Source organism: Rhizobium sp. CG5 (assembly GCF_023701945.1).
Lineage (GTDB): Bacteria > Pseudomonadota > Alphaproteobacteria > Rhizobiales > Rhizobiaceae > Allorhizobium.
Map to the genome: position 1 here is coordinate 112,501 of NZ_JABAEF010000013.1, position 56,609 is coordinate 169,109.

Below are 56,609 nucleotides of genomic sequence, written 5' to 3' on the forward strand. Positions count from 1 at the left end.
CAGTTCGCAGCCGCCGCCGGTCAGCGTGGCGGCCGGTTCGACCATTGCCCGCGACCACAGCCCCAGCACCAGGCCACCGGGCAGGACGAAGAGTGCGAAGGTTTCGGATAGTTCGGTCGGAGCCAGGCCGAACAGGCGTTCGTAAAAGGCGGCGCTGGTTGCGGGCTTGTCGACATAAAGGATCGTCATGGTCGGCGTCATCGTCAATCTCCTTGGGTTCGGGCCGGAGTTGTCTCCGGGGACGAGAGGGAGATTAGGGGGCGATGCTGCCAATTTCTGTCAGTATGGTTGCTGCAGATCGGAAATGCCCTGCTCCTGCCGCCATTCCTTCAGCAATTGCAGGCGGCGGCGCGGATAGCGCAGATCGAGCGGTTCCAGCGCGGTGATACGGTCGGTGCGGAAATGACGAAAGGCGGCGCGCGTCTCGCACCAGGCGATCAGGACCCGCAGCTTTTCGAAATAGCCAAGCGCGACCGGCCAGACGATACGCTGGCTGAGCTCTCCCTTCGCGTCGGCATAGGCAATCTTCAGCTTCTGTTCGCCGCGGATCGCCCGGCGGATCGCCGGGACGTCGATGGTACCATCATCGATGCGTTCTGTCGGGCCGACCAGCAGGCCGGAGGTCTGCAAATGGTCCTTGAGGTCTGTCGGCAGCACCGCCTCGATCTTGGCCAGCGCGTTGCGGGCCGCGTCGTGCAACTGGCTGTCGGCGCGCTTGGCGACCCAGCGCGAGCCCAGCACCAGGGCCTCGATTTCTTCCAGCGAGAACATCAGCGGTGGCAGCATGTAGCCGGGGCGCAGGATATAGCCGACACCCGGCTCGCCCTCGATATCGGCGCCCTGGGCCTGCAGGGTGGCGATGTCGCGATAGAGCGTGCGTAGCGAAATGCCCAGTTCCTCGGCCAGCATCTGCCCGCTGACGGCGCGGCGATGGCGGCGCAGTGCCTGGAGCAGGTCGAGCAATCGTTCGGAACGGGACATCACTTCTTTTATCCGGCCAAGCTGACAAGAAATGGCAGTATCGCAGCGGATTGTCGAGAGAGGGATCCCGGCTAGCCCCTGGCGGTCGTCAACCACAGGGTTTCGATCACATCCGCTTCGCGCTCGGGATCGTCGGCGAAGACAGTGTCGGCAAGCTGAAGGGCGTCGTGGCGCAGCGCCTGCTGCTGGCGGATGATGACGCCGAGCACCAGCGACAGGTCCTCGCTGCCGCCGAGCATGTCGGGATGCAGGTCGAGAAGCTCGATCAGCAGGGTGAGGTCGTGTTCGTGGCCGAGCATGTCGACCAACCGTTTCGCTTCGGTCTGCCGGGCGCGCATGGCCGCCGGCCACAGGTCGCGCAGCAGCGACAGATGCATCCAATAGGTCTGGCCGGATTTGCGCAGGCTGTGAAACACCTCGGCATGAGCGCTGTCGTGACAGCCGGCCAGCGCCGCCTTGGCTTTTTCGAGGCTTTTGCGCCAGGCCTTGGCCAGAAGCCGGCCGGTCTTGCGGGGGCTTTCGGGAAAACTCTGGGCCTCGGCGGCGGCGATGGCGGCGCGGCAGGTCTCAAGGGCGGCCGCGACCTTGTCCGTCAGATCGGTCTCGCCTGTCGCCACGCCGTCGCGGCGCTCGGTCAGGGTCGTCAGAGCGGCGGCCAGCGCCCGCTCCTCCTCCGGCGTCTCGGCATGGGCCTGGAGATAGGTCACGGTTTCGGTCAGCGCCGTCGCATCGCGCACCAGCGACAGCGAGCGCGCCATGTCCCGCAGCCTGGCATTCTCCTGGCGGGCAAAATCCTTGTCGTTGCCGGCGGTCAGGCGATAGAGCGCTCTGACCCGCTTGAATTTCTTGCGCGCCTCGTGGATCGCCTCGTGCAGGCCACCCGGCTGCTCCTCCAGGGCGGCCACGGCGCGCAGCAATTGCTCGCTGATTATGCGCCTGGTCTCGTCGGTGAAGTCGCGCGCCGGTTTAATGCGATAGGCCATGTTTAAATTCCGTCGGAGAGGGTTCGATGGCCAGTGACTGGTTGGAATAGCGTCGGTCGCCGGTGATCTCGGCGCCGAGCCAGGCGGGCAGGGCCGGATCGTCGGTTTCGCTGCGCATTTCGACCTCGGCGATGATAAGGCCCTCGTAGACGCCCTCGAAGACGTCCACTTCCCAGATGAAGCCACCATGTTCGACGGTGTGGCGGGTCTTTTCGATGACCCGTCCGATCGCCAAGGTCATCAACTCTTGGGCGTCCGCCAACGGAACCGGATATTCGAACTCGTCGCGTACCCGCAGGTTCTGCCCGATCTTGATCGTCAGCATGGCAGAGGTGCCATTGCGGGTGCGCACCCGCACCGAGCGGTCGTCCATGCTGGCAATATAGGCCTGGCGCATGGGCGTGGACGATGTCGCAAGCGGACGCCAGTCATCACTCAGAACCAGAAACTTACGCTCGATTTCCTTGGCCATGTTCATTCCAACCTATGCGAACTTCAGGCTAACCTATCGTAATCATTCGATAGGGGAAATTGCCTCAAGCGATATAGCGCGCATTTGTCTCGACAATGATGCAGCCTCGCGATAATCCTTGGCAAAATTCAATCGTTTTAGGAAGGATGGCCCGCATGGGGACGAAGACCGAGAAGCTCCTGTCCGTTTTGAAGCTGCAGCCGGTCGTGCCGGTGCTGATCATCGAGGATGCCGCGACCGCTGTGCCCTTGGCGCGGGCGCTGGTCGCCGGCGGCTTGAAGGCGATCGAAATCACCATGCGCACCGCAGCAGCCCTCGACGCTGTTCGCCGCGTCGCCGATGAAGTGGAAGGCGCCGTCGTCGGTGCCGGCACCATTCTCAATGCCGCGCATTTCCAGGCGGCCATCGATGCCGGCTCGCAGTTCATCGTCAGCCCCGGCACGACGCAGGAACTGCTCGATGCGGCCCGCGGTTCCGACATTCCGCTGCTGCCGGGTGCGGCAACCGCGTCGGAGGTCATGGCGCTGCGCGAGGAAGGTTATGAGGTGCTGAAGTTCTTCCCGGCCGAACAGGCTGGCGGCGCTGCTTATCTCAAGGCGCTGTCGTCGCCATTGGCCGGCACGCTGTTCTGCCCGACCGGCGGCATTTCGCTCAAAAATGCCAGGGACTACCTGTCGCTGCCGAACGTCGTGTGCGTTGGCGGCTCCTGGGTGGCGCCGAAGGAACTGGTTGCAGCGGGGGACTGGGCCGGCATCACCAAGCTGGCTGAAGAAGCCTGCGCCCTGGCCTACTGATCGCTTGAAATCAGGCCGGCTTGTCGCAAGCCGGCCGCTTGTCTTTGCAATTGCCCTTCGCCGTTCCTATTTACCTCCTGACCTATCAAAACGGCCAGGAGATATGACGAATGTTCGATGCGAAGAAGCTGCTTGACCAATTTCTCGGTTCGCAAATACCGATGGCGGGCGGATCCGTGCGGCAGCGGGCAGGCGACGCGGTGCAGACCGCCAAGAATAATCCGCTTGCATCCGGCGCGATCGTGGCAGCTGTGCTGGGCACCAAGACCGGCCGGTCGCTGGCCGCCAATGCGCTGAAGATCGGCGGCATGGCGGCGATTGCCGGTCTTGGCTATGCGGCTTACAAAAACTACAAGTCCGGCCAGCAGCCCGAAACCAACAACGACCATCTGCCGGCTCTCCCGGAGATCCTGCCGCCGCCGGCCGATTCGCCGTTCAGCCTTGAGGCGCCGGCTGCCACCAACGACTTTGCTCTGGCCCTTGTGCGCGCCATGATCGCGGCTGCGAAAGCCGATGGTCATATCGACGCGGCCGAACGGGCCAATATCATGGGCAAGGTGCATCTGTCGGGCATCGGCGCGGAAGCGGAGGCCTTCATCGAGAAGGAATTGAGCGAGCCGACCGACATCGATGCACTGGTGGCCGCCGCCGTCACCGAGGAGCAGAAGGTCGAACTCTATACCGCGTCGCGCCTGGCGATCGATCCTGACACCCGTGCCGAGCGCGGCTATCTCGATCTGCTCGCCGGCCGCCTGGCTCTGCCGGACGCGCTGGTCGATCATATCGAGGCGACCGTCTCGGCGGCCAAGGTCTGATCTCAGGCGTGCAAGCGCTATGATGGCCGGTTGCCTTTGCAGGGCGGCTGGCCTAATCCTCTGACGATGAGATGTCAGGGATAATCATGCGCGATCTTTCCACCTTCAAGGGCTGCCCGGCCCCCAAACCGGTCAGCCTGTCCGGCCGTTTCGTGACCATCGAGCCCTATGACCGGGACCTGCATCTGCAGGATCTGTGGGACGGGCTTGGCGGCATGGCGATCAATCCGCTGCTGACCTATTTCAGCAATGACGATTTCGGCGGCATCGAGGATTTCGGCGCCTGGCTCGACGCCATGAAGAAGGGCGGCTGGCTCACCCATGTGTTCCGCAACAAGGCGAGCGGGCAGATCGTCGGCATGGCCAATTACATGCGCGCCGATCCGGCCAATGGCGTGGTCGAGATCGGCGGCGTGGCGCATGGGCCGGCGATGAGCCGCACGCCGCTGTCCACCGAAGTGCACTACCTGATGGCCAAGCACGTCTTCGAGGATCTCGGATATCGGCGCTACGAATGGAAATGCCACAACGATAACCAGCCGAGCAAGGTGACGGCGCTACGCTACGGCTTCACCTTCGAAGGCGTGTTTCGCCAGCACATGATCTCCAAGGGCGGCAATCGCGACACGGCCTGGTTTTCGATCATCGACAGCGAATGGCCTGTGGTGAATGCAGCCTTCGAGGCCTGGCTTTCGCCGGATAATTTTGACGACAAGGGCCAGCAGGTCCGCCGCCTGGAGGATATCCGGGCCGCAATGAAGTCCGGAGCACACTCATGAGCAAATCCAGCAACGACCGGTCTTCAGCCATCGCTGCGGCCGTCATCCTGATTGGCGTCGGCCTGCTGCTGTTCGTGATGCCGAAAATCGTCCTGTGGATCGCCCAGTTCTCGACCATTCTGGCGGCGGCCTTCGGCTCGGTCTGCGTGCTGTCGTTCTTTCTGATCTTCTGGTTCCGGGCCCGTTACCAACGCCGCCACAAATCTTAAAGCGTGTCGCGATCTTTCAGATTCGCTCCTCACGCTTTATCTCTTTGTTTTGTCGCATGTCGTTGTCCCGGAACCGCTGCGCACTTTCGGGCGACATGCTTTAGGACTGAAGAGCGGCCGCCAACAGCAGGGCGCCCATCAGGATCACCAGCAGGGCGCCGGCGATTTCGAGCCCTGTGGCCACCCGTCGCGCAGTCGGCGAGCCCGGTCCGGACAGGCGCACGGCGATGTCCTTGGCTGTCACCGCGACGGCGGCGAGCGCTGAGACGGTGATCGCCGTTCCGACCGCCATGGCAAAGACCGACAGAACGCCACCCAGATAAAGCCCGTTCAGCAGTGCGAAGGTCATGACCAGCAGCGCGCCGGAACAGGGCCTGAGACCGACGGCGATGACCGCTGACCAGGCTTCGCGCAGCTTGAAATCCTGTGCACCCAGCAGTTTTGGGTCCGGCAGATGGGTTATGCCGCAGTCCGGGCAGGGGGAGCCGGGCGACAGGGCTTCGTGATCATGGCTGATCGCCACGGCCTGAAAGGTGAGGCCTGTCGTGCCCGTCCTGGCCAAGCCGGGGGTGGCATTGTCGAACAGGCCGGCGCTCACCGGCATGCGGCCCATCGCCAGACGGCGGGGGGGCGCCAAACCTTTGAGCTTTTTCACCAGCAGCCAGACGCCGAAGGCGATGATCAGGCCAAAACTGGCGATCTCCATCGCCTGGGTGGCATCGGTCATGGAAATCGACGTGCCGCGCAACAGGAGATAGGCGAAGCCTACCAGCGCAATGGCAACGACGCCCTGCAGCATGGCGGAGACGAAGGAAATGAGAATGCCGCGCTTCAGTTCCGTTTCGTTGGCGATCATGTAGGAGGAGATCACCGCCTTGCCATGGCCAGGGCCTGCGGCATGGAAGACGCCATAGGCAAAGGACAGGCCGATCAGGGTGGCGAGATGGGCGGGATTGTCGCGCATGGCTTTGAGCGCGCCGGTCAGGGCACGGTAGAAGGCCTGTTGGTTGGTGTTGATCCAGGCAAGCACTCCGCCGAACGGACCGGTAACCTGGAAGGATGGCTCGGCCGTGCCGATGCCAAGCGGCGAGGCGGCATGGGCAAGAGTGGCGGACAATCCCAGCAGAAGGCCGAGAGCGGCGAGACGGGTGATCCTGCCAACGGTCAGCATGTCAGTTCCAGCCGTGTGGCAAACAGCTTGCCCTTGTCGGTGCCGGCCGGATCGTTGAAGAAGGCTTCGGTGAGGTTCGACTGGTTCTGGGCAATCACCTCGTCGGGATCGGGCCGCACCACCTTGTGCTTGCAGGACTTGAAGCCGTCGCCTTCGACGGCCATGGCCTCGTCGGTCGAAAAATCGATCGCGGTATAAAGCGTCGGGTCATGCACGCCGAAGCTTAAGTTGCCTTTGATGGCCAGCGGCTTTTCCGGCTTGATGGTGAAGAAGACCAGAAGCTGGTTGTCCTTGAAGTCGACGTTGAACGTGTCGGGCTTGCCGACCGGAACGGCGGCGCCATTGCTGGTGATGAAGGTGAAATAACCGTAGTCGCCGAGCGATTCGCGGATCGTCTTGGCGATTTCCTGCAACTCGTCGTGATCGAGCTTCAGGTCGGTATTGGTGTCGAAATCCATCAGCACGCTGGAGGAGAAGATATCATCGAAGCGCCAGACATTGCGCAGTTCCGAGACATTGCCATCCGTGCCGGCGATCACTTCGAGCCGGGCTTCGGCAAAGATGTGCGGATGGGCGCTTGCCGACAGGGGCGTGAGCGCCAGCAAACCGGCCAGGAGGATAGAGGATCGTCTGGTCATGTGCCGTGCTTTGCCCGTTTTGACTGGGCCTTTGCATTGCCGAAAAATGGGACGGAAATACGACCCATCGGCCTTCGCTCAGGCATTGCGCCGAAACCAGCCATACAGAAAATCGACCAGTACGCGCACCTTGGCCGGCAGGTAGCGGCGATGGGGATAGATCGCATAGATGCCGCGATTGGCCGGCAGATAGTCGTCGAACAACGAGATCAACGCACCGCTGTCGAGATGCGGCTTGACGATGAAGTCCGGGATGATGGCGACACCCAGGCCCGTCAGGGCGGCACGCAGTGTGGCCTGCGGACTGTTGACTTCGATCGGGCCGGTGACGGCGACGGAAATCGCGCCGCCGTCCGGCTCGAAGAAGCGCACCGAATTGTGGTTGCGGGAATTGGTGTCGACCAGGAACGGCACCTTGGAGAGGTCCTGCGGGTGGGTGAGGGGGCCATATTGTTCCAGGAAGGCCGGCGTGGCGCAGGCATAGACGCGGAAATCGGACAGCTTGCGGGCGATCATGCCGGAATCGTCCAGCTTGGTGATGCGGATGGCGAGGTCGAAGCCTTCTTCGATCAGGTCGACGAATCGATCTTCCGCGACGATCTCCAGCGCCAGATCCGGGTTCTCCTTGGCGAAATCGATCAGCGACTGGCCGACGTCGGCATCGATGAAGGTGCGTGGCACGGTGATCTTCAGCTTGCCCTTGAGATCGGCATTGTTCTCGCGCACCAGGTCGGCAAGGTTGTCGATCTCTTTGAGGATGTCGGCGGCGGTGCGGTAATAGGTGTGGCCCGCCTCGGTCATCGAGAACTGCCGCGTGGTGCGGTTCAGCAGCAGGGCGCCCAGTTCGTCTTCCAGTTCGCGCACATATTTCGACAGCAGCGCCTTGGAGCGGCCGGTCTTGCGAGCGGCGGCGGAAAAGCCTTCAGCGTCGACCACGTCGATGAATGCTCTAATCCGTGTCAGGGTATCCATCAGGCGTCTCCTCGCAGGCTGTCTCCATATACTGAACAGTTCGCCTAACTCGTTCAATTGTTTTTGTGCCGGCTGATCAAAAAAACTCTTGATTATGACGCCGAATGTTCTTATCTCCCTCTCAGCCCAAAGTCGCACGTGCCCGTGTGTGTCCGCCGACCCTCGAAATGGGATTTATCCCTAAGGTGAGGTCATCGGTAAGGTACCTGGAATTAACCCCTCCAGTCGCTATTCCGGCCAACCGGATAATGCGAGGACATACGAAGCAACGACGGTGCGGGCCTTTTTGTTCTCTCCCGGCTTTCCATCAGCTGGGGATTTTGAAGAGGCACACCATCATTGCCGGAAGTGCGGTCGGGTATCCCCTCCAATCCATGGCAGACAAAGCCGAACTGATTCCCCTGGCCGGGGAGCTGTTCATCATTTGCGCATCGAGCGCGTGTTGAGGATCCGGGGTCTCCACCGGCTGGTTCCTTGATCGCACGCCCGTATGCCCTTTGTCCTCCAGCTCGTGCTGGAGCTTGGAACACTAGGGAATTCGACCATGACCACTGCACGCATCCTCGACTTCATCAACACCCGACGTCCCGAAGGTCCTTGCCTTGTGGTCGACCTCGATGTTGTTCGCGAAAACTACGGCGCGTTTCGTCACGCTCTGCCGGACAGCGCGATCTATTATGCCGTGAAGGCCAACCCGGAGCCGCAGGTTCTGGCGCTGCTCGCCTCGCTCGGTTCGAACTTCGACTGCGCTTCGGTTGCCGAAATCCAGATGGCACTCGACGCCGGTGCGACGCCTGCCCGCATTTCCTTCGGCAACACCATCAAGAAGGAACGCGATATCGCGCGCGCCCATGCGCTCGGCATCAATCTCTATGCCGTCGACAGCCATGAGGAAGTCGAGAAGATCGCCCGTGCCGCTCCCGGCGCCCGTGTGTTCTGCCGCGTTCTCACCGATGGTGACGGCGCCGAATGGCCGCTCAGCCGCAAGTTCGGCTGCGTGCCGCAGATGGCCGTCGATGTGCTGGTCTATGCCCATCAGCTGGGCCTGGAAAGCTTCGGCGTGTCCTTCCATGTCGGCTCGCAGATGACCAAGGTCGATGCCTGGGATTCGGCGCTTGCCGATGCCAAGCGGGTCTTCGCGTCGCTGGCCAAGCAGGGCATCGTCTTGAAGATGGTCAACATGGGTGGCGGTTTCCCGACCAAGTACCTGCGCGACATTCCGTCCGCAGAAGCCTATGGTCAGGCCATTGCCGGCTCGCTGCGCAAGCATTTCGGCAACAACATTCCGCAGACCATCATCGAACCGGGCCGCGGCATGGTCGGCAATGCCGGCGTGATCAAGGCGGAAGTCGTGCTGATCTCGAAGAAGTCGGACAATGACGAGCATCGCTGGGTGTTTCTCGACATCGGCAAGTTCGGCGGTCTGGCCGAGACCATGGACGAAGCCATCCGCTATCCGATCCGCACGATCCGCGATGCCGATGCGATGGAACCCTGCGTTCTGGCCGGTCCGACCTGCGACAGCGCCGACGTGATGTACGAGAAGAACATGTATCCGCTGCCGGTCTCCCTGACGATCGGTGACGAGGTTCTGATCGAAGGCACCGGCGCCTACACGACCACCTATTCGGCGGTCGCCTTCAACGGTTTCGATCCGTTGAAGACCTATGTGATCTGAGGATTTCCCCGATCACCCGACGACCGCGCCGGATCCCCGGCGCGGCGTAATCCACCATTATTCGAAACACATCTTGCTACGGGAGGCCGCTATGGCCGCTGTTCTCGATACCGTGCGCGCTTTTTTCGTGCCGGCCGCCTTTGTCATCGATTCCGAAACGCCGGCTGACGTCGTGGCGCGCGAAGCGCTGCTTGACCGCGCCATGGGTGCTGATCGCCGTCAGAAGTCTTCCGAGCGCATTCGCCACGGTCGCGTGCCGGCCGATGGCCTGGCGCTGGTGGCGCGCGACCGCAAGGGCCATGTGATCGGCACAGTTCGCCTGTGGAATGTCGAGGCCGGCATCAGCCGCGATGGCAATGCCGTCGATGCGCTGCTGCTCGGTCCCCTTGCGGTCGACGGAAGCCATGGCGGCAAGGGTATCGGCTCGGCACTGATGCGCGCCGCCCTTGTGGAAGCCAAGAAGCGTGGCCATGGCGCCGTTCTGCTGGTCGGCGATGCCGCCTATTACGAGCGTTTCGGCTTCTTTGCCGAAAAGGCGCAGCACCTGGTCATGCCGGGTCCGTTTGCGCGGGCGCGCTTCCTGGCGCTGGAACTCAAGGCCGGCTGGCTTCAAGGCGTGGCCGGCATGGTGGTGGCCAGCGGCCGCAAGCTCGCCCAGGTGCCGCAGCGCAAGGCTGCCTGACAGCCAGCTCTCTCTCTCTCTCGATGATCGTCGAGGACGGTGGATCGCGATGGGTCCGCCGTCCTCTTTGCGTTGCCGATTCTCCGTGGACGGTGCCGAGGGCGGGCGTTGGTGTCGGATTGCGCCACAATTCGATTCGCCCCGGCATGCCGGTTTCGGCGCTTTGCACGCAATAAAGTTCCACAGGGCTGCCTTGGGCGGTTCGCAATTGAACTTCGTCAAACCTGAGCGTTGCGAAATTGTGACAATCCGAAGGCAAAGGCGTCCGAAGATGTCAAATGAGAAATATATTGATTTGCATCAAGTACTTGTCCGCGGCCCCGGCGATAGTTTCTCCCTGCGTTAAGCAAGAATTTGATCAGGAGAGACACATGACAAAGATTAGGACCGGGCGGGTCGCCGCCCTTGCCGCAACTGCCGCATTCGTGCTGCTGGGCCAGGCGGCCATGGCGGCGGATCTCGCGCCGGTCGTGGATGCTGCGCCGGAAGCCCAGTCGCTGGCACCGCAGAGCCCTTGGCAGATCCGCGTTCGTGGTCTTGGCGTGATCACCAATGACGAAGGTTCGGTCGATGGCGTTGCCGGCTCCGATCTGTCCTACAGCGACAGCGTCATCCCTGAGCTGGATATCTCCTATTATTTCACCGACAATATTGCCGCAGAACTCATTCTCGGCACAACCTATGCCAATATCGACGGTGAGGGCACCCTTGCGGCACTCGGCAAGATCGGCAAGACCTGGGTTCTACCGCCGACGCTGACCCTGCAGTATCACTTCACCGATTTCGGCGCCTTCAAGCCCTATGTCGGCGCGGGCGTGAACTACACCATATTCTACAACCAGTCGGGCTCTGCCGCTTCGGATCTCAATGTCGAGGACACGTTCGGCGGCGCCCTGCAGGTCGGCTTCGACTACATGATCAACGACCATTGGGGCGTCAACTTCGACGTCAAGAAGCTGTTCCTCGAAGCCGATTACGAGACGACGATCGGCGGCACGAAATATACCGGCAAGGCCAAGCTCGATCCCTGGCTGATCGGCACCGGTATCACCTACCGCTTCTAGTCCTTGCGCACACCGCGCATAGCAACGGCCGCTTTCGGGTGGCCGTTTTCGTTATTGGAGGTCATGCTTGTGGGCGAGAAAGCCAGCCTTGCACCAGATTCGGCACATATAAGGCAATACCCATACTCGACATCGCGAGGATCGTTGCGTGAACATGACCGCCAGTGCTGCCGTTTCCTTGGAAATCATTGCTTTCCGGCTCAATGACCAATCCTTCTGCGTCAAGACGCGCTCGATCCGCGAGATTCGCGGCTGGGCGCCGGTGACCCCCATACCGCACGCGCCCTACGAGGTGCTGGGGGTGATCAACCTGCGCGGCACGGTGATCCCGATCATCGATCTTGCCGTCAAGCTCGGCATGCAGGGCACCGAGGCCTCCGAGCGAAGCGCCATCATCGTCACCGACGTCAACAATATGACGCTCGGCCTTTTGGTCGAAGGCGTGTCGGATATCTTGACCGTTCCCGCCGAAAGCCTGCAACCCGTACCCCAGAGCGCCGGTCAGGCCGCCAAGTTTTCCGAAGGCATTCTGGCCCATCAGGATACGATGATCTGCTTCCTCAATCTGGAAGAACTGTTCGCCGCAAGCCTCAATATCGCCAGCGGTGGCGGTGGTGGCGGCGCCGGTGCAGGCTGGGAAGAATTCTGAACGAACGGCAGCAAGCCGCAGACGATGCAAAAAAAGGGCGGCCCGAAGGCCGCCATTTTGCGTTGTGCTGTCGTGATGTGCCGGCGGCGCGATACCGCCCGCCCTCGGCTATGCCGCGATATCGACGATGCCGCAGTCGCCGGCTTCCGAGGCAAAGGCCATCAGCTTGCCGGTAGCGCTCCAGGCCAGCGAGGTGATGGCGCCCTTGCCGGGCCGGCGCAGCAGCGCCTCCTTGCCGTCGGCAATCCGCACCGCCAGGATCATGCCGTCGATGAAGCCGATCGCCAGCACTTCCTCGACGGGATGGAAGGCAACCTGGCTGACCATGATATTGGACCGGGTTCCCAGTTCGAGCGGTGCCTTGCCCATCGGGCCGTCCTTGCCGGAAAACGGCCAGACGATGGCGGCCGGCGCGCCGGAGGAGGCAAGCCACTTGCCCTTGATCGACCAGGACAGCGACTTCACCTTGGCCGGATAGCCGGTCATGCGCATATGGCGGCTTTCGGAGGCTTTGCTGTCAAGCTTCCAGCCATGCAGGGCATTTTCCTGCATGGTGGTGACGACGAAGCGGCCGTCCGGCGAGAAGGTGACGCCGGTATGGGCGCCCTTCCATTCCAGATCGACCGGCGCGCCCGATGTGCCGACCCAATGCAGCGTCACGCCATTGTAGCGGGCGGCCGCGACACGCAGGCCTTTTGGCGCGAAGTCGAGACCTTCGACCGTGCGTTCCTCGCTGAATTCCTTGACCGTGCCGTCCGCCAGCCGCACGTAGATCGTCTTGCCGATGGCATAGGCCACGGCGCCCTGCGGGCCGCTGGCGACCACGGAAATCCACTTGCGCGGCACATGGGCCAGTTCGCTCACCGTGCCGTCATGGGCGATACGCTTGACCTTGCCGTCTTCGCCGCCGGTCAGCAGGGTCTGGTTGGCGGCGTCCTTGACGCAGGTCAGCAGACCCTGATACAGTTCCGTCACCTTCTCGCCGCCATCGAGGCGGTGGATGGTGCCGGCGGAGGTGGCAAAAACCGGGATATCGCCGAGAAAACTGGCCGTCAGCACATGGCCTTCAAGATCAAGCGGAGCAACCGTCGGCATCAGGCAGCGGCCTCGCAGGCGTGGAAGCTCTTTTCCAGCTTTTCACGATCGAGATCGCGACCGATGAACACCAGTCGGCTTTCATGCTTCTCGCCATCCTTCCAGGCGCGCTGGTGGTCGCCTTCGATGATCATGTGCACGCCCTGCACGACATAGCGTTCCGCGTCGCCCTTGAAGGCGATGATGCCTTTGAGCCGCAGGATGTTCGGGCCTTGCGTCTGCGTTACCTTCTGAATCCAGGGGAAAAAACGATCCGGGTTCATCTCGCCGCCGCGCAGCGACACCGAGACGACGGTGACGTCGTGGATCGCCGAGGGTGCGTGATCGTGCTGATCATGGCCGTGCGCATGATCGTGGTCATGGTGGTGATGATCATGATGGTCATGACCATGGTCGTGATGATCGTGCCCGTGGTCATGGCCGCAATCGGGGCCGCAGACGTGGTCCGGGTCGTCATGGTCGAGGAAATGCGGATCGTTTTCAAGGGCCCGCTCCAGGTTGAAGGCGCCTTGGTTCAGGACCTTGCTCAGATCGACGCCCGAACGGGTTGTCGTATAAATGCGGGCCGAAGGGTTGATGGCGCGCACGATGTCCTGGATGTGGTGCAGTTCGGCGTGGCTGACGAGGTCCACCTTGTTGATCACCACGACGTCGGCGAAGGCGATCTGGTCTTCAGCCTCGCGGCTGTCCTTCAGGCGCAGCGGCAGGTGCTTGGCGTCGACCAGCGCCACGACGGCGTCGAGTTCGGTCTTGGCGCGCACATCGTCGTCCATGAAAAAGGTCTGGGCGACCGGCACCGGATCGGCAAGGCCTGTGGTTTCGACGATGATGCCGTCGAAGCGGTCGGGGCGGCGCATCAGGCCTTCGACGACGCGGATCAGGTCGCCGCGCACCGTGCAGCAGACGCAGCCATTGTTCATCTCATAGATTTCTTCGTCCGATTCGACGATCAGGTCGTTGTCGATGCCGATCTCGCCGAATTCGTTGACGATGACAGCATATTTCTTGCCGTGGTTTTCCGACAGGATGCGGTTCAGCAGCGTCGTCTTGCCGGCGCCGAGATAGCCGGTCAGAACGGTCACGGGAATAGGCTTGATGGCAGCAGTTTCGGTCATGGAAACCCTCGATCGATGGAATGGGCGGCGACGCGCCCTGTTATGGTATTACCTCCATATAGGCGTAGCCGCGCTTGAGTTCAAAGGGTTTTGTTGGGCGATGCCGATCACGCAGTCAGAGCGTATATTACGTCCGTTCGGGCAAAGTCATCTCCGACATAGAGAAGCGGGCAGGCCAGCATCTCGGCTAGCGCATAGGCAAAGCAGTCACCAAAATTCAGGCTGGCGGGATGAATGCCCTTGCCCCAGCGGGCATAGGCGGAGGCAGCGCGGGACGCAAATTCTTCGGTCACGTCGATGGAGGTGAAGGGAAAGCGCTCGATCAGTTTGGTCAGGCCCGGCAGGCAGCCCTTGCGGCCTGCGACGATCAATGTTTCCGTCAGCGTCGCAGCCGAGATGAAAATCTGTGTGTCGGATTTCTCCAGAATGGCCTGACACGCAGCAGCCGCGCTTTCGTTGGTCACGATCGCGATCAAGGCCGAGGTGTCGATGACGATCATCCTGGCAGACCGTCCTCGTCATACAGGAAGTCCTGGCTTCGAGCGGCCGGCGGTCCGCCCGGTTTCGTGGGCGGAGCCATGGCTCGCACCTCTTCAATGATTGCCCGCCGTTGCTCTGTCGTCAGTGACGGTCGAACGGCGACTATGCGCGCAATCTGTTTGCCGCGACGGGTCACGATGACCTCCTCGCCGGCTTCGGCTCGGTGCAGAAGATCCGCCAGATTGGCTTTTGCTTCAGTGATGGAAACCTGCATCGCAACGCTCCTGTCGACACTCGTAGGATATCGTCTCAGGCCGATTGTTTCAATTGCCTTGCAGAGCGCTCATATCAAACCGATCGACATCCCGCAGCAGATCGATGATGCCCTTCACCGCATGGGCGATGAGGCTTTCGCCTTTTTCGACGGTCGCCGCCGCCGCATTGCCGGCCACGCCGTCGGGGTTGAGGTCCGACATCTTCCAGCCGAAGGCATGCGGCCCATAGGCGCGCAGATACTTGAACTTGGCGGCGAATTCGGACTGCCGGGAGGAGAAATCGGCGGCCTTGTCCCTATCGACCTTGTCCGGATGCAAGGCCAGCATGACAGAGGTCTCGATATCGCCGCCATGGATGTCGACCGCCTTGTCGCTCGGGCTGATCCAGCCGTCCGGCTGGCCGAACCGGGTCCAGCTTGTAGCGACCGCCAGCATGCCAAAACGCACCCGGGCTTCGGTCGCGACAATCGTCATCAGCGGCGCATTGCCGCCATGGGCGTTGAGCATCACGAATTTGCGGATGCCCTGGCGCGACAGGGTCTCGGCAATGCCGAGCCAGCGAAACACCGCTTCGTCGAAGGCGAGCGTGCGCGTGCCGGCCACGTCCATATGCTCGATCGAATAGCCGATCGGCTCTGCCGGCAGGAAGGTTGCCGGCAGGTCGGCGGGCAGGGCGGCAATCAGCCTTTGCACCAGGCCTGCGGCAATCAGCGTGTCGGTGTTGAAGGGCAGATGCGGCCCGTGCTGCTCATGGGCGCCGAGCGGCAGGACGGCAATCCAGTTCGCCCGGACGGCCGCCATCAGATGCGGATCGTTTTGCGAAAAATGCGGGTCGGGGCGGTGCATTGGCAGTCTATTTCCCATTCTCGACATTGCTTTTAAGGCGGTATAAACGTTAGCCGGCATAGGAATAGCCGAGCATGCGCCGCGGGTGGCACAGGGGGGGAAGATGGCGAAAAAAGACAAGGGCGACAAGAAAAACAAGTCGGGTAAGAAAAAAGAGGCAGACGAGGTCTCGCTGTCCGGTCTTGGTGCTGCCATTACCCAGGCGGCGCGCAGCATGCGCACCCTGCAGTCGCGCAGCCTGTCGGCCAGCGGGCTTTATGCGGGCCAGGACGGTGTCATTCTTCTCCTGTCGGCGGAAGACGGCCAGACGCCCGGTGCGCTGGCCCAACAGCTTGGCGTCAAGGCGCCGACCATGACCCGCACCATCGGCCGCATGGAGGCGCAGGGTTTCCTGGAACGCCGCGCCGATGATCGGGATGCCCGGCTCACCAAAGTGTACCTGACGGAGACCGGCCGCAGTTCTTCCGAGCGCATCGAAGCGGCGACGGCCGATTGCGATCGCCATGCGGCGCGCGGCATGTCGGGCAAGGAAGTGAAGACGCTGTTGCGTCTGCTGGCGACCATGGAGGCCAATCTGCAGTCGAGTGATCCGTAATGGCACGCGGAGGCGGAGCGCCGGCGCACTGAATTTCCAACGAAAAAGGCAATTGCGAAACGGGATTAAATTGTTTAATTAAAATGTTTAATCGAGCTTGCGCGTTAAGGTTGGCGCCAGGTCCTGGTTGATCTGCCGAGTGGGAGGACACGTGGCACAGAAAATCAAGCTGTCGACGATCGCCGAGAGCCTCGGCCTGTCCACCGCCACCATATCGCTGGCCCTGCGCGACAGTCCGCTGGTGGCAACCGACACGCGCGAGAAGATCAAGGAACAGGCGCGCTTCCTCGGCTATATCTACAACCGCCGCGCCGCCAGTCTCAGAACGTCGCGCTCCGGCATTATCGGCGTCGTGGTTCATGACATCATGAACCCGTTCTACGGCGAAATCCTCAAGGCCATCGAAAGCGAACTTGATCGCAGCCGCCAGACCTTCATCCTGTCGAACCATTATGATTCCGTCGAAAAGCAGCGGATGTTCATCGAAACCCTGCTGCAACTCGGCGGTGACGGCGTGATCATGTCGCCGGCCATCGGCACGCCGCCGGAAGATGTCATGCTGGCCGAGGAAAACGGCATGCCGGCCATCCTTGTGGCGCGCTCCATGGACGGGGTCGACCTGCCGACCTATCGCGGCGATGACAGCTACGGCATCTCGCTGGCCACCAATCACCTGATCGGCCTTGGCCACCGCACCATCGCCATGATCGGCGGCACCGACCAGACCTCGACCGGCCGCGACCGCTACCAGGGCTATGTCAACGCGCTGCGCAAGGCCGGCATCGAGGTGGATCCCGAGCTTCGCATTCCAGGCCCGCGCACCAAGCAGGGCGGCTTCGAGGCCGCGGTGAATTTCCTGTCGCTGCCGCAAAAGCCGACGGCTGCGGTCTGCTGGAACGATCTGGTCGCCATCGGCCTGATGAACGGCATTTCCCGGGCCGGCCTGACGCCAGGCCGGGATATTTCGGTGACGGGCTATGACGATCTGGAAGAGGCCTCGATCGCCACGCCATCGCTGACGACGGTGTGGAATGGCCAGGCCGAGGTGGGACGGCTTGCGGCCCGTGCTCTTCTGGATAAGCTGGCCGGCAGTCACGAGCCCGACGGCATCCACCTGATCAAGCCGGAAATGCGGATCCGGCAATCGACCGGACCCATCAAGCGTTAGGAGAGACCATGAGCCAGCAAAAGCCCGCCATTCTCGTGCCGGGCAAGATACACTCGCGCGTCCTTGACCGGCTGCAGGCCGAGTTCGATATCCTGACGGCGCCGCAAGGTGCTCCGCTGGCGCTTGACGAGGCGGATGCGACGCGGGTGCGCGGCATTGCGGTTGGCGGATCGGTTCCGGCTTCCTGGATGGAACGGCTGCCCAATCTGGAAATCATCGCCAGTTTCGGGGTCGGCTATGACGGCGTGGATGTCGGCGCTGCCGCCAGCCGTGGCATCATTGTGACCAATACACCCGATGTGCTCGACGACGAAGTGGCCGACACCACCATTGCTCTGCTGATCAACACGATCCGGCAATTGCCGCAGGCCGAAACCTACCTACGGGAAGGGCGCTGGGCCAGCAGCGGGCCATTCCCGCTCTCGCCGCTGTCGCTGCGCGGCCGCCATGTCGGCCTTTTTGGCCTCGGGCGCATCGGCGGCGAGATCGCCAAGCGGCTGGAGCCGTTCAAGGTCAAGATCAGCTATCACACCCGCCGGCCGAAGGCCGATTGCCCCTATGGCTATCACGCCTCGCTGCTGGACCTGGCGGCGGCGGTCGATACGCTGATCTGCATCGTGCCGAAGACCGCCGAGACCCATAAGGCGATCGATGCGTCGGTGCTGAAGGCGCTTGGGGCCAATGGCGTGCTGATCAATGTCGGCCGCGGCTGGAGCGTCGATGAGGACGCGCTGATCGCCGCTTTGCAGGACGGCACGATCGCTGCCGCAGGGCTCGATGTGTTTCAGGAGGAGCCGGAAGTGCCACAGGCGCTGATCGACCTGCCGAACGCCTCGCTTCTGCCGCATGTGGCCTCGGCGTCGGTGCCGACGCGCAGTGCCATGGCAGATCTGGTGGCCGACAATCTGATCAGCTGGTTCGGCAAGGGCACGGTGCTGACGCCGGTTCCGGAAACGCCGCAGAAAAGGTAGTTTTGGCTAAGCGCGGTCGCCTGCATAGGCGCGCACCGCATCGCCAAAGGCTTCGAACAGGGCGCGCGACGGGGCATCCGTCTCTGCCCAATATTCCGGGTGCCATTGCACGCCGATGGCAAAACCCTTGGCGTCGATCACCGAGACCGCCTCGATGGTGCCGTCTTCGGCAACGGCTTCGACCTGCAGGCGGGGCGCTGTCTTGGAGATCGCCTGGCGGTGCAGGGAGTTCACCATGACCTCGCCGGTGCCGATATAGCGGGCGATGCAGGATCCCTTGGCGACGATGACGTTCTGGCGGACCGCGAAGGCCGTGTCGCGGTCGACATCGGCCGGCTTGCGATGGTCCCAGACACCAGGCTGTTCCTGGATCTCGCTGGCCAGCGTACCACCCAGCGCCACGTTCAACTCCTGAATGCCCCGGCAGATGGCGAGCAGCGGAATGCCGCGCTCCAGCGCCCGTCTGATCAGCGGCAGGGTGGTGGCGTCGCGGGCGGGATCGAAGGGGCCGTCGCTGTCGCGGGCTTGCTGGCCGTAGAGTGAGGGATGGACGTTCGTCGCCGAGCCCGAGACCAGCAGCCCGTCGACCCGGTCGAGAATGGCGTCGGTGTCGTTGCCGGCCTCGAAGGCGGGGATGATGAAGGACATGACATCGGCCACATTCAGGGCGGCGCGGACATACTGATTTTGCGCGGCATGCCAGATCGTTCCGTCGAATTCTCTGATATCGGCGGGAATGGCGATGATCGGCTTGGGCATGGAAGGCTCCGGAATGTTCGTCTCTGATGGCTTTGTGCCGCCAGTTTCCGGGGCAAGTCAACGGATAATCGCGTCGGCAATGCCCCTGCGATCGAGGCTATCGCCGCGGCGTGAAAGTATCCTGCACAGCACGGATCCGCGGACTCTGGCCAATGTTCAAGTCCTTCGCGGCATTAGTCAAAAGAATATCGGCAGAATGCTTGAAACGCTTTGGACAAAATGGTTAGCTCGCCAGCATTGCTGCTGGGAGGAGGCCGCAAGGAACTTGTTGGCAGAGCAAACCATGTTGGGAGGTCAATGCATGGATCGTCGTTCATTTATTAAAAACGCAGGTGTCGCCAGTGCTGGTGTCGCCGCGTCCACGGTGCTGGCAGCCCCTGCCATCGCGCAGACAAATCCGAAAATCACCTGGCGTCTGACGTCGTCGTTTCCCAAATCCCTCGACACGATCTTTGGCGGCGCGGAAGACGTCGCGGCCCGTGTCGCAGCGGCCACGGACGGCAATTTCACCATCCAGACCTTTGCCGCCGGCGAAATCGTTCCCGGCCTGCAGGCCGCCGATGCCGTCAGCGCCGGCACGGTCGAGATGTGCCATACCTGCTCCTACTATTATGTCGGCAAGGATCCGACGTTTGCGATCGGCACGGCCATTCCCTTCGGCCTCAACGCCCGCCTGACCAATTCGTGGTTCTATAACGGCAACGGCAATACGCTGCTCAACGAGTTCTATGCCAAGCACAATCTCTACGGCATGATCTCCGGCAATACCGGGGCGCAGATGGGCGGCTGGTTCCGCAAGGAAATCAACACCGTCGACGACATCAAGGGCGTCAAGATGCGCATTGCGGGTCTGGCCGGCAAGGTCATCGAGAAGCTCGGCGGCGTTCCGCAGCAGATCGCCGGCGGCGATATCTATCCGGCGCTGGAAAAGGGCACGATCGATGCCGCCGAATGGGTCGGCCCCTATGACGACCACAAGCTCGGCTTCTACAAGGTGGCCAAGTATTACTACTATCCGGCCTTCTGGGAAGGCGGTCCGGTCATCCATTCCTTCGTCAATCTCGACAAGTGGAACAGCCTGCCGAAGAGCTACCAGGCCGTTCTGCAGGATGCCTGCTCGTTCGCCAATACCAATATGATGGCGAAATACGATTCCAAGAACCCGACGGCGATCAAGCAACTGGTCGGCGAAGGCACGATCCTGCGGCCGTTCAGCCAGGAAATTCTCGAAGCCTGCTACAATGCCGCCCTCGAAGTCTATGCCGAGATTTCGGCGACCAATGCCGACTTCAAGAAGATCTATGAAGATCAGGTGGCCTTCAAGCGCGAAGGCTATCTGTGGATGCAGCTGTCGGAATACACGTTCGACACCTTCATGATGATCCAGCAGCGCAACGGCAAGCTTTAAGCTTCTCCTGCCTCGTTTGATGCGAAAGCCTCGGGATCATCGTCCCGAGGCTTTTTGTCATGTGGAGATCCAGCGCTAGTTGAACTTCGGCGGCTGGCTGAGATCCATGCCGGGGGCAGGGGCGGTCGGAGCCTGACCGTTTCCACCCAAAGGCGGCAGGCCGAGGCCGTTGCCGGTATTGCCGAAGCCCGGAATTTCGATCTTGATCGTACTCGGATCGATCTTTGGCCCTTTATCCAGCCACATGGTGACCGAGGCCGGCCAGAAGATGACGATGGCGACGAGGATCAGCTGCATGCCGAGCCACGGGATCGCACCCATATAGATATCCGAGGTTTTTACCGAGCGCGGCGCGATGCTGCGCAGGTAAAACAGCGCGAAGCCGAAGGGCGGATGCATGAAGCTCGTCTGCATGTTGATGCAGATCAGCACGCCGAACCAGATGAGGTCGATGCCCAGCGATTCCGCGACCGGCGCCAGCATCGGGATGACGATGAAGGCGATCTCGAAGAAATCGAGAAAGAAGGCCAGGAAGAAGATGAAGATGTTGACGAAGATCAGGAAGCCGACGGCACCGCCTGGAACATGAGACAACAGGTGTTCGATCCACAGGCCGCCATCCATGCCCTGGAAGACGAGGCTGAAGCAGGTGGCTCCCACCAGGATGAAGACCACCATCGAGGTGATCTGCATGGTCGAATGCATGCCCTGGCGTACAAGGTCCCAGGTCAGGCGACCGTGCATGGCGGCCAGCACCATGGCGCCGACGACGCCAAGCGCGCCGGCTTCCGTCGGGGTCGCCAGACCCATGAAGATCGTTCCCAACACGAGAAAGATCAGCACGATCGAGGGGATCATGCCCCACAGCACCTTCATCACCAGGGCGGCATTCAGTTCGCCGCGGGCTTCGGGGGGCAGGGCCGGCAGGTCCTTCGGCCGGAAGATCGACATGGCCAGGATGAACAGCATGAAGATCACGACCTGGAGGATCGAGGGGCCGATCGCACCGAGATACATGTCGCCGACCGAACGGCCGAGCTGGTCGGCCAGAACGATCAGGACGAGCGACGGCGGAATGACCTGCGTGATCGTTCCGGATGCGGCGATGACGCCGGTCGCCAGACGCGGATTGTAGCCGTATTTCAGCATGATCGGCAGCGAAATCACGCCCATGGTGATGACCGAGGCGGCGACCGTGCCGGTGATGGCGCCGAGGATGGCGCCCACCAGGATGACCGCATAGGCAAGGCCGCCGGGAATGGCGCCGAACAGTTTGCCGGTGCCTTCCAGAAGGTCTTCCGCCAGTCCGCACCGCTCGAGGATCGCCCCCATGAAGGTGAAGAACGGAATGGACAGCAGAAGGTCGTTGGAGACGATCCCGAAAATGCGCAGCGGCAGCGCCTGGAGGAAGGCGAATTCGAAATGTCCGGTCAATATGCCGAGCAGGCCGAACAGCAGACCGACGGCCGAAAGCGAAAAGGCAACCGGGAATCCGTAGAGCATGAAAACGATCATGCCCAAGAACATCAGTGGCGGCATAATGCCAAATTGAAACATCTGCGGCTCCCCCCGGGGATCAGTTCGTTATTATTGAAGTGGTTTTTCGTAGGTCGTATCGACCTGGAGGATGCCGAGAAGACCGGCGATGCGCTTGACCAGTTCGGACAGGCCTTGCAGGACGAGAAGCGCAAAGCCGGCAAAAATGATGAACTTGACGGGCCAACGGATCAGGCCGCCGGAATTGGACGACATCTCCCCCTGGCGCAGCGACAGTTCGAAGACCGGCCAGGACAGCCAGGCGAGATAGGCACAGGCCGGCAACAGCAGGAACGTAATGCCGATCACATCGATCCACAGGCGCGCCCGATCAGAGACGGAACCATAGATCAGGTCGACCCGAACATGTTCGTTCATCCTCAGCGTATGCGAGGCTCCCAGAAGGACGATGAAGGCGAACAGATACCACTGGATCTCAAGCCAGCCATTCGAGCTGTAATTGAACGTGTACCGAATTAACGCATTGCCAGCGCTGATCAGGCAGCAAAACAGAACCAGATATCCCGCAACGCGACCGACAAGTTCGCTGACCTTGTCGATCATCCCGCTTATCGCCAAGAGCAATCCCATGTTTTTCTCCCCTAGACTTGGCTTTGTGCATAGAACATGCGCCGATCCCGTGCAACCGGCGTCGTAAAAGCTCCAAGCCCATGAAACCCCATAGGTCATAGGACTTTCGTCGCGCCTGGCCGCGAGCGCCTGCTGGGTCGACGACCGTGCCTGCGAGTCGGCTTGTCCAAGGGCGGGCGGAAGGCAGGGGCGGGTGGCTGGCGGGCGACGCGCACGCCTGCATTGCATTTCCCCTAAACGATTGGGATTCCGCTATTTTAACGGGTTTTTCGAGAGAAAATTTGATGCCGGATTGTAAAGACCTGCTTACAAAAAGCGTAAAATCCCTTAGATTCGGATAGCAAATTTTAAAACGTTCTATCCTACTGTCCGGCCTGAAACAGGAGACGACAGATGAAGGCTCGCGCCGCGAACACTGTGCCGACCGATGTCTATCTGTCGTTTGTGAGTTCGCTCTTTGGTAATCGCCAGACGTTGTTTACCGGTATGGTTGTCCATATCGTGACGTATCTTGCTGTCTATGCCAAGTCCTCCGAGATTTTTTATCTGTATCTGACTGGCGTCTTTGCGGTTATTTGCGTTTTCCGCATCTTTTGGTTCATCCGTTTCGACCAGGTGGACAAGGCGAGCCTGACCCGCGAGCAGATCGCCGGGTGGGAGAACATCTATCTCTATGGTGGCGTGTCGACCACCAGCATCCTGGGGATCGGCAGCGGTTACGCGATCTATGTGCTGCAGGATCCCTTTTCGGAACTGGTCTGCATTGCCGTGACCATGGCCTCGATGGTCTCCGTCGTCGGGCGCAATTTTGGCTCGCGCAAGGCCGTCAATCTGCAGACCATCACCGCCAGCCTGCCGATCATGGTCGGCTGCCTGATGCTCGGCGACTTCTACATGGTCGTACTGTCGGCAATGCTCGTGCCGTTTGTGCTGACGACTCGCAAGATGGCCAATGGCGTCCGCGAGTTTCTCTACAAGAACGTCATCGCGACCCGCGAGATCGGCCTGATCGCCGACAGTTTCGACACGGCGCTGAACAATATGACCCACGGGCTGCTGATGCTCGATCCGCAGAACCGGATTCAGGTCATCAATCGCAAGGCCTGCGAACTGCTGCATCTGGGCGAGCGCACCCGGCTGAAGAATTGCGATATCGACGTGGTGCTGCGCTACGGCGTGCGGCACACCTTCGTTGACGGGTCGATGCCGGCGCTGATCCAGAAGCAATTGACGCAGATGATCGACGGATCGATCTCGCGGGCCGTCATGCAGTTTTCCGATGACCTGATTCTGGAGTTTTCCGCCAATCGCCGCCCCGAGGGCGGTGTGGTGCTGATCTTCGAGGATGTGACGGCACGGGCACGGGCCGAGCGCAAGATCCTGCAAATGGTGCGCTTCGATGCGTTGACCGGCCTGCCGCATCGCAATTATTTCGCGGAACTGGTCAAGGACCGCATCGATCAGAGGGTGGGCAAAGGCCCGGTCGGATTCCTCGTCCTTGACGTCAACGATTTCAAGCATGTCAACGACATGAAGGGCCATCTGACGGGCGATCGCCTGCTTTTGGCCATTGCCAACCGACTGGCGGCAGCGGCCGGAAGCGATGTGCTGACCGGGCATCTGGTCGGCGACCAGTTCGTGCTGTTCCTGGCGAATGCTCCGGATGCGGATGAACTGGAGGCCCGCATGCGCGCCATCCACGCACAGGCGGCCGGAGACTACGAGGTCGACGGTTCGACCTTCCGGGTCACCTTCTCGGCCGGCGGCGTGATAATGCTCGACGAAGACCTGCGCATGGACGAATGGCAGATCAAGGTCGATCTGGCGCTGTTCGAATCCAAGTCGCGCGGCAAGGGCGCCTTTACATTGTTCGCGGAAGAGATGGATGCCCGCTATATCGAGCGCCAGCGCCTGAAGACCGACCTGCGGGCTGCGGTCGAATCGCAGTCCCTCACGGCCGTCTATCAGCCGATGTTCACGCCGGACGGCTCCAGGGTCGAATGCTGCGAGGCTCTGTCGCGCTGGACTCACCCCGAGAAGGGCGCCATTCCGCCGAATGTCTTCATCCAGATCGCCGAAGAGATGGGCATCGTCTCCGACATTACCCGCTTCATGATCCGGCAGGCCTGCCGCGATTGCATGACCTGGCCGGAGCATATTGCCGTATCGGTCAACCTGTCGGTGCACGACCTGCGTGACGGGGCAATTGCCGACACGATCATGGAAGCGCTGGCGGAAACCGGCCTGCCGGCGTCCCGGCTGCATCTGGAAGTGACCGAAAGCAGCCTGATGGAAGAATTGGCTGCCGTGCGCACACTGCTGGAAATGTTGCGCGCCAAGGGCATCACCATTGCCATCGATGATTTCGGAACAGGCTTCTCAAGCCTCAGCTATCTCGACACCCTGCCGATCGACGTGGTGAAGATCGACCGCTCCTTCGTGCGCAATATTGGCGAGGACGCGCGCCGGCTCAAGCTGTTGCGCGGTATCGTCAACCTGTCGCGACAGCTCGATCTGGAGATCGTCGTCGAGGGCGTCGAGACCGAAGACCAGCTGGCACTGATCAACAAGTACAATTGCGGCGACCTGATCCAGGGTTACCTGTTCTCGATGCCGGTGGCCCCCGGGAAGATCCAGGGCCTGAGCGAGCAGGCCGAAAAGCGCCCGCAGCAGCACCGCGGGCCGCGCGTCGCCTGACATCTGTCCTCTCGCTAAGACAAGCTGACGCCGAAGGGCGACTGCCAGCAGGCGCGTCTATGGGCGCGCTTGCCAGGTTCGCCAGGGCGTTATGCTTAACAGGCAGGCCTGTGGTTCCGTCAAAGACATCCTCCTAAATCATGAGGGATTCTCATTTTCTGAGGATCAAAAGCTCAAGAACCCCTTCAAACTATGGCTTTTTAGCAATTCCTTTTTCTTTTGTTAACCTTAATACAAAGTAATTGAGGCAAAAAGGCCAGTTTTTTGATGCCACCAGATTAACCAAATGGTAATCATGTTTTTACATTTTTAACGGTTTTGATGAGTGGTTGTATGAGTGATTTTAAGCCTGCTACCGAGAGTTTTACCGATAAGATGATGGAGGTCTTGAATCACGTCGAATACCGGCGGATCGAGAGCAGCGAAGATATGGAGGATGTGGCGCGCATCCGCTACAAGGCCTACAAGATGGCCGACATTCTGCCGCTGACCGGCTCCAGGCTGGTGGACGACATTGATTTCGACCCGCAGGCCTATATCTTCGGTGTCTATTACGACGAACGCCTGATCAGCACGGTGCGCATGCACCACGTCACCCCCGATCATCGGGTCAGTTCGACCCGCGATATCTTTCCCGCCGAAATCGATGCCTTCCTGGATGCCGGCCTGTCGCTGATCGATCCCGTGCGGTTTGCCGCGGATCCGGAAGTGATGAAGGACATGCCGGCCATTCCGTATCTGACGCTGAGAATCGCCATCATGGCGGCGGCCTATTTCGATACCGATCGCGTGCTGCAACTGGTCAGCCCGCAGCATGCGCCATTCTACAAGCGGGTGTTCTATGCCCAGACCATCGTTCCGCCCCAGAAGAACTGCGGAAAGTACAATATCGACCTGACGCTGATGGCGACCAATACCCGCGAAGTCGGCCGGAAACTTCTGACCCGCTTTCCGTTTTTCGTGTCGCAGCCCTGCGAGCGGCGGATGATGTTTTCCCGTTCGCTGGAAACCAGCATGCCGCCGCTGACCATCCTGCCAACCGCCCGGTTCGTGCCGAGCGGCAGCCTGGGCGTCGATCTGCCATTGTGATGGATTGCGCTTCGGCGATGCTTTGTGTATGGCAATTTCAAGGGAAGGTGCTCCATCCGGTGCCTTGCCCGCGGGTTTTCACCATCGCTGCGGCTTGACTGCGGCCGGCTCCAGGGGAATCGAAACTATGAGCGAACATCACACGGGTCCTGTCGAAACGGGCGCATCGATGGACTACGCATCGCACGAGAAGACCTATGACTCTTTCATCGCTGCGTTCAAATACGGCACGGCCATCATGGTCGCGCTGATGATCGCCATGGCGGCGGGCTTTTTCGGCGGCGCCGGTTTCCTCGGTGGCGTGCTGGTCTTCATCGTGCTGAGCGTCGCCGGCGTCTTCATGCTGCGCTAAGCGGCTCAGACACAGCCGTCCTACATTCTTGCCTATCCCAGGCGTATCGGAAGTTTCAGCTTCCGATACGCTTTTTGTTGTCTGTCGTGGCCCGCTCTAAAACCGTCAGTGCCGCCCATGAAAAATGCCGGCCCCCGAGGGTGCCGGCATCGTGGATGTCGCAGACTTTCGGCCTTTTGGCGTCAGCCGCGGGTACGCGCCAGGCCAGCCTGGGCCGGGATATATTTGGGGTCGAGACCGAGCGCGTGCGAATAGGATTTTGCAGCGCGTGCCTTGTCGCCGCGGCGCTCATAGATCAGCGCCTGATTGGCCCAGGATTCGGCAACCTTGCCGTCCAGTTCGATGGCGTGGTTGAAATCGGCAAACGCGTTTTCGTCGTCGTTCAGCGCGACATAGGACACGCCGCGGCCGTTATAGGGCTCCGGTGAGCTCGGCGACAGCGAGATCGCCTTGGAGAAATCGTCGATCGCCTTGTCGTGCTGGCCGCGCAACTGGTAGATCAGACCGCGGTTGTGGAAGGCGCGACCGTCGGTGGTGTCGAGCTGGATGGCGCGGTTGAAGTCGCCGAAGGCTTCGTCGATGCGGCCGGCCTGGCGGTAGACATTGCCGCGGCCGATATAGGCGACATCGTAATTCGGATTGAGCTTCAGGGCCGCATTGTAGTCGGCGGCGGCTTCGACCGGCTTGCCCATGTTGCGATAGACGAGACCGCGATTGGCATAGGCCTGGTAGAACCGCGGGTTCAGCTCCAGGGCACGGTTGAAATCGGCCAGCGCACGGCTGAATTCGCCAGCGCGGCCATAGGCCGAGCCGCGCACGTTATAGCCTTCCGGATCCTGCGGATTGCTGTTGATTACCGAAGACAGCGACGCGATGTTTTCTTCCGAGCCTTGCGCCCGATCGACCCTGATCATGTCGTCCGTCTGGTTGGTCGACTGGCAGCCTGCCAAAGTCAGCGCGCCGAGGATCATGATCACTGAGGCCACTGAGCGCGTGCGGTTTGCCAGGAGCGAACGGGCGGGGAAGGGTCGAGACAAAGCGATCGTGTCAGCCATTATGCGGCAAGCTTTCCGTTCTGCATGCAGAGCCTCGAACAGGCCTGATGCTGATCATTATAACTGGAAGGGCGGCGGCGAACCAGTCGCCCCCGCCCCCTAACATCGGAAAACGTCTAAATAGCGACCGATTAACGGGCGCCAGCTGCAGGACGAGGTGCAGGTGCTGCGATTAGGCCTTCGCGCTGCATGCGCTTGCGGGCCAGCTTGCGAACCCGGCGAACGGCTTCGGCCTTTTCGCGGGCGCGCTTCTCGGACGGCTTCTCGTAGAAGTCGCGCATCTTCATTTCGCGGAAGATACCTTCGCGCTGCATCTTCTTCTTCAAAGCGCGAAGCGCCTGGTCAACGTTGTTGTCGCGGACAAGTACCTGCACGTCTATCCCGTTCCTTTGGTTTCGTGTTGTTGATCCGCACCAATGCTGCCATCAGCGGAACAAAGTAAAACATCCGCCGGAACGCATTCCCGGCGATTTTGGCGCGAAATAACAGATCACGATTTTAAAGTCCAGATGCCTGGGGCTGTTTGCTGCGGAAAAATGCACGATTTGCCGCGGAAAATGCAAGCTCAGGGCGCTTATTTGCGCCGTGTCGAAAGATGGGCGTCAATGCGTCGCAAAACGAACTGTGCGTCGCAACTTGATTTGCGAGGTGTATGGTCCTACCCAATTGCCTGAACCATAGGAGTTTGAGGCGAATGCGCAAATATTCCGTTTTTGCCGTGGCGCGCGAAGCGCTGCGTGGCCACAAAGGCTGGGACGCCCAGTGGACCTCGCCGGAGCCGCGGCAAGCCTATGACGTGATCATCATCGGGGCCGGTGGTCATGGCCTGGGGGCGGCCTATTACCTGGCCAAGGAACACGGCATCACCAATGTGGCGGTGATCGAACGCGGTTGGCTTGGCGGCGGCAATACCGGCCGCAACACGACGATCATCCGCTCCAACTATCTCTACGAAGAGAGCATGGACATCTACGAGCATTCGCTGAAGCTCTGGGAGGGTCTCAGCCAGGATCTCAACTACAATGTCATGTACTCGCCGCGCGGCGTGCTGATGCTGTCGCACAATGTGCATGACCAGCAGTCGTTCAAGCGCCATGTGAATGCCAACAATCTCTATGGCATCGACAATGAATGGATGACGCCGGAGCAGGCCAAGGCCTTCTGTCCGCCGCTCGACATCTCGAAGTCGGCCCGCTACCCGATCAACGGTGCAGCGCTGCAGCGGCGTGGCGGTACCGCCCGTCACGATGCAGTGGCCTGGGGTTATGCCCGCGCCGCGTCCGATCGCGGCGTGCACATCATCCAGAACACCGAAGTGACCGGCATCCGCCGCGGTCCCGGTGGCGAAGTGATCGGCGTCGAGACATCGCGCGGTTTCATCGGCGCCAAGAAGGTCGGCGTGTCGGCGGCGGGCCATTCCTCCGTGGTCATGCAGATGGCCGGCGTGCGCGTTCCGCTGCATTCGACGCCGCTGCAGGCGCTGGTCTCCGAGCCGATGAAGCCGATTTTCCCCTGCGTGGTGATGTCCAACACGGTGCATGCCTATATCTCGCAGTCGGACAAAGGCGAGTTCGTCATCGGCGCCGGCACCGACCAGTACAATTCCTATTCGCAGACCGGCGGTCTGCAGATCATCACCCATACGCTGGATGCGATCTGCGAGCTGTTCCCGATGTTCCGCCGCGTCAAGATGATGCGCCAGTGGGGCGGCATTACCGACAACACGCCGGACCGCTCGGCGATCCAGAGCGTCACGCCGGTGCCGAACCTGTTCGTCAATTGCGGCTGGGGCACCGGCGGCTTCAAGGCGACGCCCGGTTCGGCCAATCTGTTTGCCCATCTGATCGCACGCGGCGAGCCACATAGGCTGGCGGCCGGCCTGACGCTCGACCGTTTCCGCACCGGCCGTCTGATCGACGAAGCGGCTGCGGCCGCTGTGGCACATTGATTTCGAAGGATCGCCCATCATGTTGCTGATCAAATGCCCCTATTGCGAGGAAGAGCGCGCCGAACTCGAATTTCGCGGCGCGGGCGAGGCGCATATCGCGCGTCCTGCCAATATCGCCGAGATTTCCGATGACGAATTCGCGGAATTCTTCTTCCTGCGGGACAATCCCAAGGGCCTGATTTTCGAGCGCTGGCGCCATATGCATGGCTGCGGCCGCTTCTTCAACGCCGTGCGCGACACCGTCAGCGACCGCTTCCTGCTGACCTACAAGGCCGGCGAGCCGAAGCCCGATGCATCCGTCCTTGATGCCATGTCCAAGGGAGCCTCGAAATGAGCGGCGCCAATCGTATTCCCGGCAAAGGCCGCCTGACCCCGGCCAGAACCGCCCGCTTCACCCTGGACGGCCGCTGTCTGACGGCGCTCGAAGGCGATACCGTCGCCTCGGCCATGCTGGCCAATGGCCTGCATCTGGCCGGACGGTCGTTCAAGTATCACCGGCCGCGCGGCATCCTGACGGCTGGCCCGGAAGAACCCAATGCCCTGCTCGACATTTCCCGCGATTCGGCGCGCAAGCAGCCGAACGTGCGCGCCACGGTGCAGGAAGTGTTCGACGGTATGAAGGTCGAGACCCAGAACCGCTGGCCGTCGCTGTCCTTCGATGTCGGCGTCGTCAACGATTTCTTCTCGGCGTTCTTTGCCGCCGGTTTCTACTACAAGACCTTCATGTGGCCGAAGGCCGCCTGGCACACGGTTTATGAGCCCTTCATCCGCCGGGCGGCCGGTCTCGGCGTCGCACCGAAGGAAGAAGATCCGGATCACTACGCCAACCGATATGCCCATTGCGACGTTCTGGTGGTCGGCGGTGGTGCCGCCGGTCTTGCTGCAGCGCTGGCCGCGGCGGAGGCCGGTGCCAAGGTCATTCTCTGCGACGAGCAGCCCGAAATGGGCGGCGCTCTGCACTATGATACGGGTGCGGTGATCGACGGCCATAACGGCTATGACTGGGCGCAGGTGACCGTGGCGCGTCTGGCCGCCATGCCGAACGTCCGGGTGATGAGCCGCACCACGGCCTTCGGCTATTACAACCACAATTTCGTGGCGCTAGCCGAGCGGGTGACCGACCATGTCGCCAAGCCCGGCAAAACCAGCCCGCGCGAACGGCTGTGGCAGGTGCGGGCCCGAAAGGTGATCCTGGCCACCGGCTCGATCGAGCGGCACATGGTGTTTGCCAATAACGACCGCCCCGGCATCATGCTGGCCTCTGCCGGCCGCACCTATCTCAACCATTTCGGCGTCGCCGTCGGTGCCAAGGTCGGCGTCTATACGGCGCATGATTCGGCCTATGAGGCGGCGTTCGACCTGAAGAAGGCCGGCGTCACCATCGCGTCCATCGTCGATTGCCGGGAAAAGCCGGGCGACAAGGTTCTGTCGGAAGCCAAGGCGCTCGGCATCGAGGTGCTGACCGGCCATTCCGTGGTCGATACGGCAGGCCGGCTGCGCATCAAGTCGATGAGCGTCAAGCGCAATGGCGGCGGCGCATCGGCCCGCAAGATCGAGGTCGACGCGCTGCTGATCTCGGCCGGCTGGACGCCGTCGGTGCATCTGTTCTCGCAGTCGCGCGGCAAGCTGAAATTCGATGCGGCGCGCGACCGCTTCCTGCCGGACGTTTACGCGCAGGAGAGCCAGTGCGTCGGCACCTGCAACGGCACCGACGCGTTGCAGGACGTGCTGGACGAGGCCTATGCGGCGGGTCGCGACATGGCGGTGGCCGTCGGCGCCAAGGGCGCCGTCAATGCGGCGCTGATCGGCGCAAACGCCTTTGAGTGGACCGGCGGCATGATCGGTGCGGCGGAAGGGGCAGGGCGCGACACGACCGTGAAGGCCTTTATCGACTTCCAGCACGATGTCTGCGCCAAGGACATTCGGCTGGCGGTGCGCGAAGGCATGCACTCGATCGAGCATATCAAGCGCTTCACCACCAATGGTATGGCCTCCGACCAGGGCAAGCTGTCGAATATGCACGGGTTGGCGATTGCCGCCGAAATGCTCGGCAAGGAGATCCCGCAGGTCGGCCTCACCACGTTCCGCGCGCCGTATACGCCGGTGACCTTCGGCACGCTGATCAACCATTCGCGCGGCGAGCTGTTCGATCCGACCCGCAAGACGCCGATGCATGCCTATGAGGCGTCGAAGGGCGCCGAGTTCGAGGATGTCGGCAACTGGAAACGGGCCTGGTATTATCCGCGTCCCGGCGAGGACATGCATGCGGCGGTCAACCGCGAGTGCAAGACGGCCCGCGAGACGGCCGGCGTGTTCAACGCCTCGACCCTCGGCAAGATCGAGGTGGTCGGCCCGGATGCGGCGCAGTTCCTCAATCTGATGTATACCAATGCCTGGGATACGCTGAAGCCCGGCAAATGCCGCTACGGCATCATGACCCGCGACGATGGCTTCATCTATGACGACGGCGTCGTCGGCCGCATCGCCGAGGATCGTTTCCACGTCACGACGACGACCGGCGGTGCGCCGCGCGTCCTCAATCACATGGAAGACTATCTGCAGACGGAATTTCCGCATCTGAAGGTCTGGCTGACATCGGCCACCGAACAGTGGGCGGTGATTGCCGTGCAGGGACCGAAGGCCCGCGACATCATCGCGCCCTTCGTCGACGGCATCGACATTTCCAACGACGCCTTCCCGCATATGAGCGTGGCGGAAGGCAAGTTCTGCGGCGTGCCGACGCGCCTGTTCCGCGTGTCGTTTACCGGCGAGCTTGGCTTTGAAGTCAACGTGCCGGCCGATTTCGGTCCTGACGTGTTCAAGGCCATCTGGGAGCGGGCGGAAAGCTTAGGCGCCTGCCTCTACGGCACCGAGACCATGCATGTACTGCGCGCCGAGAAGGGCTATATCATCGTCGGCCAGGACACCGACGGGACGCTGACCCCGGACGATGCCGGCCTCGCCTGGGCGGTCTCCAAGAAGAAGACCGATTTCGTCGGCATTCGCGGCCTGAAGCGCCCCGACCTGATACGTCAGGGCCGCAAGCAGCTGGTCGGCCTGTTGACCAAGGATGCCAATGAAGTGCTGGAGGAGGGCGGCCAGATCGTCGCCGATCCGAATCAGCCGAAGCCGATGACCATGCTCGGCCATGTGACATCGTCCTACTGGTCGGAAAATCTCGGACGCTCGATCGCCTTCGCCATGGTCGCCAACGGACGGGCACGCCTGGGCGAGACGCTCTATGTGCCGATGAAGGACAAGACCATCGCGGTCGAGGTGACGGACATGGTGTTCTTTGACAAGGAAGGGGGACGCATCCATGGTTGATGGTCTGGTTGCTTCGCGCAAATCCGTACTCGAGGGCTTTCACGGCGGTTCGTCGCTGGTCCGCCTGACGCCCGCCGCTCCGGCCACGCGCGTGGCACTGCGGGCAGGGGCCGACGCCGTCGCTGCCCTGTCCAAGGCACTTGGGCTTACCCTGCCGGTCAAGCCGAAGACGTCTTCGTCGCTCAATAGCCGTTCGGCCTTCTGGATCGGCCCCGACGAATGGCTGCTGATCGACGAGACGGGCGGCGACCTGATGGGCGCTTGCGCCTCGTCCGGTGCCGTGCATTCGGCCACCGATGTGTCGCACCGCAATACGGCGATCATGGTGTCCGGGCCCGGTGCCGAAAACACGCTCAATGCCGGCTGCCCGCTCGACCTGTCGCTTGCCGCCTTCCCGGTCGGGGCGGTCACCCGCACGGTGTTCGGCAAGATCGAGATCGTGCTTTACCGGCTAGCGGACGACACGTTCCGCCTGGAATGCTGGCGGTCCTTTGCCGAATACGCCTTCGGCCTGCTCGCGGAAGCCGCGGAAGACGCTGCGGCGTGATGACAGTGGTCGGGACTAAACTCCCGGCCAGCCCGACCATTTGACCCAGCGGCCATGGAAATCGGCGCGGCCGATGTCGTGCCGTTCGCCGGTCGGCCAGATCTGCAGGGTCAAGGCGGCGCCGTCGGGTTTGCCGTCGGCTTCCATCTGCAGGCGCGCCAGCGGCGCGTCGGGCGTGGCTTTCTCGCCGGCCGACGCGATCAGCGCATTGCCCTCGGCCTTCAGGGCGTCTGGAAAATACTGCCAGGCGATCGAGTGATAGATGACATGGATCGTGCCGGGATGGGGGACCGCCAACCGGCGTTTCAGCCAGTCGATGGCATCGGCACGCTCGACGTTCAGGCCGCTTTGAGCCGCCATGTCGAGCGCCAGCCGGGTGCGCTCCAGCCGGTCGGCCTGGTCGGCCCAGATATAGGACAGCATACGCAGCCGATCATCTGACGAGGCGGGGTCGAGCGGGTTGAGATCGCAGCCGGCGCGGTCGGCAATGGTGATCACGGCCTGCGGCGCGGCCGGGCCCTCCCAGGCGGGCGCGAGCGTCACCGGCGACTGTCCGCCCCAGGTCATGTCGCCCAGGCGATAGGCGTAGCGGTCCCATAGCAGGTTCAGGCCGGCGCTGGCGCCAAGCTCCGACAGGGTGAGCGGCTTGCCGAACAGTTTGGCGATGGTCAGGAAACCGGGCAGCAGGGCTGACGAGCGGCGTACCTCGTTGGTCTGCGGTGCCGATGTCAGGCGATCGAGAATGAAGGCCTCGTGGCGCTCGAAAGCCCGGGTGCAGACGGACCACAAGGTTTCATCATCCGTTGCATGGGGCGGATAGACCGCCGCAAGGTTTTTGTCTGCGCCGGAGAGGACCAGAGCATGCAGGCAGCCGGCAAGGCGGAGCGCCAGGGCGTCGCCTGTGCCACTCGGCTCGCCGGTCCAGGCGAGGACCCGCCTGCCGACCGCCGTGCGGTCATCCAGCCGGTCCGCGGCAAGGGTGCAAAGTCGTGCCGTGAATAAAGAGCCGAGAGACTCGCAGGCGCGTGCCTGGCGCCGGAAAGACTGACGGATCATGTCGGGCTCGTGCATCTCACACTCCGGCTGGGCGGTCTTTCGGGTCGAACTGGACGATGGTCATCCAGGTCGCGGTCAGGGCGGGCTTGCGTTCGTTGTCGATCTCGATGCTGGCGCTGTAGGTGGTCATCAGCATGCCGGCGCCGCGAAAGCGGGCTTCGGCCAGGGTGAAATGGCCGCGGATGCGGGTGCCGCTCTTGACCGGCGACATGAAGCGCACCTTGTCGAAGCCGTAGTTGATGCCCATCGTCTGCTCACGGATCACCGGCAGGCAATCGTAGTTCATCGCCGAGAGCAGCGACAGGGTCAGAAAACCGTGGGCGATCGTTCCGCCGAACGGCGATTCCGCCTTGGCGCGGACCGGGTCTACATGGATGAACTGGTGGTCGTTGGTGGCTGCGGCAAACGCGTCGATCATGGCCTGGTCGACGGTGATCCAGTTGGACAGGCCGACTTCCGTTCCGACCAAACCTTTGACTTCGGCCAGCGAAATCTCCCGTGGCATATGTGCTCACCGATCCTTTTGAAAATGTATTGCGCGTCTTATAGAGCGCGGCGCGGCCGGCGAATACAGGGACCAGGGGTTAAGACCGCCAAATCCTTAATGTTCTACCAGAAATTCGACGGAGCGCGGCTTCAGGCGGATCGCGCCGGCGCTCTTGCCGGACGCGATGCGTCGCCATTTCAGGCTTGCTGCGGCCGGCAGTTCGAAATCTGAGGCCTCCTGCGATCGGTTGAACAGCACGGCAAGCCGCACCATGCCGCCGCGCTTCAGGTCCTTGGTGGTCAGAACCATGGCGATGGCCGGGCCTTCCGCCGCCTCCCATTCGGACACGGTCATCGGTGCGCCGGTCGACGAGATCCAGGTGACATCGCCATTTTCGCCGGTGAAGAAACGGGTCTCGGCGAAGACGGCAAACCGCTTGCGCAGGGACGATAGCGCGGCGGTCAGGTCGACCAGGTCGCCGTCCATGCTCTTCCAGTCGAGCCAGGTCAGCTCGTTGTCCTGGCAATAGGCATTGTTGTTGCCATGCTGGGTGCGTCCGCCCTCGTCGCCGGCGGTCAGCATGATGGCGCCGCGGGTGGCAAACAGCGTCGAAAGCAGGGCGGCGACATCGCGCTTGCGGTTCCTGGCGATCGCCTTGTCGGGGGTCTCGCCTTCGGCGCCATTGTTCCAGGAATAGTTCTCGTCGTGGCCGTCGCGATTGTTCTCGCCGTTGCGGTCATTGTGCTTGTGGGTGTGGGAGACCAGATCAAAGAGCGTAAAGCCATCATGGGCGGCGATGAAGTTGACGGTTCTGGTCTGGCGCTCTCCGTTTCGTGCAAAGATATCGGAGGAGCCAGCCAGGGCGGTTGCCAGCGCGCCGGTCATATGGCTGTCGCCGCGCCAGTAGCGCCGCAGGTTGTCGCGGGCCCGGTCGTTCCATTCCAAGAAGGGCTTTGGAAAATTGCCGAGCTGATAGCCGCCCGGACCGATATCCCAGGGTTCGGCAATCAGCACCCTGTCCTCCAGCACATCATCGGCGGTAATGGCATGCAGGGTCTGCGATGTCGTATGGAAACCATGGGCGGTGCGGCCGAGGATCGGTGCCAGATCGAAGCGGAAGCCATCGACGCCCGCATTGAGCACGAAATGGCGCAGGCTGTCGGTGATCAGCCTTCGCACATAGGTGTGGTCGCAGGCCAGCGTATTGCCGCAGCCGGTGTCGTTGACCAGCTTGCCGGGATGGCCATCGACATGGCGATAGGCGGCCAGATTGTCGAGGCCGCGCAGCGACAGCGTCGTGCCGTAGCGATCGCTCTCGCCGGTGTGATTGAACACCAGGTCGAGGATCACGCCGATGCCTTCGGCATGCAGCGCGTCGACGGTGGCGCGCAGCTCGGCCACGCCGCCCGGCACCAGGCGCGGGTCGAGCGCCATCAGGGCGACCGGATTGTAGCCCCAGCTATTGGCAAGCCCGAGCGGCGGCAGGTGGCGCTCATCGATCCGGGCGGTGATCGGCATCAACTCGACGGCATCGACGCCGAGCTTCTTCAGGTGCCCGAGCACGGCGGGGTGGGCCAGCGCGCCGACCGTGCCGCGCAGCGTTTCGGGAATATCCGGGTGAAGCTTCGTGAAGGGCCGCACGGCGACCTCATAGATAAAACCGCCCGGCGGCAGGAACGGCATCAGCACCTTGGCCGGCCGGTCGCGGGTGACCACGGCTTTCGGCACCAGGTCAGCGGTCTCTTCGCCAAACGTGCTCAGCCGCGGATCGTGCACGAACGGTCGATCCAGCTCCTTGGCGTAAGGGTCGACCAGCAGTTTCGAGGGATCATACCAGAAGCCCTGATCGGGTTTGTATCGGCCATGGGCGCGGTAGCCGTAATGGGCGCCTTCGCGCGTGCCCTCCACATGCAGGCGGTGCAGATCGCCCTCGGCCCGCTCCATCGGCAGGCGGCACAGCTCGTTTCCGTTTGCCGTGTCGAACAGGCAGAGCTCGATGCGTTCGGCATGGTGGGACCAGACCGTGAAGTCCGCCCCTGTCTTGGTCAGGCTGACACCGCCCTGGCTTGCATGCGTATGGCTCATGAGGGCTCTTTCGCGGCTGGTGTTGCGAATCCATCCTTGCGATCATTGTGCAGAAGAATGCTGCCTTGGCGAGTGAAATTCCATAGCTGACGGCATTCGTTGCGGGTCTGTCGCGCGCTTTCCATTGTGTTGAATGTCGTGCATCTCCCACGACGGCTTGACGCCATATCGATTGGTTGGTTTAATCCATACCAACCAATCGGTATGCTAGGCTTTATGATGAGCGACGTTCAACATCCATCGCGTCTCAAGCTTCTGGGGGCGGCCATCGGCGTGATCCGGAGCAAGGGCTATGCAGCGACCACGGTCGACGATATCTGCAAGGCATCCGGCGTCAGCAAGGGCAGTTTCTTTCATCACTTCAAGAGCAAGGAGGACCTGGTTCTGGCGGCGGTCGATCACTGGAACCGGTTTACCGGCTCGATCTTCGAGCGCGCGCCCTACCAGGCCCTGGCCGACCCGCGCGACCGGCTGCTGGCCTATGTCGATTTCCGCACGGAGATCCTCGACCTCGAGGTGCAGGAGTTTACCTGCCTGCTCGGCACCCTCGTCCAGGAGACCTATGCCACCCATCCGGCGCTCCGCGAGGCCTGCGATCTCGGCATGTCCGGGCATATCGAGGTGCTGATGCGCGATATCGAGGCGGCCAAGGCGCTCTATGCGCCGGACGCGACGTGGAGCGTGGCAAGCGTCGGCTATTTCATGCAGTCCGTCCTGCAGGGGGCCTTCATCTTCGCCAAGGCGAAACAGGGGCCGGACATTGCGCGCGACAGCCTGGGGCACCTGCGCGCCTATCTCGACCATCTCTTTTCCAAACCCGTGTCAAAGGAGGAGTAGCACCATGGGAACCAATACGATCCGACTGCATCGCGTCCTGAAAGCCTCGCCGGAAAAGGTCTATCGCGCCTTTCTCGATGCCGATGCCATGTGCAAATGGTCGCCGCCCTACGGCTTCACGGCCAAGATGCATCATATGGAGCCCGAGGTGGGCGGTACGTTCAAGATGTCGTTCAGCAATTTCACGACCCAGCAGAGCCATTCCTTCGGCGGCAAATATCTCGAACTCGCGCCGAACCAGCGCCTGCGCTATACCGACGTCTTCGATGATCCCAACCTGGCGGGCGAGATGATGGTGACGGTGACATTGAAAGAGGTGTTCTGCGGCACCGAGCTTTCGGTCGTGCAGGAAGGCGTGCCGGAAATCGTCCCCGAAGCGGCCTGCTATCTCGGCTGGCAGGAATCGCTGATGCAGCTGGCGACGTTGGTAGAGCCGAATATTGCGGAGTAGGGCGGGGCTAGCTCCACCCTCTCGTCATTCCAGCGAAAGCTGGAATCCAGCCACGGCGCGTCTGCGCCGTGAAAGAAGTCTTTCGTGATCAAAGACTTGATCACGCTGGATCCCGGCGCAAGGCCGGGATGACGGATATCGAGCAACGCCACCTGCAGACAACAAGACGCCAAGCTTTAGGCTCAGGACCTGCCGCCTCCGCTCAGGTAATCACCGTCGGCGCATCGAACCCCGTGCGGGCCTTGATGTCCGCCAGCGTTTCGGCGGCGTTGATCAGGTCGGAAAGCGCTGCCTGGGTTTCGATGTCGTGGCGGGTGGCGTCGGGCTCGTAGCGCTCGACATAGACGCGCAGCGTCGCCCCTGACGTGCCGGTGCCCGACAGGCGGAACACTACACGGCTGCCGCCTTCAAACAGGATGCGGATGCCCTGGTTCTTGCTGACGGACTGATCGACCGAGTCGTGATAGGAGAAATCGTCAGCGGACGCGACGACCAGGTCGCCGATCTTCGTGCCGGGCAGGGATGCCAGCTTTTCGCGCAGAGCCGCGACCAGGCCGTTGGCCTTGTCGGTGTCGATGCCTTCATAATCGTGGCGCGAATAATAGTTGCGACCATATTCGGCCCAATGCTTGAAGACGATGTCCCTGACGCTTTCCTTGCGGGCGGCGACGATGTTGAGCCAGAACAGCACGGCCCAGAGACCGTCCTTTTCACGGACATGGCTCGAGCCGGTGCCGAAGCTTTCCTCGCCGCAGATGGTCACCTTGCCAGCATCCATCAGGTTGCCGAAGAATTTCCAGCCGGTCGGCGTCTCGTACATGCCGATGCCGAGCTTTTCGGCGACGCGGTCGGCTGCGGCACTGGTCGGCATGGAGCGGGCGATGCCGGCGATGCCCTTGGCATAACCGGGAGCAAGGGTGGCATTGGCGGCGATCATCGCCAGGCTGTCGGACGGCGTCACGAACATGCCCTTGCCGACCACCATGTTGCGGTCGCCGTCGCCATCGGAGGCCGCGCCGAAATCGGGGCCGTCGGCGCTCATGACGTCGTCATAGAGTTCCTTGGCATGCACGAGGTTCGGGTCGGGATGGTGATGGCCGAAGTCGGGCAGGGGAACGGAATTGCGCACGGATCCGGCGGCCGCACCCAGGCGCTTTTCCAGGATCTCGATGGCATAGGGGCCGGTGACGGCGCTCATGGAATCGATCACCACGCGGAAGCCCGACTGGATCAGGTCGCGGATGGCGCCAAAGTCGAACAGCTCTTCCATCAGGTCGGCATAGTCGGTGACGGGATCGATGACCTCGACGCTCATGCCGGCGACGTCGAACGTGCCAATCTGATCGAGGTCGATGTCGGCGGTCTCGACGGTCTTGTAGCTGTCAATGGTGCGGGTGCGGTCATAGATCGCGTCGGTGATCTTTTCCGGCGCCGGGCCGCCATTGCCGATATTGTACTTGATGCCGAAATCTTCGGTCGGACCGCCGGGATTGTGGCTGGCCGACAGCACGATGCCGCCAAAGGCCTGGTATTTGCGGATCACATGGGAGGCGGCCGGCGTCGAGAGGATGCCGCCCTGGCCGACCATGACCTTGCCGAACCCATTGGCGGCGGCCATCTTGATCGCCTTCTGGATGACCTCGCGGTTGTAGAAGCGGCCGTCGCCGCCGATCACCAGCGTCTGGCCGGCAAAATCATCAAGCGAATCGAAGATCGCCTGGATGAAGTTCTCCGCATAGTTCTCCTGCTGGAAAACCGGCACCTTCTTGCGCAGGCCCGATGTGCCGGGCTTCTGGTCCAGATAGGGCTTTGTGGCTACCGTATTGATCATGCTCGTCTCAACCTTTCACGAGGCGCTTGTAGAGGTCGACATACCGCTCGGCGCTCTTGCCCCAGGATATGTCGGATTTCATGCCCTGCTTCTGGATCTGCTGCCAGACCTTGTCGTCCGCATAGAGCCGGAAGGTGCGGCGCAGCGCCTGGCGCAGGCTCTCGGCGCTGACCGGGGCAAATTGGATGCCGGTCGCCACACGGGCGGCAAGGGCCGCCTCGTTGGCGTCGATGATGGTGTCGTTCAGCCCGCCGGTGCGCGCCACGACCGGCACGCAGCCGTAACGCAGGGCGTAAAGCTGGGTCAGGCCGCAGGGCTCGAATCGCGACGGCACGATAATGGCATCGGCACCGGCCTGCATCAGGTGGGACAGCGGCTCGTTATAGCCGACCCGCATGCCGACCCGGCCGGGGTGGCGAGCGGCGGCGGCCAGCAGAGCGCTTTCCAGTGCGCTGTCGCCGGCGCCCAGAATGACCAGCTTGCCGCCCTGCGCCACCAGATCGTCGGCGACTTCGGCCAGCACATCCATGCCCTTCTGCCAGGTCAGGCGCGAGATGACGCAGAAGATCGGCCCATTGTCCTGCTCAAGGCCGAACTGTTCGGCCAGCGCCGTGCGGTTGGTCTCGCGCTTCTTCAAGGTGGCGGCTGAATAGTTGCCGGCGATCAGCGCGTCGCTGCCGGGATCCCAGGTGCGGGCGTCGATGCCGTTGACGATGCCATAGAGATCGGCGGCGCGGCTGGCGATCACGCCTTCGAGGCCCATGCCGAATTCCGGCATCAGGATCTCGTCGGCATAGGAGGGGCTGACGGTGCTGATCGCATGGGCGGTGGCGATGCCGCCCTTCAGGTAGCCGATCGTGCCGTAATATTCGAGCGCTTCCCAATAGGCATGGCCGGGCAGGCCGAGAGAGGGAAAGATCTGTGCCGAAAACTGCCCCTGGAAGGCGATGTTGTGGATGGTGATCAGGCTTGGCAGTTCCGGCGTCGTGGCATAGCGCATATAGACCGGGGTCAGCGCCGACTGCCAGTCATGGACATGAACCATATCCGGCTGCCAGCCCGGCAAAGCGCCGGCGGCAATGCGGGCACCGGCCATGGAGAGCGCGGCAAACCGCTTCCAGTTGTCGGGATAGTCCTTGCCGGCCTGGTCGACATAGGGTCCGCCCGGGCGGTCGAAATAGGCGGGTGCATCGAGCACTAGCAGGTCGAGGCCCTGGTGCGTGATCTCCAGCACGACGGCCCGCTCGCCGAGAAGGTCGTCAAACTCCAGGCAGGGCGTTGCCCCGGAAATGGCCGCCATGACGCCGGGATAACCGGGGATCAGTGTTCTGGTCACGATCCCGTGGCTCTGCAAGGTCAGGGGAAGCGCGCCGACGACATCGGCAAGCCCCCCCGTCTTGATCAGCGGATAGAGTTCGGAGGCGACCGAAAGAACATTCATCGGGTTCACAGATCCAGTTTGTCGATCATGGTCTGGGTGATCAGGCAAATGCCGTTCTCGGAGCGCCGGAAGCGCTTGGCATCGATATCAGGATCTTCGCCGACCACCAGGCCTTCGGGAATGACCACGCCGTGGTCGATCACCACATTGGTCAGGCGCGCATGGCGGCCGATCTGCACCTTCGGCAGGATGACGGCGCCTTCCAGTCGCGAATAGGAATTGGCCCGCACGCCGGTAAACAACAGGCTTTTCAGCAGCGAGGAGCCGGAAATGATGCAATCGCCCGAGACCAGCGACGAAATCGCCGAGCCGCGGCGGCCTTCGTCGTCATGCACGAACTTGGCCGGCGGATTGATCTCGGCATAGGTCCAGATCGGCCAGGATTTGTCGTAGAGGTCGAGCTCGGGCACGATGTCGGTCAGGTCGATATTGGCCTGCCAATAGGCATCGATGGTGCCGACGTCGCGCCAATAGGGCTCGCGCTCGAAATCGGAGCGTACGCAGGACTGCGAAAAGCGATGGGCGACCGCCCTGCCGTTCTGAACGATGTAGGGAATGATGTCCTTGCCGAAATCCCGGCTGGAATTTGGATCGGCGGCATCGCGCTTCAGAATGTCCATCAGGAACTTGGTGTGGAAGACGTAGATGCCCATTGAGGCCAGCGCGAATTCCTCGTTGCCGGGAATGCCGGGCGGGTCGGCCGGCTTTTCGATGAAGGCGCTGATCTCGTCCTTTTCGTTGACATGCATGACGCCGAAGCCGACGGCTTCCATGCGCGGCACCTCAAGGCAGCCGATGGTGACATCGGCGCCGGTGTCGACATGCTGCTGCAGCATGAGTTCGTAGTCCATCTTGTAGATATGGTCGCCGGCCAGGATCACCATATATTCCGGGCCGTAGGGCTCGATGATGTCGATGTTCTGGTAGACGGCATCGGCCGTGCCCTCGTACCATTGCGTTTCGGACACGCGCTGGCTGGCCGGCAGAATGTCGAAGCTCTCGTTGCGCTCGGGGCGGAAGAAGTTCCAGCCGTGCTGGAGATGGCGGATCAGCGAATGGGCCTTGTACTGGGTGGCAACGCCGATGCGGCGGATGCCGGAATTCAGGGCGTTGGACAGGGCGAAATCGATGATGCGCGCCTTGCCGCCAAAATAGACCGCCGGCTTGGCGCGTCGATCCGTCAATTCCTTGAGGCGGCTGCCACGCCCCCCCGCCAGAACATAAGCCATGGCATCGCGTGCCAGAGGTTGTACCCGTTTACCCGTCATTGTTTTCCTCCCAGCATCAGTGTTCGAGTTCGAGCATGATCACGGCCAGAGGCGGCAGGGTCAAATTCGCCCTGATGCCGCCGCTTGCATGCTCGGTCGCCTCCACGCGACCTCCATTGCCTTTTCCGCTGCCGGCGTAGATCTCGGCATCGGTATTCAGGATTTCGCGCCAGCGCCCGGCAACCGGCAAGGGTACCGAATAGCGCTCGTGATAGGTCGGCGTGAAATTGCAGATAATCGCCACCGGCTTCTCACCCGGCGCCTTGCGCAGCCAGGCAAAGACCGAATTGTCGTCGTCGTCGGCGATCAGCCACTCGAAACCTTCGCCCTCGCAATCGCGGGCATGCAGGGCGGGCTTGGAGCGGTAATAGCCGTTGAGATCGCGCACCAGGCGGCGCATGCCTTCGTGCAGGGGATATTGCAGCAGATTCCAGTCGAGCGACTTCTTCTCGCTCCACTCGCTCCACTGGCCGAATTCCTGGCCCATGAACAAGAGTTTCTTGCCCGGATAGCCCCACATGAAGGCATAATAGGCGCGCAGGTTGGCAAATTTCTGCCAATCGTCGCCCGGCATCTTGGCAATCATCGAGCCTTTGCCATGCACCACTTCGTCATGGGAAATCGGCAGGACGAAATTCTCGCTATAGGCATAGAGCAGGCCGAAGGTGATTTCCTGGTGGTGGAACTTGCGATAGAGCGGATCACGGGCAAAATAGCTCAGCGTGTCGTGCATGAAGCCCATGTTCCACTTGAAGCCGAAGCCCAGTCCGCCTTCGTGCACCGGCTGGGAGACCTTTGGCCATGAGGTCGATTCCTCGGCAATGGTCATGATGCCGGGATGCGAGCCGTAGACGTGGTGGTTCATCTTCTGCAGGAAACGCACGGCCTCGAGATTTTCCCGTCCGCCGTATTCGTTGGGCACCCACTCGCCTTCCTTGCGGGAATAATCGAGATAGAGCATGGAGGCGACCGCATCGACGCGCAGGCCGTCGAGATGGAATTTCTCCGCCCAGTACATCGCGTTGTTGATCAGGTAGGACAGCACCTCGATGCGGCCGAAATTGTAGATCGCGGTGTTCCAGTCGGGATGGAAGCCCTGCCGCGGGTCCTCGTGCTCGTAAAGCGCCGTGCCGTCGAAATGGCGCAGGCCATGGGCGTCCACCGGGAAATGGGCCGGCACCCAATCGAGGATCACGCCGATGCCGACCTTGTGGCAGCCGTTGACGAAGCGGGCAAAGCCCTCCGGCTCGCCGAAGCGGGCGGTCGGGGCATAAAGCCCCGTCGTCTGGTAACCCCAGGAGGGGTCGTAGGGGTGTTCGGTGATCGGCATGAACTCGATATGGGTAAAGCCCATCTCGACGCAGTAAGGGATCAGCCGTTCGGCCAGTTCGTCCCAGCTGAGCATCGAGCCGTCGGCCCGGCGCTGCCAGGAACCGGCATGCACTTCGTAGGTGCTGATCGGCTGGCGGCGCTGGTCGACGGTCGACCAATGCCGGCGATGGGCTTCGTCTTGCCAGTCCTGCACCAGTTCGGCGGCGGTGATCGACGCGGTATTGGGCCGCAGTTCGGCCCGGCGCGCGAAGGGATCGGCTTTCAGGGGCTGAAGCACGCCGTCCTTGCCGACGATCTCAAACTTATAGGCCGAGCCTACCATCACATCGGGGGCAAAAATTTCCCAGATGCCGGTGTCGCGGCGCAACCGCATGACATGGCGGCGGCCATCCCATTCGTTGAAGTCGCCGACCACCGACACCCGGCTGGCATTCGGCGCCCAGACGGCGAAATGAAAGCCGTCGACGCCCTGATGCTTGAGCGGATGCGCGCCCATCTTGTCGAACAGGCGCAGATGCGACCCTTCCCGCAGGAAGTAGTCGTCCATGGGCCCAAGCACCGGGCCGAAACTGTAGGGGTCGGTCACCGTCCATTCGGCATCGCCGCGCTCGGCGCGATAACGAAGCGGCTGGAAGCTCGATACGGACACTTTGCCGGCAAAAAAGCCCGCATCGTTGAGGCGGTCCAGCGTGCCGACCGTGGCGCCGTCCAGGGTCATCACCGTGACCGCCTCGGCGCCGGGGATGAAGCAACGGGCGACGAAGCCCGCTGCCGCCTGCTGAATGCCCAGCACGCTGAAAGGATCCGAATGCCGGCCGGAGACAAGTGCCTCGATCTCGGCTGCGGGCAATGCCGCGACTGAGACGGTTTCGCCGACCTGCTTCGGTGGTTTTTTCATCAAGCTCTCCAGATGTCGGCGCTATATTGCCGGATTGTGCGGTCGGAGGAGAACCAACCCATGCGAGCCGTATTGAAGATCGTCTTGGAGAACCAGGATTTCGGGTCGCTCCAGATCGTATCGACATCGCGCTGCGCCTTGGCATAGGCATCGAAATCGGCGGCGACCATGAACCAGTCATGGTGATAGATGCCATCCACCAGGCTTGAAAAGCGGCCGCGGTCGTCCGGCGAAAAGACGCCGGAGGCAATGGCGGCCAAAGCCTGCGACAGCTCGCGCGAGCCTTCGATGACGGCCCGGGGATTATGACCCTCGGCGCGTATCTTGCCCACTTCGTCCGCCGTCATTCCGAAGATTACGATGTTCTCTTCCCCCACGTGATCGCGCATTTCCACATTGGCGCCGTCGAGCGTGCCAATGGTCAGCGCCCCGTTCAACGCGAACTTCATGTTTCCGGTTCCCGACGCTTCCATGCCGGCGGTGGAAATTTGTTCGGAAAGATCTGCGGCCGGCACCATGACCTCGGCCAACGACACGTTGTAGTTGGGAATGAACACGACCTTCAGCAGGCCGCGAACCGAGGGATCGTTGTTGATCACCCGCGCCACGTCATTGGCCAGTTTGATGATCAGCTTGGCATTGTGATAGCTCGGCGCTGCCTTGCCGGCGAAAAGCTTGACGCGCGGCACCCAGTCGCGTTCGGGATGGGAGCGGATCTGGTCGTAGAGCGCCACCGTCTCGATGATGTTCAGCAACTGGCGCTTGTATTCGTGGATGCGCTTGATCTGGATGTCGAACATGGCCGAGGGATCCAGGCGGATGCCCATGCGGCTGGCGACCAGATTGGAGAGCTGCTCCTTGTTGGCGCGCTTGACGGCGGCGAACTTCTTCTGGAACGCGTCGTCATGGGCAAAGGCATCGAGCGCCGTCAGCTTGGCGGCATCGTCGAGAAACTCCTCGCCGATCGCCTCGCGGATCAGCGAGGTCAGGCCCGGATTGCACTGCATCAGCCAGCGGCGCGGCGTGATGCCGTTGGTCTTGTTGTTGATGCGGGTCGGGTAGATCTTGTGCAGGTCGGCAAAGACCGTTTCCTTCATCAGCTCCGTATGCAGTGCCGATACGCCATTGATGCTGTGCGAGCCGACAAAGGCCAGATTGCCCATGCGCACGCGCCGGTCGCCATTTTCGTCGATCAACGAGATATTGGCGATTTCTGCGTCGGTGAAACTCTTCTGCTTGCGCGCTTCCAGCAGGAACTTGGCATTGATCGAATAGATCAGCTGCATGTGGCGCGGCAGCAGCCGCTCGAACAACGGCACCGGCCAGCTCTCCAGCGCTTCGGGAAGGAGCGTGTGGTTGGTATAGGAGAAGGTGCGGCCGGTAATGTCCCAGGCGGTATCGAAATCCATGCCGTGGATGTCGCAGAGCTGGCGCATCAGTTCGGCGACGGAGACTGCCGGATGGGTGTCGTTGAGCTGGATCGCGACCTTGTCGGGTAGGGCGCTCAATTCGTTGCCCTGCTGCAGGTGGCGGCGCACGATGTCCTGCAGGGACGCCGAACAGAAGAAATATTCCTGGCGCAGGCGCAGTTCCTGGCCGGCTGGCGTGCCGTCGGCCGGATAAAGAACGCGGGTCAGTGTCTCGGCCTTGTTGCTCTCGCGCAGCGCGCCGATATGGTCGCCGGCATTGAAGGCGGCCAGCAGGATCGGGTCGATCGGCTGGGCCGACCACAGCCGCAGCGTGTTGATGCGCTCGCCGCGCCAGCCGACGATCGGCGTGTCGTAGGCGGTGGCGATCACCCGTTCGCTCGGCTTCCAGACATAGCGGATCTCGTCGTTCTGGCCGGACACGGTTTCCACGCCGCCGCCGAAGCCGATTTCATAGGAGCTTTCGCGGCGCTCGAATTCCCAGGGGTTGCCGTGGGCAAGCCAGGTCTCGGGCAGTTCCACCTGCCAGCCCTCGGCCATCTGCTGGCGGAACAGGCCGTGCACGTAGCGAATGCCGTAGCCATAGGCGGGGATGTTGACCGTCGCCATGCTTTCCATGAAGCAGGCGGCGAGGCGACCGAGGCCGCCATTGCCGAGTGCGGCATCGGGCTCCAGCCCGGCAATGATGTTCATGTCGACGCCGAGCGATGCCAGCGCCTGGCGGATCTCCTCCATCAGGCCGAGATTGGACATGGCATCGCGCATCAGGCGGCCGATCAGGAATTCCAGCGATAGATAGTAAACCCGCTTGGCATTGGTCTCGTAGGTGTTGCGCGTCGATTCCATCCAGCGATCGATGATGCGGTCGCGCACCACCAAAATGGTGGCGGTCAGCCAGTCATGGGGCTGGGCGACCTTGGCATCCTTGCCGATGCTGTAGGTCAGGCGTTCGATGATCTCCGCAGCAAGGGTTTCCGGAGTGGAAACCCGCGGCGCGGGCAGAGGCAGATCGGTCTTGCTGAGGGTTTTGATCATGGATTTCGCCAACACGTTTGAGAGTTACGTCAGGACGACGTTTAACCGGGGTGATTCTGGTCCGGCAGACGATCAGAGAATACAGTTTACGCATCGTTATGAAGGACTTGCAACAGACGATTTTGGCAAACACCAAAATGCCAACGTTCCTTGACAAGGGTAGTATAAGCCCCTGTATTTATTGCAGATCGGTGAGACGGTTCGATGACGAAAAAAAACCGCGCCGCCCTGATGGCGACGCGGTTTGAACGACGGTCCTGTAACCGGCAGACGACCCTGGAAGGGGTGCCGGAAATGAGCGGCTAACGGCTCATTGCGTCAGGCGGGTGGTGGCAAGAGACGCTTTTTCCCCGATTTCCTTGAAGGCGGCGACCACTTCCTCGGCATCGTCGGCATCGTAGTAATGGGACGTGTCTGTCGCACAGTAGGCCAGCAGTGTCTGGCCGCGCGTCGGCGCCATGAAAGCGACGGTGTAGACTTCCACACCGGCAGCCTTTGCCTTGTCGCAGGTCGCCTTGGTCTCGGTGTCGGCGCTGGTGTAATTGTTGTCGCCGTCAGTCATGAACAGAATGTACTTGCCCGGATCAGTCTGGCCGCTCTTGTTGGTGTGCGCTGTGACTTCGCTCGACGCCGTGACCTTGGTATAGGCCTTCTCCATGGCATCCGAGGAATCGGTGCCGCCGGTCGCCGTCAGCGCGTTGACATAGGCCAGGGCCGTCGCGGTGCCCCATTCGAAGGATGTCGGGGTCTGCATTGACGCGTTGTACGAAACGGCTGCCGTCCGCACATATATCTGGTCCGGATCGGCGGTGTCGAGCTGCGCCGTCAGATCGGCCACCGCCAGCTGCAGGGCTTCCATCTTCGTGTAGTATTTCGTGCAGGAGTAGGTCTTGCCCTTTTTATTCGTGCAGGTGCCCGTGTAGGATGTCGTGGTCTCTTCAGCCATCGAACCGGAGCGGTCGAGCACGAGGAACATCGACAGGGCGTTCTTGCTCTCGGTCGAACTCTGCGAGGAACTGCTGACCGAAATCGTGACGGTGTCATAACCCAGCAGGCTGGTGAACGCGTTCATCGCTACATTGTAATCGGCGTCGACCTTCACGTCGTAAGTGGCGCCTGTGCTGCCGTTCGACGTTTCGCTGATCGTCGTCAGCGTGTTCTCATCGAGATCCTCGTTGATATCCTCATCCGAGGTGTCGCTCTCGCTGTTGGTCAGATTGGCCATCTGGGACACAAGGAAATTGCGCGCAAGTTCGATGGCTTCGTCATCGGTGATCCCCTGGCCGGCGAGAGCCGAGGCCGCTGCCAGGGCCGCCGAATCGGCCGCAGCCTGCAGTTCCGAGCGAACCTGCATCAGTTTGGTCATGTCCATGGCAACGCCGACCGTCGCCATGCCGACCGGAAGGATCAGCGCCGTCATCAGGCCGAAATTGCCGCGTCTGTCATTGGCCAGACGCCGGAGCGTCCCACGCATTGCTGAAAAGCCGATCATCTCCAACACCCATTGTTCTAGCACCCTGGATGAAGGCATACGAAAAAAACCTCACATTCGGCTTAAATGGAATGCTCAAGTTTTATCGATAGGGGGTGCAAAGGAGTATTTTCAGGCTATTTTACGGGCACAAGGTCGACCGATTGCTCGATCTGGTGGCTTCCGTAGCTTTTTAGCACACCAATCACCGGAGCAACGTCGGAATAGTCGCGGCCATAGGCGACGACCACGTGATCCGTGCCGGCCGGGATATTGTTGGTCGGATCCAGTTCGATCCAGCCGGCCGTCGTGCCGCACCAGACGCGCACCCAGGCATGCATGGCATCGGCCCCTTCGAGCCGCTCCTTGCCCGGTGGCGGAATGGTGCGCAGAAAACCGCTGACATAGCCGGCCGGTATGCCGAGGCTCCGAAGGGCGGCGATCATCACATGGGAAAAATCCTGGCAGACGCCCTTTTTCAGGGCGAAGGCTTCCTTCGGCGTCGTGTCGACGGTGGTGGCGTCGCCGTCATAGGTGAAATCCGTGTAGATCCGCGTGCAGAGCGCTTCGGCGATCTGGCGCACGGTCTGGCTGGACTTCAGGCCCTTGCGGGCATAGGCGGCAATCTCCGGCACGTCGCCAATGCGCGGGCTCGTTCCCATGAAGTGATGGGGCGAGGCCGAATCCAGCGACCAGTATTCGGCAAGCTCCAGCGGCAGCCGGTCGAGCAGCGGCGAAAAATCCGCCGGCATCGGGTGGCTTTCCACCTGGACCCGGGCCTGCATGCGAATGTCGAGCCTGTCGTGGGACGAGCGAAACTGGATGGAAATCGCCGGGTGCTCGAAGAAATCGACGAAATGGGCTTTCTCGTCCGGTAGCGGCTCGAACGACACCGATCCGGCAATCAGGCGCTGCCGCTCCGGCAGGGACAGCGGCAGCAGCCGGACGATATGGTGCCCTCCGGAGGCCGGAACGTCGTAAACATAGCCCATATGCAGGGAAAGATCGTACAGCATGGTCTACCCGAGATAGGTGCGAGCGAGGACGTTGGAGAGCTTTTCGAGCTCTTCTTCGAGGTTCTGGTAGATGTCGGCGCTCATGGTTTCCGGCGTCATCACCGCCAGACCCGAATGCAGGCGCATGGCCTGGCGATAGAAGGGCGACATCTGGCCATTGACGAAGGCATTCGGCAATTGCTCGACTTCGGTGCGGATCTCGTTCAGCTGGAACAGGATCGAGCGCGGGTTGAGGGGATCGAGCGCCAGCAGGTCGGTGACCGTCAGGCGCGCCGTGTTGACGTTGTAGCGGCGACGGTGCGTCATGACGTTGTCGCCGATCTCCAGCAGCATGTCGAGCGCCCCGTCCGGCGCGTCTTCACCAGTCATGTGGCCGAGCAGCCGCGTCATATGCAGGCCGCGTTCCAGAAAGCGGCCGACCGTCAGGAAGCGCCATCCGGTAAAGCGGTACATGTTTTCGTGCACCAGGCCGGCAAAGCCTGCCAGCTTGCGCAGGAGGATGGTCATGGCGTGGGCCGCATCGTCGCCGGGCTTGACGGTGTCGTGAAAACGCCGTGCCGTCTTGGCCAGGTCGTTCAGCGCCAGCCAGCCATCGGGGGAAAAGCGGTCGCGGATATTGCTGGCCGAATAGACCGCGCTGTCGATGCTGCGCAGCAGGCTTTCCGGCACGCCGCGGTCCATGTCTACGTCGGTGGCCGCCAGATATTCGGTGACATAGGCCAGCAGCGGCTGCCCGGGATCGGCGGTTTTGGCGAAAAGGGCGTGCCACGCGCGCAGGATGCGCCGGGCGCCTTCGGCCCGCTCGATATAGCGGCCGAGCCAGAACAGGTTGTCGGCGGCGCGGCTCGGCAGGCTGCCGGGCATGTTGCGGGTGAAATCCTCCTCGGCCGGCAGCAGGGTGGTGCGTTCCACCGGCTTGTCGCTGACGATCCACACATCGGCGGCGCTGCCGCCCGATTGCATGGCGATGGCAGCCACATCGTCGCCGCTGCCGATCCGGGCAAAGCCGCCCGGCATGATCTGCCAGCCGTCGCGGGTGCGGGCCGCATAGACGCGCAGGCTCATCGGGCGCGGCGTCAGCTTACCGTCGACGATGGCCGGCGTGGTGGAGAGCGTCACCGCCTCCTGGCCGACCAGCTTGGCGCCGTCCGTCTCAAGCCATTCGGTGATCTTTTCGCGGGCACTGCTGCGCAGCGTCGATCCGAGCACCGACTGGCCATTGTCGTCGAAGAACGGCATGCGGGAAAAAGCCGGCCCGATCACCATGCGGCTGACATTGCGCGCCACATGCTCCCGTTCGGCCTTTTGTCCGCACCACCAGGTGGCGATCGACGGGAGGGCGAGGTCTTCGTTCAGCAAATGGCGACAGATCGACGGCAGGAAGGCCGGCAGGGCGCGGGTCTCGAGAATGCCGCTGCCCAGCGCATTGACGAAGGTCACCGACCCGTTGCGTAGCGCCTGGACCATGCCGGGCGTGCCGATATGGGAGCTCTGGTTCAGTTCCAGCGGATCGGCATAGGCGGCATCCAGCCGTCGCCACAGCACGCTGATCGGCTTCGGTCCTGCCACGGTGCGCACCATGACATTGCCGTTGATGACCGCCAGGTCCTCGCCTTCGAGCAGCATGATGCCGAGATAGCGGGCGATATAGGCATGTTCGAAATAGGTCTCGTTGGCGGGACCCGGTGTCAGGATGGCAATGCGGTCTTCGCTGGTCTGCTTGTTGCTCTGCAGGGCATCGCGGAAGGCGCCGAAGAACGAGGCCAGCCGGTGCACATGGGTCTCGGCATAGAGATCGGAAAAGGCGCGGGCGGTGGCAACGCGGTTTTCGAGCGCAAAGCCTGCCCCTGACGGTGCCTGGGTGCGGTCAGCCAGCACCCACCAGTTGCCGTCCGGACCGCGGCCGATCTCAAACGAGCAGAAATGCAGGTAGTGACCGCCGGCCGGCTTGATGCCGACCAGCGGGCGCAGGAATTCCGGGTTGGAGGCGACCAGCGCCGAGGGCAGGAACCCTTCCTCGACCAGGCTGTTGCGATCATAGATGTCGGCGACGATGGCCTCGAGCAGATTGGCGCGCTGCACCAGCCCCTCGGCAAGGCCCTTCCACTCGGCGTCGGAGATCAGCACCGGGATATGCGAAAACGGCCAGGCGCGGTCGCTGCTGCTGCCGGCCGCGCCATAGGCCCGGTAGAAGACCCCGGCGTCGCGCAGATAACGATCGGCCCGGGCAAAGCGCTCGTGGAGTTCATTGGGCGTCATGCGATCGATGGCTGCGACGAAGGTCTGCCAGACCGGGCGGATATTGCCGTCCTTGTCGAGCATTTCGTCGGCAACCCCCGGCAGGGCCTTGTAGCTCTGACCCAGAGCCGCGCTCTTGTCCTGGGGTTTCTGGCTTCGTTGGGCCGCCGGTTGTTTCGCCATATCGTCAGATGCCCTGGGGTCGCCTCAAGTCCAAAGTGTGGGGGAATTCCGGCGAAACGGTCTCCGGCCACAGCGGATAGTGACCAACACTGTGCCCCCATGGTTCGAATCGCGCAAGCCGGCGGGCCTCGGCTTCGTTGCCATTCACAGGGAATGTATCGTAATTGCGCCCGCCCGGATGCGCCACGTGATAGACGCAGCCGCCGATCGAGCGGCCGGACCAGGTGTCGTAGATGTCGAAGGTCAGCGGCGTATTGACCGGCAGGACCGGATGCAGGCCGGAGGCCGGCTGCCAGGCCTTGTAGCGCACGCCGCCGACCGAGACGCCATTGGTGCCGGTCTTCGACAAAGGCACGCGCCGGCCGTTGCAGGCCACCGCATAGCGTTCCGGATTGCCGGTTTCGAGGCGGACCTGCATGCGCTCGACGGACGAGTCGACGAAACGCACCGTGCCGCCGATGGCGCCCTGTTCGCCCATGACGTGCCAGGGTTCGAGCGCCTGGCGCAGTTCCAGCTTGGCGCTGTCGTATTCGACCTCGCCATAGAAGGGGAAGCGGAATTCCAGCTGGGCGGCGAACCATTCCGGCTTGAAATCGAAACCGTGATCGCCAAGGTCGGCCAGCACTTCGAGGAAATCCTGCCAGATGTACTGAGGCAGCATAAAACGGTCGTGCAGCGACGTGCCCCAGCGCACCAGGCCGCCGCCGATCGGGTTTTTCCAGAAACGGGCGATCAGGGCGCGGATCATCAATTGCTGGGCCAGCGACATGCGGGCGTTCGGCGGCATTTCGAAGCCGCGGAACTCGACAAGGCCGAGACGGCCGGTCGGGCCATCCGGCGAGAACAGCTTGTCGACGCAGATCTCGGCGCGGTGGGTATTGCCGGTGACGTCGATCAAAAGGTTGCGCAGCAGCCGGTCGACCAGCCAGGGCAAAGGCGGCATTTTGCCTTCGCCCGGTGCCGGGATCTGCGAAAGGGCTATTTCCAGCTCGTAAAGGCTGTCGTGGCGGGCTTCATCGATGCGCGGTGCCTGGCTGGTCGGGCCGATGAACAGGCCGGAGAACAGATAGGAGAGCGAGGGATGGCGCTGCCAGTGCAGGATCAGGCTTTTCAGCAGGTCGGGACGGCGCAGGAACGGGCTGTCATTGGGATTGGCACCGCCGACCACGACATGGTTGCCGCCGCCGGTGCCGGTGTGGCGTCCGTCGATCATGAACTTGTCGGCGCCGAGCCGCGACTGGCGGGCCTCCTCATAGACGGCTTCGGTGGTGGCGACGCAGTCCTCCCAGGTCGAGGCCGGGTGAATGTTGACCTCGATGACACCCGGATCGGGCGCAACGCGGATGACATTGATGCGCTCGTCATGGGGCGGCGCATAGCCTTCGATATGGATCGGCAGGCCGATCGCTGCGGCGGCATTTTCCGCGGCTGCCACCAGTTCCAGATAGTCCTCGATGCGCTCGACCGGCGGCATGAAGACGCAGAGGCGGCCGTCGCGCGGCTCGACCGACATGGCGGTGCGCACAGCGCCGGCGATTTCGCTCAGCGTCTGTTCGACCCGCTCCTGCTGGCCGCCGTCATCGGCCTGGAACGAGGCCTCCGGCATGGTGCGGCCGGCCGGCTTGATCTGTTCGGGCAGCGGCTTGCGTGGTTCGGAAGGGTCGGCCGGATGGATATAGGGAAACTGCGATGGCGGCACATAGGGCAGGGTGCCGAGCGGCAGGCGATAGCCGACCGGGCTGTCGCCGGGCACCAGGAAGATCTTGCCGCGGCGGGTGCGCCATTTTTCGCTGACCCAGCGTCGGCCGGAGGCTTTGGAATTCCAGGCCTGCACCGGCAGGATATAGCCGGACGGTGTGGTCAGGCCGCGCTCGAATACGCGGGCGATGCGGTTGCGCTCCTCCGGGTCGGTGAGCTTGGAATTGGACGGATCGACATTTTCCGGCAGGCTGCCTTCCTTGATGATCCATTCGGCCGGATCCTCATAGGCCGGCACCACCATGTCGCCGGAGACCGCCAGTTCTTCGGCAATCGCCGTCAGCAGCTTTTCGGCGTCTTCCGGCTTGGCGCCGGTCTTGGCACCTTCTTCGGCGATCAGGTCGGGGTTCTGCCAGATCGGCAGGCCGTCGCGGCGCCAGTAGAGCGAGAAGGTCCAGCGCGGCAGGCTTTCGCCCGGATACCATTTGCCCTGGCCGTAATGCAGGAAACCGCCGGGCGCGAAGCGTTCGCGCAGCTTGCGGATCAGCTGGTCGGCCTTGTCGCGCTTGGTCGGGCCGACGGCATCGGTGTTCCACTCGCCGGACTGGAAATCGTCGATCGACACGAAAGTCGGCTCGCCGCCCATGGTCAGCCGGACGTCGCCGGCGGCCAGTTCCTTGTCGACCTTCTTGCCCAAAGCGTTGAGCGCATCCCAGGATTCCTCGGAAAACGGTTTGGTGATGCGCGGATGTTCGGCGACGCGCTTCACCGTCATCTCGAAATCGAATTCGGTCCTGGCATGACCGAAATAACCGCCTGATATCGGCGCGGCATTGCGATAATGCGGGGTGGCGGCCAGCGGAATATGGCTTTCGCCGGTCAGAAGGCCCGAGGTCGGGTCGAGGCCGACCCAGCCGGCGCCGGGCAGATAGACCTCGCACCAGGCATGCAGGTCGGTAAAGTCGACTTCGGTACCAGACGGGCCGTCCAGCGCCTTCAGGTCGGGTTTCAGCTGGATCAGGTAGCCGGAGACGAAGCGGGCAGCCAGCCCGAGATGGCGCAGGATCTGCACCAGCAGCCAGCTGGTGTCGCGGCACGAGCCCTTGGCGATGGTCAGCGTGTCTTCCGGGGTCTGCACGCCGGGTTCCAGGCGGATGACATAGCCGATCTCCTGCTGCAGGCGGGCGTTCAAGCCCACCACCATGTCGACCGTGGTCTGGCCGGGCGTCTTGTCGACGGTATCCATGAAGGCGGCCAGGGCGGCACTATCGGGCTCCGGCTTCATGTAGATCGCCAGATCCTCGCGGATTTCGGCGGGATAGGAGAAGGGCCATTTGCTGGCCTCTTCCTCGACGAAAAAATCGAAGGGATTGTAGACCGTCATGTCGGCGACCAGATCGACCTCGATCTTGAACTCGGTCACCGGATCGGGAAAAACGAACCGGGCCTGGTAGTTGCCGTAGGGGTCCTGCTGCAGGTTCACGAAGTGATTGGCCGGCGTCACCTTCAGCGAATGGCTGAGCACCTTGGTGCGCGAATGGGCGGCGGGTTTCAGGCGAATGATCTGCGGACCGAGCCGCACGGGCGTGTCGTATTTATAGTGGGTGAGGTGATAAATACTGGCTTTGATCGACATGTCGCCCCTTGCCCGGTATGCCCGAACTTTACGTTTTTACAGTTATTGCCGCGATCTTGTGCAATGCACGCCGATAAAGCAAGGACGATCTGACGATAAACAAATCGACCGTTGCACCGGCAGCATGGCGTGTCGGCGGCCGGAGACGGTCTTTGTCAATCCAGCGTGCGGCGGAAACGCCTGACCGCAATGGCCATGGCGACCATGGTCAGCAGCACCAGCATAGCCGTGTCATAGGCCAGTACGTCGATCGATGCGCCCTTAAGCATGATGGCGCGCACGATGCGGATATAGTGGGTGAGCGGCAGCGCCTCGCCGATCCCTCGGGCCCATGTCGGCATGCCGGCAAAGGGGAACATGAAGCCCGACAGCAGGATGTTGGGCAGGAAAAACATCATCGCCATCTGCACGGCCTGCAGCTGGTTGGTGGCGACCGTCGAGAAGGTGTAGCCGATCGACAGGTTGGAGACGACGAACA

At 62.0% G+C, this 56,609-nt stretch carries 51 protein-coding genes (2 of these 51 only partly in view); 21 read left to right on the plus strand and 30 right to left on the minus strand.

Annotated features, from left to right (window positions below; all coding sequences use genetic code 11):
- From HGO38_RS20520 to HGO38_RS20535, 4 genes are all read right to left on the minus strand, one after another.
- Window positions 1-201 carry the 5' portion of a VOC family protein gene (locus HGO38_RS20520; RefSeq protein WP_250957764.1) on the minus strand. Its footprint begins 165 nt before the window's first position, so the window shows 201 of its 366 coding nt (coding positions 1-201); it begins with the start codon at window positions 199-201; its stop codon lies beyond the left edge, outside the window.
- A 78-nt stretch (window positions 202-279) separates the two neighbouring features.
- Entirely contained in the window at window positions 280-981 is a 702-nt protein-coding gene (locus HGO38_RS20525) for a helix-turn-helix transcriptional regulator (protein WP_250957765.1), read from the minus strand.
- A gap of 71 nt (window positions 982-1,052) precedes the next feature.
- Window positions 1,053-1,964 carry a CHAD domain-containing protein gene (locus HGO38_RS20530; RefSeq protein ID WP_250957766.1) on the minus strand — a complete coding sequence of 304 codons (912 nt, stop codon included), beginning with the start codon at window positions 1,962-1,964 and terminating at the stop codon, window positions 1,053-1,055.
- Window positions 1,948-2,436: a CYTH domain-containing protein gene (locus HGO38_RS20535; RefSeq protein WP_250957767.1), complete on the minus strand. Its 489-nt coding sequence runs from the start codon at window positions 2,434-2,436 to the stop codon at window positions 1,948-1,950. Before HGO38_RS20535 ends, HGO38_RS20530 begins: the two co-directional genes overlap by 17 nt.
- Before the next feature lie 155 nt (window positions 2,437-2,591).
- Here HGO38_RS20535 and HGO38_RS20540 point away from each other — a divergent pair, with 155 nt between their 5' ends.
- The 4 genes from HGO38_RS20540 to HGO38_RS20555 all read left to right on the plus strand — a co-directional run bounded on the left by HGO38_RS20540 (window position 2,592) and on the right by HGO38_RS20555 (window position 5,033).
- A complete protein-coding gene (locus HGO38_RS20540) occupies window positions 2,592-3,230 on the plus strand; it encodes a 2-dehydro-3-deoxy-phosphogluconate aldolase (protein ID WP_250957768.1) in 639 nt (212 codons plus the stop codon).
- A gap of 110 nt (window positions 3,231-3,340) precedes the next feature.
- Window positions 3,341-4,045, plus strand: coding sequence for a tellurite resistance TerB family protein (locus HGO38_RS20545; RefSeq protein ID WP_250957769.1), 705 nt, complete (start codon window positions 3,341-3,343; stop codon window positions 4,043-4,045).
- Window positions 4,046-4,131: 86 nt separating this feature from the next.
- The gene (locus HGO38_RS20550) at window positions 4,132-4,824 is read left to right on the plus strand and encodes a GNAT family N-acetyltransferase (protein ID WP_250957770.1); all 693 of its coding nucleotides are present in this window, start codon (window positions 4,132-4,134) and stop codon (window positions 4,822-4,824) included.
- Window positions 4,821-5,033 (plus strand): hypothetical protein, encoded by a 213-nt coding sequence (locus HGO38_RS20555; protein ID WP_250957771.1) that lies wholly within the window; start codon window positions 4,821-4,823, stop codon window positions 5,031-5,033. Before HGO38_RS20550 ends, HGO38_RS20555 begins: the two co-directional genes overlap by 4 nt.
- 100 nt (window positions 5,034-5,133) lie before the next feature.
- On the opposite strand, the gene HGO38_RS20560 is transcribed toward HGO38_RS20555, so the two are convergent.
- The 3 genes from HGO38_RS20560 to HGO38_RS20570 form a co-directional block, all read right to left on the minus strand.
- Window positions 5,134-6,204, minus strand: a complete 1,071-nt coding sequence (locus HGO38_RS20560) for a nickel/cobalt transporter (RefSeq protein WP_250957772.1) — start codon at window positions 6,202-6,204, stop codon at window positions 5,134-5,136.
- On the minus strand, window positions 6,198-6,842 hold the full coding sequence (locus tag HGO38_RS20565) for a DUF1007 family protein (protein WP_250957773.1): 645 nt from the start codon (window positions 6,840-6,842) through the stop codon (window positions 6,198-6,200). Before HGO38_RS20565 ends, HGO38_RS20560 begins: the two co-directional genes overlap by 7 nt.
- A gap of 78 nt (window positions 6,843-6,920) precedes the next feature.
- A complete protein-coding gene (locus HGO38_RS20570) occupies window positions 6,921-7,814 on the minus strand; it encodes a LysR family transcriptional regulator (RefSeq protein ID WP_250957774.1) in 894 nt (297 codons plus the stop codon).
- Window positions 7,815-8,358: 544 nt separating this feature from the next.
- Between HGO38_RS20570 and odc2 the strand changes: the two genes are divergently transcribed.
- From odc2 to HGO38_RS20590, 4 genes are all read left to right on the plus strand, one after another.
- On the plus strand, window positions 8,359-9,492 hold the full coding sequence (gene odc2, locus HGO38_RS20575; RefSeq protein WP_250957775.1) for an ornithine/lysine decarboxylase: 1,134 nt from the start codon (window positions 8,359-8,361) through the stop codon (window positions 9,490-9,492).
- A 91-nt stretch (window positions 9,493-9,583) separates the two neighbouring features.
- Window positions 9,584-10,174 carry a GNAT family N-acetyltransferase gene (locus HGO38_RS20580; protein WP_250957776.1) on the plus strand — a complete coding sequence of 197 codons (591 nt, stop codon included), beginning with the start codon at window positions 9,584-9,586 and terminating at the stop codon, window positions 10,172-10,174.
- A gap of 371 nt (window positions 10,175-10,545) precedes the next feature.
- Window positions 10,546-11,238 carry an OmpW/AlkL family protein gene (locus tag HGO38_RS20585; RefSeq protein ID WP_250957777.1) on the plus strand — a complete coding sequence of 231 codons (693 nt, stop codon included), beginning with the start codon at window positions 10,546-10,548 and terminating at the stop codon, window positions 11,236-11,238.
- Window positions 11,239-11,392: 154 nt separating this feature from the next.
- The gene (locus HGO38_RS20590; RefSeq protein ID WP_250957836.1) at window positions 11,393-11,887 is read left to right on the plus strand and encodes a chemotaxis protein CheW; all 495 of its coding nucleotides are present in this window, start codon (window positions 11,393-11,395) and stop codon (window positions 11,885-11,887) included.
- A gap of 108 nt (window positions 11,888-11,995) precedes the next feature.
- Here HGO38_RS20590 and HGO38_RS20595 read toward each other — a convergent pair whose 3' ends face one another.
- The 5 genes from HGO38_RS20595 to HGO38_RS20615 all read right to left on the minus strand — a co-directional run bounded on the left by HGO38_RS20595 (window position 11,996) and on the right by HGO38_RS20615 (window position 15,698).
- Window positions 11,996-12,982 carry a WD40 repeat domain-containing protein gene (locus tag HGO38_RS20595; protein ID WP_250957778.1) on the minus strand — a complete coding sequence of 329 codons (987 nt, stop codon included), beginning with the start codon at window positions 12,980-12,982 and terminating at the stop codon, window positions 11,996-11,998.
- Window positions 12,982-14,097: a CobW family GTP-binding protein gene (locus HGO38_RS20600; protein WP_250957779.1), complete on the minus strand. Its 1,116-nt coding sequence runs from the start codon at window positions 14,095-14,097 to the stop codon at window positions 12,982-12,984. The genes HGO38_RS20595 and HGO38_RS20600 overlap by 1 nt, the downstream gene beginning before the upstream one ends.
- A 107-nt stretch (window positions 14,098-14,204) precedes the next feature.
- Window positions 14,205-14,597, minus strand: a complete 393-nt coding sequence (locus tag HGO38_RS20605) for a type II toxin-antitoxin system VapC family toxin (protein ID WP_250957780.1) — start codon at window positions 14,595-14,597, stop codon at window positions 14,205-14,207.
- Window positions 14,594-14,851, minus strand: a complete 258-nt coding sequence (locus tag HGO38_RS20610) for a type II toxin-antitoxin system Phd/YefM family antitoxin (RefSeq protein ID WP_250957781.1) — start codon at window positions 14,849-14,851, stop codon at window positions 14,594-14,596. The genes HGO38_RS20605 and HGO38_RS20610 overlap by 4 nt, the downstream gene beginning before the upstream one ends.
- Window positions 14,852-14,900: 49 nt before the next feature.
- Window positions 14,901-15,698, minus strand: a complete 798-nt coding sequence (locus tag HGO38_RS20615) for a creatininase family protein (RefSeq protein WP_250957782.1) — start codon at window positions 15,696-15,698, stop codon at window positions 14,901-14,903.
- Between the two features lie 103 nt (window positions 15,699-15,801).
- On the opposite strand from HGO38_RS20615, the gene HGO38_RS20620 reads away from it, so the two are divergent.
- The 3 genes from HGO38_RS20620 to HGO38_RS20630 all read left to right on the plus strand — a co-directional run bounded on the left by HGO38_RS20620 (window position 15,802) and on the right by HGO38_RS20630 (window position 18,432).
- A complete protein-coding gene (locus HGO38_RS20620) occupies window positions 15,802-16,293 on the plus strand; it encodes a MarR family winged helix-turn-helix transcriptional regulator (protein WP_250957783.1) in 492 nt (163 codons plus the stop codon).
- A 151-nt stretch (window positions 16,294-16,444) separates the two neighbouring features.
- A complete protein-coding gene (locus HGO38_RS20625; protein WP_250957784.1) occupies window positions 16,445-17,461 on the plus strand; it encodes a LacI family DNA-binding transcriptional regulator in 1,017 nt (338 codons plus the stop codon).
- A gap of 8 nt (window positions 17,462-17,469) precedes the next feature.
- Entirely contained in the window at window positions 17,470-18,432 is a 963-nt protein-coding gene (locus tag HGO38_RS20630) for a 2-hydroxyacid dehydrogenase (RefSeq protein ID WP_250957785.1), read from the plus strand.
- A 6-nt stretch (window positions 18,433-18,438) separates the two neighbouring features.
- On the opposite strand, the gene HGO38_RS20635 is transcribed toward HGO38_RS20630, so the two are convergent.
- Window positions 18,439-19,191 carry a gamma-glutamyl-gamma-aminobutyrate hydrolase family protein gene (locus HGO38_RS20635; protein WP_250957786.1) on the minus strand — a complete coding sequence of 251 codons (753 nt, stop codon included), beginning with the start codon at window positions 19,189-19,191 and terminating at the stop codon, window positions 18,439-18,441.
- A gap of 301 nt (window positions 19,192-19,492) precedes the next feature.
- Here HGO38_RS20635 and HGO38_RS20640 point away from each other — a divergent pair, with 301 nt between their 5' ends.
- On the plus strand, window positions 19,493-20,599 hold the full coding sequence (locus HGO38_RS20640) for a TRAP transporter substrate-binding protein (RefSeq protein WP_250957787.1): 1,107 nt from the start codon (window positions 19,493-19,495) through the stop codon (window positions 20,597-20,599).
- A 75-nt stretch (window positions 20,600-20,674) separates the two neighbouring features.
- On the opposite strand, the gene HGO38_RS20645 is transcribed toward HGO38_RS20640, so the two are convergent.
- Window positions 20,675-22,156, minus strand: a complete 1,482-nt coding sequence (locus tag HGO38_RS20645; protein ID WP_250957788.1) for a TRAP transporter large permease — start codon at window positions 22,154-22,156, stop codon at window positions 20,675-20,677.
- A 30-nt stretch (window positions 22,157-22,186) separates the two neighbouring features.
- Window positions 22,187-22,726 carry a TRAP transporter small permease subunit gene (locus HGO38_RS20650; RefSeq protein WP_250957789.1) on the minus strand — a complete coding sequence of 180 codons (540 nt, stop codon included), beginning with the start codon at window positions 22,724-22,726 and terminating at the stop codon, window positions 22,187-22,189.
- Window positions 22,727-23,119: 393 nt separating this feature from the next.
- On the opposite strand from HGO38_RS20650, the gene HGO38_RS20655 reads away from it, so the two are divergent.
- From HGO38_RS20655 to HGO38_RS20665, 3 genes are all read left to right on the plus strand, one after another.
- Window positions 23,120-25,423: a putative bifunctional diguanylate cyclase/phosphodiesterase gene (locus HGO38_RS20655; RefSeq protein WP_250957790.1), complete on the plus strand. Its 2,304-nt coding sequence runs from the start codon at window positions 23,120-23,122 to the stop codon at window positions 25,421-25,423.
- Between the two features lie 333 nt (window positions 25,424-25,756).
- On the plus strand, window positions 25,757-26,512 hold the full coding sequence (locus HGO38_RS20660) for an N-acyl amino acid synthase FeeM domain-containing protein (protein ID WP_250957791.1): 756 nt from the start codon (window positions 25,757-25,759) through the stop codon (window positions 26,510-26,512).
- A 127-nt stretch (window positions 26,513-26,639) separates the two neighbouring features.
- On the plus strand, window positions 26,640-26,864 hold the full coding sequence (locus HGO38_RS20665) for an aa3-type cytochrome c oxidase subunit IV (protein ID WP_250957792.1): 225 nt from the start codon (window positions 26,640-26,642) through the stop codon (window positions 26,862-26,864).
- Window positions 26,865-27,046: 182 nt separating this feature from the next.
- Here the strand turns inward: HGO38_RS20665 and HGO38_RS20670 are convergent, their stop codons facing one another.
- Both HGO38_RS20670 and rpsU read right to left on the minus strand, forming a co-directional pair.
- A complete protein-coding gene (locus HGO38_RS20670; protein WP_502941606.1) occupies window positions 27,047-27,919 on the minus strand; it encodes a tetratricopeptide repeat protein in 873 nt (290 codons plus the stop codon).
- A 131-nt stretch (window positions 27,920-28,050) separates the two neighbouring features.
- Complete coding sequence (gene rpsU, locus HGO38_RS20675; protein WP_250957793.1) at window positions 28,051-28,293, minus strand: 30S ribosomal protein S21; 243 nt, start codon at window positions 28,291-28,293, stop codon at window positions 28,051-28,053.
- Window positions 28,294-28,613: 320 nt separating this feature from the next.
- Between rpsU and HGO38_RS20680 the strand changes: the two genes are divergently transcribed.
- The 4 genes from HGO38_RS20680 to HGO38_RS20695 are packed head-to-tail and all read left to right on the plus strand — an operon-like array spanning window position 28,614 to window position 33,741.
- Entirely contained in the window at window positions 28,614-29,867 is a 1,254-nt protein-coding gene (locus tag HGO38_RS20680; RefSeq protein ID WP_250957794.1) for a sarcosine oxidase subunit beta family protein, read from the plus strand.
- A gap of 19 nt (window positions 29,868-29,886) precedes the next feature.
- Window positions 29,887-30,201: a sarcosine oxidase subunit delta gene (locus HGO38_RS20685; RefSeq protein WP_250957795.1), complete on the plus strand. Its 315-nt coding sequence runs from the start codon at window positions 29,887-29,889 to the stop codon at window positions 30,199-30,201.
- A complete protein-coding gene (locus HGO38_RS20690) occupies window positions 30,198-33,194 on the plus strand; it encodes a sarcosine oxidase subunit alpha (RefSeq protein ID WP_250957796.1) in 2,997 nt (998 codons plus the stop codon). Before HGO38_RS20685 ends, HGO38_RS20690 begins: the two co-directional genes overlap by 4 nt.
- A complete protein-coding gene (locus HGO38_RS20695) occupies window positions 33,187-33,741 on the plus strand; it encodes a sarcosine oxidase subunit gamma (RefSeq protein WP_250957797.1) in 555 nt (184 codons plus the stop codon). The genes HGO38_RS20690 and HGO38_RS20695 overlap by 8 nt, the downstream gene beginning before the upstream one ends.
- A 15-nt stretch (window positions 33,742-33,756) precedes the next feature.
- Here the strand turns inward: HGO38_RS20695 and HGO38_RS20700 are convergent, their stop codons facing one another.
- The 3 genes from HGO38_RS20700 to glgX all read right to left on the minus strand — a co-directional run bounded on the left by HGO38_RS20700 (window position 33,757) and on the right by glgX (window position 37,369).
- Window positions 33,757-34,797 (minus strand): DUF2332 domain-containing protein, encoded by a 1,041-nt coding sequence (locus HGO38_RS20700; RefSeq protein WP_250957798.1) that lies wholly within the window; start codon window positions 34,795-34,797, stop codon window positions 33,757-33,759.
- 16 nt (window positions 34,798-34,813) lie between these two features.
- Window positions 34,814-35,302, minus strand: coding sequence for a MaoC family dehydratase (locus tag HGO38_RS20705; RefSeq protein ID WP_250957799.1), 489 nt, complete (start codon window positions 35,300-35,302; stop codon window positions 34,814-34,816).
- Window positions 35,303-35,398: 96 nt separating this feature from the next.
- Window positions 35,399-37,369 carry a glycogen debranching protein GlgX gene (glgX, locus tag HGO38_RS20710; RefSeq protein WP_250957800.1) on the minus strand — a complete coding sequence of 657 codons (1,971 nt, stop codon included), beginning with the start codon at window positions 37,367-37,369 and terminating at the stop codon, window positions 35,399-35,401.
- Between the two features lie 219 nt (window positions 37,370-37,588).
- On the opposite strand from glgX, the gene HGO38_RS20715 reads away from it, so the two are divergent.
- Window positions 37,589-38,206 (plus strand): TetR/AcrR family transcriptional regulator, encoded by a 618-nt coding sequence (locus HGO38_RS20715; RefSeq protein WP_250957801.1) that lies wholly within the window; start codon window positions 37,589-37,591, stop codon window positions 38,204-38,206.
- 4 nt (window positions 38,207-38,210) lie between these two features.
- Entirely contained in the window at window positions 38,211-38,657 is a 447-nt protein-coding gene (locus HGO38_RS20720) for an SRPBCC family protein (protein WP_250957802.1), read from the plus strand.
- Window positions 38,658-38,859: 202 nt separating this feature from the next.
- Here HGO38_RS20720 and HGO38_RS20725 read toward each other — a convergent pair whose 3' ends face one another.
- From HGO38_RS20725 to HGO38_RS20770, 10 genes are all read right to left on the minus strand, one after another.
- Complete coding sequence (locus tag HGO38_RS20725) at window positions 38,860-40,488, minus strand: alpha-D-glucose phosphate-specific phosphoglucomutase (RefSeq protein ID WP_250957803.1); 1,629 nt, start codon at window positions 40,486-40,488, stop codon at window positions 38,860-38,862.
- A gap of 7 nt (window positions 40,489-40,495) precedes the next feature.
- A complete protein-coding gene (gene glgA / locus HGO38_RS20730) occupies window positions 40,496-41,929 on the minus strand; it encodes a glycogen synthase GlgA (protein WP_250957804.1) in 1,434 nt (477 codons plus the stop codon).
- A gap of 5 nt (window positions 41,930-41,934) precedes the next feature.
- A complete protein-coding gene (gene glgC / locus HGO38_RS20735) occupies window positions 41,935-43,197 on the minus strand; it encodes a glucose-1-phosphate adenylyltransferase (RefSeq protein WP_250957805.1) in 1,263 nt (420 codons plus the stop codon).
- Between the two features lie 16 nt (window positions 43,198-43,213).
- Window positions 43,214-45,427: a 1,4-alpha-glucan branching protein GlgB gene (gene glgB, locus HGO38_RS20740; protein ID WP_250957806.1), complete on the minus strand. Its 2,214-nt coding sequence runs from the start codon at window positions 45,425-45,427 to the stop codon at window positions 43,214-43,216.
- The gene (locus tag HGO38_RS20745; protein ID WP_250957838.1) at window positions 45,427-47,886 is read right to left on the minus strand and encodes a glycogen/starch/alpha-glucan phosphorylase; all 2,460 of its coding nucleotides are present in this window, start codon (window positions 47,884-47,886) and stop codon (window positions 45,427-45,429) included. Before HGO38_RS20745 ends, glgB begins: the two co-directional genes overlap by 1 nt.
- Before the next feature lie 313 nt (window positions 47,887-48,199).
- On the minus strand, window positions 48,200-49,363 hold the full coding sequence (locus HGO38_RS20750; RefSeq protein ID WP_250957807.1) for a vWA domain-containing protein: 1,164 nt from the start codon (window positions 49,361-49,363) through the stop codon (window positions 48,200-48,202).
- Between the two features lie 134 nt (window positions 49,364-49,497).
- Window positions 49,498-50,376 (minus strand): transglutaminase family protein, encoded by an 879-nt coding sequence (locus HGO38_RS20755; protein ID WP_250957808.1) that lies wholly within the window; start codon window positions 50,374-50,376, stop codon window positions 49,498-49,500.
- Between the two features lie 3 nt (window positions 50,377-50,379).
- Window positions 50,380-52,797 (minus strand): circularly permuted type 2 ATP-grasp protein, encoded by a 2,418-nt coding sequence (locus HGO38_RS20760; RefSeq protein ID WP_250957809.1) that lies wholly within the window; start codon window positions 52,795-52,797, stop codon window positions 50,380-50,382.
- 4 nt (window positions 52,798-52,801) lie between these two features.
- Entirely contained in the window at window positions 52,802-56,131 is a 3,330-nt protein-coding gene (locus HGO38_RS20765; RefSeq protein WP_250957810.1) for a transglutaminase family protein, read from the minus strand.
- Between the two features lie 155 nt (window positions 56,132-56,286).
- Window positions 56,287-56,609: the final stretch of an ABC transporter permease gene (locus HGO38_RS20770; protein WP_250957811.1), read on the minus strand. 844 nt of this gene lie beyond the right edge of the window; the window shows 323 of its 1,167 coding nt (coding positions 845-1,167); its start codon lies off the right edge, out of view; it ends in the stop codon at window positions 56,287-56,289.

What these genes read in the sequence shown, in the direction of transcription:
- HGO38_RS20705 (WP_250957799.1), bottom strand. Translation starts at nt 35,302, where the DNA reads ATGCCACGGGAGATTTCGCTGGCCGAAGTCAAAGGTTTGGTCGGAACG.
- HGO38_RS20615 (WP_250957782.1), bottom strand. Translation starts at nt 15,698, where the DNA reads ATGCACCGCCCCGACCCGCATTTTTCGCAAAACGATCCGCATCTGATG.
- HGO38_RS20755 (WP_250957808.1), bottom strand. Translation starts at nt 50,376, where the DNA reads ATGCTGTACGATCTTTCCCTGCATATGGGCTATGTTTACGACGTTCCG.
- HGO38_RS20620 (WP_250957783.1), top strand. Translation starts at nt 15,802, where the DNA reads ATGGCGAAAAAAGACAAGGGCGACAAGAAAAACAAGTCGGGTAAGAAA.
- HGO38_RS20595 (WP_250957778.1), bottom strand. Translation starts at nt 12,982, where the DNA reads ATGCCGACGGTTGCTCCGCTTGATCTTGAAGGCCATGTGCTGACGGCC.
- HGO38_RS20720 (WP_250957802.1), top strand. Translation starts at nt 38,211, where the DNA reads ATGGGAACCAATACGATCCGACTGCATCGCGTCCTGAAAGCCTCGCCG.
- HGO38_RS20555 (WP_250957771.1), top strand. Translation starts at nt 4,821, where the DNA reads ATGAGCAAATCCAGCAACGACCGGTCTTCAGCCATCGCTGCGGCCGTC.
- HGO38_RS20670 (WP_502941606.1), bottom strand. Translation starts at nt 27,919, where the DNA reads ATGGCTGACACGATCGCTTTGTCTCGACCCTTCCCCGCCCGTTCGCTC.
- HGO38_RS20580 (WP_250957776.1), top strand. Translation starts at nt 9,584, where the DNA reads ATGGCCGCTGTTCTCGATACCGTGCGCGCTTTTTTCGTGCCGGCCGCC.
- HGO38_RS20570 (WP_250957774.1), bottom strand. Translation starts at nt 7,814, where the DNA reads ATGGATACCCTGACACGGATTAGAGCATTCATCGACGTGGTCGACGCT.
- HGO38_RS20590 (WP_250957836.1), top strand. Translation starts at nt 11,393, where the DNA reads ATGACCGCCAGTGCTGCCGTTTCCTTGGAAATCATTGCTTTCCGGCTC.
- HGO38_RS20645 (WP_250957788.1), bottom strand. Translation starts at nt 22,156, where the DNA reads ATGTTTCAATTTGGCATTATGCCGCCACTGATGTTCTTGGGCATGATC.
- HGO38_RS20750 (WP_250957807.1), bottom strand. Translation starts at nt 49,363, where the DNA reads ATGCGTGGGACGCTCCGGCGTCTGGCCAATGACAGACGCGGCAATTTC.
- HGO38_RS20585 (WP_250957777.1), top strand. Translation starts at nt 10,546, where the DNA reads ATGACAAAGATTAGGACCGGGCGGGTCGCCGCCCTTGCCGCAACTGCC.
- HGO38_RS20660 (WP_250957791.1), top strand. Translation starts at nt 25,757, where the DNA reads ATGAGTGATTTTAAGCCTGCTACCGAGAGTTTTACCGATAAGATGATG.
- HGO38_RS20530 (WP_250957766.1), bottom strand. Translation starts at nt 1,964, where the DNA reads ATGGCCTATCGCATTAAACCGGCGCGCGACTTCACCGACGAGACCAGG.
- HGO38_RS20700 (WP_250957798.1), bottom strand. Translation starts at nt 34,797, where the DNA reads ATGATCCGTCAGTCTTTCCGGCGCCAGGCACGCGCCTGCGAGTCTCTC.
- HGO38_RS20690 (WP_250957796.1), top strand. Translation starts at nt 30,198, where the DNA reads ATGAGCGGCGCCAATCGTATTCCCGGCAAAGGCCGCCTGACCCCGGCC.
- HGO38_RS20610 (WP_250957781.1), bottom strand. Translation starts at nt 14,851, where the DNA reads ATGCAGGTTTCCATCACTGAAGCAAAAGCCAATCTGGCGGATCTTCTG.
- HGO38_RS20540 (WP_250957768.1), top strand. Translation starts at nt 2,592, where the DNA reads ATGGGGACGAAGACCGAGAAGCTCCTGTCCGTTTTGAAGCTGCAGCCG.
- HGO38_RS20605 (WP_250957780.1), bottom strand. Translation starts at nt 14,597, where the DNA reads ATGATCGTCATCGACACCTCGGCCTTGATCGCGATCGTGACCAACGAA.
- odc2 (WP_250957775.1), top strand. Translation starts at nt 8,359, where the DNA reads ATGACCACTGCACGCATCCTCGACTTCATCAACACCCGACGTCCCGAA.
- HGO38_RS20560 (WP_250957772.1), bottom strand. Translation starts at nt 6,204, where the DNA reads ATGCTGACCGTTGGCAGGATCACCCGTCTCGCCGCTCTCGGCCTTCTG.
- HGO38_RS20695 (WP_250957797.1), top strand. Translation starts at nt 33,187, where the DNA reads ATGGTTGATGGTCTGGTTGCTTCGCGCAAATCCGTACTCGAGGGCTTT.
- HGO38_RS20545 (WP_250957769.1), top strand. Translation starts at nt 3,341, where the DNA reads ATGTTCGATGCGAAGAAGCTGCTTGACCAATTTCTCGGTTCGCAAATA.
- HGO38_RS20665 (WP_250957792.1), top strand. Translation starts at nt 26,640, where the DNA reads ATGAGCGAACATCACACGGGTCCTGTCGAAACGGGCGCATCGATGGAC.
- HGO38_RS20565 (WP_250957773.1), bottom strand. Translation starts at nt 6,842, where the DNA reads ATGACCAGACGATCCTCTATCCTCCTGGCCGGTTTGCTGGCGCTCACG.
- HGO38_RS20655 (WP_250957790.1), top strand. Translation starts at nt 23,120, where the DNA reads ATGAAGGCTCGCGCCGCGAACACTGTGCCGACCGATGTCTATCTGTCG.
- HGO38_RS20630 (WP_250957785.1), top strand. Translation starts at nt 17,470, where the DNA reads ATGAGCCAGCAAAAGCCCGCCATTCTCGTGCCGGGCAAGATACACTCG.
- HGO38_RS20715 (WP_250957801.1), top strand. Translation starts at nt 37,589, where the DNA reads ATGAGCGACGTTCAACATCCATCGCGTCTCAAGCTTCTGGGGGCGGCC.
- HGO38_RS20600 (WP_250957779.1), bottom strand. Translation starts at nt 14,097, where the DNA reads ATGACCGAAACTGCTGCCATCAAGCCTATTCCCGTGACCGTTCTGACC.
- HGO38_RS20725 (WP_250957803.1), bottom strand. Translation starts at nt 40,488, where the DNA reads ATGATCAATACGGTAGCCACAAAGCCCTATCTGGACCAGAAGCCCGGC.
- glgB (WP_250957806.1), bottom strand. Translation starts at nt 45,427, where the DNA reads ATGAAAAAACCACCGAAGCAGGTCGGCGAAACCGTCTCAGTCGCGGCA.
- HGO38_RS20760 (WP_250957809.1), bottom strand. Translation starts at nt 52,797, where the DNA reads ATGGCGAAACAACCGGCGGCCCAACGAAGCCAGAAACCCCAGGACAAG.
- HGO38_RS20650 (WP_250957789.1), bottom strand. Translation starts at nt 22,726, where the DNA reads ATGGGATTGCTCTTGGCGATAAGCGGGATGATCGACAAGGTCAGCGAA.
- HGO38_RS20550 (WP_250957770.1), top strand. Translation starts at nt 4,132, where the DNA reads ATGCGCGATCTTTCCACCTTCAAGGGCTGCCCGGCCCCCAAACCGGTC.
- HGO38_RS20680 (WP_250957794.1), top strand. Translation starts at nt 28,614, where the DNA reads ATGCGCAAATATTCCGTTTTTGCCGTGGCGCGCGAAGCGCTGCGTGGC.
- HGO38_RS20535 (WP_250957767.1), bottom strand. Translation starts at nt 2,436, where the DNA reads ATGGCCAAGGAAATCGAGCGTAAGTTTCTGGTTCTGAGTGATGACTGG.
- HGO38_RS20685 (WP_250957795.1), top strand. Translation starts at nt 29,887, where the DNA reads ATGTTGCTGATCAAATGCCCCTATTGCGAGGAAGAGCGCGCCGAACTC.
- glgC (WP_250957805.1), bottom strand. Translation starts at nt 43,197, where the DNA reads ATGACGGGTAAACGGGTACAACCTCTGGCACGCGATGCCATGGCTTAT.
- glgX (WP_250957800.1), bottom strand. Translation starts at nt 37,369, where the DNA reads ATGAGCCATACGCATGCAAGCCAGGGCGGTGTCAGCCTGACCAAGACA.
- glgA (WP_250957804.1), bottom strand. Translation starts at nt 41,929, where the DNA reads ATGAATGTTCTTTCGGTCGCCTCCGAACTCTATCCGCTGATCAAGACG.
- HGO38_RS20525 (WP_250957765.1), bottom strand. Translation starts at nt 981, where the DNA reads ATGTCCCGTTCCGAACGATTGCTCGACCTGCTCCAGGCACTGCGCCGC.
- HGO38_RS20765 (WP_250957810.1), bottom strand. Translation starts at nt 56,131, where the DNA reads ATGTCGATCAAAGCCAGTATTTATCACCTCACCCACTATAAATACGAC.
- HGO38_RS20635 (WP_250957786.1), bottom strand. Translation starts at nt 19,191, where the DNA reads ATGCCCAAGCCGATCATCGCCATTCCCGCCGATATCAGAGAATTCGAC.
- HGO38_RS20640 (WP_250957787.1), top strand. Translation starts at nt 19,493, where the DNA reads ATGGATCGTCGTTCATTTATTAAAAACGCAGGTGTCGCCAGTGCTGGT.